The organism is Bacillus sp. WC2507, from assembly GCF_052656125.1.
Map to the genome: position 1 here is coordinate 678,699 of NZ_JBQXPN010000001.1, position 57,671 is coordinate 736,369.

At 35.6% G+C, this 57,671-nt stretch carries 58 protein-coding genes, 1 riboswitch and 2 other annotated features (2 of these 61 cut by a window edge); of the genes, 34 read left to right on the forward strand and 24 right to left on the reverse strand.

What is annotated here, in order from left to right; genetic code table 11:
* The 4 genes from ACUN28_RS03550 to ACUN28_RS03565 form a co-directional block, all read left to right on the forward strand.
* Positions 1-974, forward strand: the 3' portion of a protein-coding gene (locus ACUN28_RS03550; RefSeq protein ID WP_016085621.1) for an ABC-F family ATP-binding cassette domain-containing protein. Its footprint begins 574 nt before the window's first position; 974 of the gene's 1,548 nt are visible here — the last part of the coding sequence; its start codon lies beyond the left edge, outside the window; its stop codon occupies positions 972-974.
* A 5-nt stretch (positions 975-979) separates the two neighbouring features.
* On the forward strand, positions 980-2,173 hold the full coding sequence (locus ACUN28_RS03555; protein ID WP_016136932.1) for an MFS transporter: 1,194 nt from the start codon (positions 980-982) through the stop codon (positions 2,171-2,173).
* A gap of 175 nt (positions 2,174-2,348) precedes the next feature.
* Entirely contained in the window at positions 2,349-2,561 is a 213-nt protein-coding gene (locus tag ACUN28_RS03560) for a DUF3955 domain-containing protein (RefSeq protein WP_016136931.1), read from the forward strand.
* Positions 2,562-2,624: 63 nt separating this feature from the next.
* Positions 2,625-2,867, forward strand: coding sequence for a DUF3947 family protein (locus ACUN28_RS03565; protein WP_000980972.1), 243 nt, complete (start codon positions 2,625-2,627; stop codon positions 2,865-2,867).
* 32 nt (positions 2,868-2,899) lie between these two features.
* On the opposite strand, the gene crcB (ACUN28_RS03570) is transcribed toward ACUN28_RS03565, so the two are convergent.
* Both crcB (ACUN28_RS03570) and crcB (ACUN28_RS03575) read right to left on the reverse strand, forming a co-directional pair.
* A complete protein-coding gene (gene crcB, locus ACUN28_RS03570) occupies positions 2,900-3,256 on the reverse strand; it encodes a fluoride efflux transporter CrcB (RefSeq protein ID WP_016135988.1) in 357 nt (118 codons plus the stop codon).
* The gene (crcB, locus tag ACUN28_RS03575) at positions 3,253-3,657 is read right to left on the reverse strand and encodes a fluoride efflux transporter CrcB (protein ID WP_016135987.1); all 405 of its coding nucleotides are present in this window, start codon (positions 3,655-3,657) and stop codon (positions 3,253-3,255) included. Before crcB (ACUN28_RS03575) ends, crcB (ACUN28_RS03570) begins: the two co-directional genes overlap by 4 nt.
* Positions 3,658-3,711: 54 nt before the next feature.
* Positions 3,712-3,771: riboswitch (Fluoride riboswitch) on the reverse strand.
* 217 nt (positions 3,772-3,988) lie between these two features.
* Here crcB (ACUN28_RS03575) and ACUN28_RS03580 point away from each other — a divergent pair.
* The 5 genes from ACUN28_RS03580 to tyrS all read left to right on the forward strand — a co-directional run bounded on the left by ACUN28_RS03580 (position 3,989) and on the right by tyrS (position 10,126).
* Positions 3,989-5,047: an endonuclease/exonuclease/phosphatase family protein gene (locus ACUN28_RS03580; protein WP_016085626.1), complete on the forward strand. Its 1,059-nt coding sequence runs from the start codon at positions 3,989-3,991 to the stop codon at positions 5,045-5,047.
* Between the two features lie 27 nt (positions 5,048-5,074).
* On the forward strand, positions 5,075-6,577 hold the full coding sequence (locus ACUN28_RS03585) for a DUF4077 domain-containing protein (protein WP_016136930.1): 1,503 nt from the start codon (positions 5,075-5,077) through the stop codon (positions 6,575-6,577).
* A gap of 211 nt (positions 6,578-6,788) precedes the next feature.
* Positions 6,789-7,184, forward strand: a complete 396-nt coding sequence (locus ACUN28_RS03590; RefSeq protein WP_000573647.1) for an SET domain-containing protein — start codon at positions 6,789-6,791, stop codon at positions 7,182-7,184.
* 389 nt (positions 7,185-7,573) lie between these two features.
* Complete coding sequence (murB, locus tag ACUN28_RS03595; RefSeq protein ID WP_016085628.1) at positions 7,574-8,491, forward strand: UDP-N-acetylmuramate dehydrogenase; 918 nt, start codon at positions 7,574-7,576, stop codon at positions 8,489-8,491.
* Positions 8,492-8,596: 105 nt separating this feature from the next.
* Positions 8,597-8,812, forward strand: a binding site (T-box leader).
* A 51-nt stretch (positions 8,813-8,863) separates the two neighbouring features.
* Positions 8,864-10,126: a tyrosine--tRNA ligase gene (gene tyrS, locus ACUN28_RS03600; RefSeq protein ID WP_016085629.1), complete on the forward strand. Its 1,263-nt coding sequence runs from the start codon at positions 8,864-8,866 to the stop codon at positions 10,124-10,126.
* A 278-nt stretch (positions 10,127-10,404) separates the two neighbouring features.
* On the opposite strand, the gene ACUN28_RS03605 is transcribed toward tyrS, so the two are convergent.
* The 3 genes from ACUN28_RS03605 to ACUN28_RS03615 all read right to left on the reverse strand — a co-directional run bounded on the left by ACUN28_RS03605 (position 10,405) and on the right by ACUN28_RS03615 (position 12,845).
* On the reverse strand, positions 10,405-11,583 hold the full coding sequence (locus ACUN28_RS03605) for an NAD(P)/FAD-dependent oxidoreductase (RefSeq protein WP_000043197.1): 1,179 nt from the start codon (positions 11,581-11,583) through the stop codon (positions 10,405-10,407).
* A gap of 44 nt (positions 11,584-11,627) precedes the next feature.
* Positions 11,628-12,068: a DUF1641 domain-containing protein gene (locus ACUN28_RS03610; RefSeq protein ID WP_001115309.1), complete on the reverse strand. Its 441-nt coding sequence runs from the start codon at positions 12,066-12,068 to the stop codon at positions 11,628-11,630.
* Between the two features lie 429 nt (positions 12,069-12,497).
* Positions 12,498-12,845: a winged helix-turn-helix transcriptional regulator gene (locus tag ACUN28_RS03615; RefSeq protein ID WP_000760478.1), complete on the reverse strand. Its 348-nt coding sequence runs from the start codon at positions 12,843-12,845 to the stop codon at positions 12,498-12,500.
* A gap of 392 nt (positions 12,846-13,237) precedes the next feature.
* On the opposite strand from ACUN28_RS03615, the gene ACUN28_RS03620 reads away from it, so the two are divergent.
* The 5 genes from ACUN28_RS03620 to ACUN28_RS03640 all read left to right on the forward strand — a co-directional run bounded on the left by ACUN28_RS03620 (position 13,238) and on the right by ACUN28_RS03640 (position 20,615).
* Complete coding sequence (locus ACUN28_RS03620; RefSeq protein WP_016136929.1) at positions 13,238-14,401, forward strand: MFS transporter; 1,164 nt, start codon at positions 13,238-13,240, stop codon at positions 14,399-14,401.
* A 15-nt stretch (positions 14,402-14,416) separates the two neighbouring features.
* Positions 14,417-15,256, forward strand: coding sequence for an aldo/keto reductase (locus ACUN28_RS03625; RefSeq protein WP_016136928.1), 840 nt, complete (start codon positions 14,417-14,419; stop codon positions 15,254-15,256).
* A 112-nt stretch (positions 15,257-15,368) separates the two neighbouring features.
* The gene (locus tag ACUN28_RS03630; protein ID WP_016085632.1) at positions 15,369-16,295 is read left to right on the forward strand and encodes a thioester domain-containing protein; all 927 of its coding nucleotides are present in this window, start codon (positions 15,369-15,371) and stop codon (positions 16,293-16,295) included.
* Positions 16,296-16,516: 221 nt separating this feature from the next.
* Positions 16,517-16,939, forward strand: coding sequence for a GNAT family N-acetyltransferase (locus ACUN28_RS03635; protein WP_307845681.1), 423 nt, complete (start codon positions 16,517-16,519; stop codon positions 16,937-16,939).
* 508 nt (positions 16,940-17,447) lie between these two features.
* A complete protein-coding gene (locus ACUN28_RS03640) occupies positions 17,448-20,615 on the forward strand; it encodes a putative mucin/carbohydrate-binding domain-containing protein (protein ID WP_033660221.1) in 3,168 nt (1,055 codons plus the stop codon).
* Between the two features lie 49 nt (positions 20,616-20,664).
* Here ACUN28_RS03640 and ACUN28_RS03645 read toward each other — a convergent pair whose 3' ends face one another.
* On the reverse strand, positions 20,665-21,303 hold the full coding sequence (locus ACUN28_RS03645; RefSeq protein ID WP_016085635.1) for an NAD(P)-dependent oxidoreductase: 639 nt from the start codon (positions 21,301-21,303) through the stop codon (positions 20,665-20,667).
* Between the two features lie 302 nt (positions 21,304-21,605).
* Here ACUN28_RS03645 and ACUN28_RS03650 point away from each other — a divergent pair, with 302 nt between their 5' ends.
* The 5 genes from ACUN28_RS03650 (at position 21,606) to ACUN28_RS03670 (ending at position 28,146) form a co-directional block, all read left to right on the forward strand.
* A complete protein-coding gene (locus ACUN28_RS03650; protein ID WP_016085636.1) occupies positions 21,606-23,036 on the forward strand; it encodes an alanine/glycine:cation symporter family protein in 1,431 nt (476 codons plus the stop codon).
* A 334-nt stretch (positions 23,037-23,370) separates the two neighbouring features.
* Positions 23,371-24,810, forward strand: coding sequence for an alanine/glycine:cation symporter family protein (locus ACUN28_RS03655; RefSeq protein WP_016085637.1), 1,440 nt, complete (start codon positions 23,371-23,373; stop codon positions 24,808-24,810).
* Between the two features lie 296 nt (positions 24,811-25,106).
* Positions 25,107-26,288 (forward strand): NupC/NupG family nucleoside CNT transporter, encoded by a 1,182-nt coding sequence (locus ACUN28_RS03660; protein WP_016085638.1) that lies wholly within the window; start codon positions 25,107-25,109, stop codon positions 26,286-26,288.
* A 353-nt stretch (positions 26,289-26,641) separates the two neighbouring features.
* A complete protein-coding gene (locus ACUN28_RS03665; RefSeq protein WP_016085639.1) occupies positions 26,642-27,823 on the forward strand; it encodes a NupC/NupG family nucleoside CNT transporter in 1,182 nt (393 codons plus the stop codon).
* A gap of 92 nt (positions 27,824-27,915) precedes the next feature.
* Positions 27,916-28,146 (forward strand): hypothetical protein, encoded by a 231-nt coding sequence (locus ACUN28_RS03670; protein WP_016085640.1) that lies wholly within the window; start codon positions 27,916-27,918, stop codon positions 28,144-28,146.
* A 19-nt stretch (positions 28,147-28,165) separates the two neighbouring features.
* Here ACUN28_RS03670 and ACUN28_RS03675 read toward each other — a convergent pair whose 3' ends face one another.
* The 3 genes from ACUN28_RS03675 to ACUN28_RS03685 all read right to left on the reverse strand — a co-directional run bounded on the left by ACUN28_RS03675 (position 28,166) and on the right by ACUN28_RS03685 (position 30,369).
* A complete protein-coding gene (locus ACUN28_RS03675; protein ID WP_016085641.1) occupies positions 28,166-29,338 on the reverse strand; it encodes a DUF418 domain-containing protein in 1,173 nt (390 codons plus the stop codon).
* A 147-nt stretch (positions 29,339-29,485) separates the two neighbouring features.
* Positions 29,486-29,992 carry a ferritin gene (locus ACUN28_RS03680; protein WP_016085642.1) on the reverse strand — a complete coding sequence of 169 codons (507 nt, stop codon included), beginning with the start codon at positions 29,990-29,992 and terminating at the stop codon, positions 29,486-29,488.
* A gap of 53 nt (positions 29,993-30,045) precedes the next feature.
* Positions 30,046-30,369, reverse strand: coding sequence for a MazG nucleotide pyrophosphohydrolase domain-containing protein (locus ACUN28_RS03685; protein ID WP_000355762.1), 324 nt, complete (start codon positions 30,367-30,369; stop codon positions 30,046-30,048).
* 73 nt (positions 30,370-30,442) lie between these two features.
* Between ACUN28_RS03685 and ACUN28_RS03690 the strand changes: the two genes are divergently transcribed.
* Complete coding sequence (locus ACUN28_RS03690; protein WP_033660220.1) at positions 30,443-31,021, forward strand: LOG family protein; 579 nt, start codon at positions 30,443-30,445, stop codon at positions 31,019-31,021.
* A gap of 118 nt (positions 31,022-31,139) precedes the next feature.
* Positions 31,140-31,421, forward strand: coding sequence for a hypothetical protein (locus ACUN28_RS03695; RefSeq protein ID WP_016085644.1), 282 nt, complete (start codon positions 31,140-31,142; stop codon positions 31,419-31,421).
* A 17-nt stretch (positions 31,422-31,438) separates the two neighbouring features.
* On the opposite strand, the gene ACUN28_RS03700 is transcribed toward ACUN28_RS03695, so the two are convergent.
* The 4 genes from ACUN28_RS03700 to ACUN28_RS03715 form a co-directional block, all read right to left on the reverse strand.
* Entirely contained in the window at positions 31,439-31,636 is a 198-nt protein-coding gene (locus ACUN28_RS03700; RefSeq protein ID WP_016085645.1) for a hypothetical protein, read from the reverse strand.
* Positions 31,637-32,099: 463 nt separating this feature from the next.
* Entirely contained in the window at positions 32,100-32,261 is a 162-nt protein-coding gene (locus tag ACUN28_RS03705) for a hypothetical protein (protein ID WP_033660219.1), read from the reverse strand.
* Positions 32,231-32,671, reverse strand: coding sequence for a Dps family protein (locus tag ACUN28_RS03710; protein ID WP_001041891.1), 441 nt, complete (start codon positions 32,669-32,671; stop codon positions 32,231-32,233). Before ACUN28_RS03710 ends, ACUN28_RS03705 begins: the two co-directional genes overlap by 31 nt.
* 292 nt (positions 32,672-32,963) lie before the next feature.
* Positions 32,964-34,397: an alanine/glycine:cation symporter family protein gene (locus ACUN28_RS03715; protein WP_016085646.1), complete on the reverse strand. Its 1,434-nt coding sequence runs from the start codon at positions 34,395-34,397 to the stop codon at positions 32,964-32,966.
* Between the two features lie 410 nt (positions 34,398-34,807).
* Between ACUN28_RS03715 and ACUN28_RS03720 the strand changes: the two genes are divergently transcribed.
* The 7 genes from ACUN28_RS03720 (at position 34,808) to nprB (ending at position 40,828) form a co-directional block, all read left to right on the forward strand.
* Positions 34,808-35,305: a cation:proton antiporter regulatory subunit gene (locus tag ACUN28_RS03720; RefSeq protein WP_001026069.1), complete on the forward strand. Its 498-nt coding sequence runs from the start codon at positions 34,808-34,810 to the stop codon at positions 35,303-35,305.
* Positions 35,306-36,505 (forward strand): cation:proton antiporter, encoded by a 1,200-nt coding sequence (locus ACUN28_RS03725; RefSeq protein ID WP_016085647.1) that lies wholly within the window; start codon positions 35,306-35,308, stop codon positions 36,503-36,505.
* An 81-nt stretch (positions 36,506-36,586) separates the two neighbouring features.
* Entirely contained in the window at positions 36,587-37,180 is a 594-nt protein-coding gene (locus ACUN28_RS03730) for a DedA family protein (protein ID WP_016085648.1), read from the forward strand.
* A 136-nt stretch (positions 37,181-37,316) separates the two neighbouring features.
* Positions 37,317-37,751 (forward strand): DUF3920 family protein, encoded by a 435-nt coding sequence (locus tag ACUN28_RS03735; protein ID WP_016085649.1) that lies wholly within the window; start codon positions 37,317-37,319, stop codon positions 37,749-37,751.
* 112 nt (positions 37,752-37,863) lie between these two features.
* Positions 37,864-38,274 (forward strand): MarR family winged helix-turn-helix transcriptional regulator, encoded by a 411-nt coding sequence (locus ACUN28_RS03740; RefSeq protein ID WP_016085650.1) that lies wholly within the window; start codon positions 37,864-37,866, stop codon positions 38,272-38,274.
* Positions 38,275-38,325: 51 nt separating this feature from the next.
* Positions 38,326-39,021 carry a pirin family protein gene (locus ACUN28_RS03745; RefSeq protein ID WP_016085651.1) on the forward strand — a complete coding sequence of 232 codons (696 nt, stop codon included), beginning with the start codon at positions 38,326-38,328 and terminating at the stop codon, positions 39,019-39,021.
* A gap of 157 nt (positions 39,022-39,178) precedes the next feature.
* A complete protein-coding gene (gene nprB / locus ACUN28_RS03750) occupies positions 39,179-40,828 on the forward strand; it encodes a neutral protease NprB (protein WP_016085652.1) in 1,650 nt (549 codons plus the stop codon).
* A 191-nt stretch (positions 40,829-41,019) separates the two neighbouring features.
* On the opposite strand, the gene ACUN28_RS03755 is transcribed toward nprB, so the two are convergent.
* The 4 genes from ACUN28_RS03755 to ACUN28_RS03770 form a co-directional block, all read right to left on the reverse strand.
* Entirely contained in the window at positions 41,020-41,337 is a 318-nt protein-coding gene (locus ACUN28_RS03755; RefSeq protein ID WP_000076427.1) for a metal-sulfur cluster assembly factor, read from the reverse strand.
* A gap of 117 nt (positions 41,338-41,454) precedes the next feature.
* Positions 41,455-43,146, reverse strand: a complete 1,692-nt coding sequence (locus ACUN28_RS03760; protein WP_016085653.1) for a methyl-accepting chemotaxis protein — start codon at positions 43,144-43,146, stop codon at positions 41,455-41,457.
* Positions 43,147-43,335: 189 nt separating this feature from the next.
* Positions 43,336-45,030, reverse strand: coding sequence for a methyl-accepting chemotaxis protein (locus ACUN28_RS03765; protein ID WP_016085654.1), 1,695 nt, complete (start codon positions 45,028-45,030; stop codon positions 43,336-43,338).
* Between the two features lie 412 nt (positions 45,031-45,442).
* A complete protein-coding gene (locus ACUN28_RS03770; RefSeq protein WP_033660218.1) occupies positions 45,443-46,261 on the reverse strand; it encodes a class I SAM-dependent methyltransferase in 819 nt (272 codons plus the stop codon).
* Between the two features lie 114 nt (positions 46,262-46,375).
* Positions 46,376-46,646, forward strand: a binding site (T-box leader).
* Positions 46,647-46,697: 51 nt separating this feature from the next.
* Here ACUN28_RS03770 and metG point away from each other — a divergent pair.
* The gene (metG, locus tag ACUN28_RS03775; protein WP_016085656.1) at positions 46,698-48,332 is read left to right on the forward strand and encodes a methionine--tRNA ligase; all 1,635 of its coding nucleotides are present in this window, start codon (positions 46,698-46,700) and stop codon (positions 48,330-48,332) included.
* 41 nt (positions 48,333-48,373) lie between these two features.
* Here the strand turns inward: metG and ACUN28_RS03780 are convergent, their stop codons facing one another.
* From ACUN28_RS03780 to ACUN28_RS03800, 5 genes are all read right to left on the reverse strand, one after another.
* Positions 48,374-49,276: an EamA family transporter gene (locus ACUN28_RS03780; protein WP_016085657.1), complete on the reverse strand. Its 903-nt coding sequence runs from the start codon at positions 49,274-49,276 to the stop codon at positions 48,374-48,376.
* 139 nt (positions 49,277-49,415) lie between these two features.
* On the reverse strand, positions 49,416-50,858 hold the full coding sequence (locus tag ACUN28_RS03785) for a sensor histidine kinase (protein ID WP_016085658.1): 1,443 nt from the start codon (positions 50,856-50,858) through the stop codon (positions 49,416-49,418).
* Positions 50,836-51,501 carry a response regulator transcription factor gene (locus ACUN28_RS03790; protein ID WP_016085659.1) on the reverse strand — a complete coding sequence of 222 codons (666 nt, stop codon included), beginning with the start codon at positions 51,499-51,501 and terminating at the stop codon, positions 50,836-50,838. The genes ACUN28_RS03785 and ACUN28_RS03790 overlap by 23 nt, the downstream gene beginning before the upstream one ends.
* A gap of 364 nt (positions 51,502-51,865) precedes the next feature.
* A complete protein-coding gene (locus ACUN28_RS03795; RefSeq protein ID WP_016085660.1) occupies positions 51,866-52,327 on the reverse strand; it encodes a L,D-transpeptidase in 462 nt (153 codons plus the stop codon).
* Positions 52,328-52,356: 29 nt separating this feature from the next.
* Positions 52,357-52,800, reverse strand: coding sequence for a DUF3978 domain-containing protein (locus ACUN28_RS03800; protein WP_033659968.1), 444 nt, complete (start codon positions 52,798-52,800; stop codon positions 52,357-52,359).
* Positions 52,801-53,213: 413 nt separating this feature from the next.
* Between ACUN28_RS03800 and ACUN28_RS03805 the strand changes: the two genes are divergently transcribed.
* The 5 genes from ACUN28_RS03805 (at position 53,214) to ACUN28_RS03825 (ending at position 56,293) form a co-directional block, all read left to right on the forward strand.
* The gene (locus ACUN28_RS03805) at positions 53,214-53,828 is read left to right on the forward strand and encodes a DedA family protein (protein ID WP_016085662.1); all 615 of its coding nucleotides are present in this window, start codon (positions 53,214-53,216) and stop codon (positions 53,826-53,828) included.
* A 214-nt stretch (positions 53,829-54,042) separates the two neighbouring features.
* Positions 54,043-54,264: a helix-turn-helix transcriptional regulator gene (locus ACUN28_RS03810; protein WP_016085663.1), complete on the forward strand. Its 222-nt coding sequence runs from the start codon at positions 54,043-54,045 to the stop codon at positions 54,262-54,264.
* Positions 54,254-54,961 (forward strand): DUF3169 family protein, encoded by a 708-nt coding sequence (locus ACUN28_RS03815; RefSeq protein WP_016085664.1) that lies wholly within the window; start codon positions 54,254-54,256, stop codon positions 54,959-54,961. The genes ACUN28_RS03810 and ACUN28_RS03815 overlap by 11 nt, the downstream gene beginning before the upstream one ends.
* Positions 54,962-55,003: 42 nt before the next feature.
* On the forward strand, positions 55,004-56,056 hold the full coding sequence (locus ACUN28_RS03820) for a site-2 protease family protein (RefSeq protein WP_033660225.1): 1,053 nt from the start codon (positions 55,004-55,006) through the stop codon (positions 56,054-56,056).
* 96 nt (positions 56,057-56,152) lie between these two features.
* Entirely contained in the window at positions 56,153-56,293 is a 141-nt protein-coding gene (locus tag ACUN28_RS03825; protein ID WP_016085666.1) for a DUF3985 family protein, read from the forward strand.
* A gap of 248 nt (positions 56,294-56,541) precedes the next feature.
* Here ACUN28_RS03825 and ACUN28_RS03830 read toward each other — a convergent pair whose 3' ends face one another.
* Both ACUN28_RS03830 and ACUN28_RS03835 read right to left on the reverse strand, forming a co-directional pair.
* On the reverse strand, positions 56,542-56,928 hold the full coding sequence (locus ACUN28_RS03830; protein WP_001077770.1) for a DUF3938 domain-containing protein: 387 nt from the start codon (positions 56,926-56,928) through the stop codon (positions 56,542-56,544).
* 331 nt (positions 56,929-57,259) lie between these two features.
* Positions 57,260-57,671, reverse strand: partial view of a YitT family protein gene (locus ACUN28_RS03835; protein WP_016085667.1) — the 3' portion only. 482 nt of this gene lie beyond the right edge of the window; the window shows 412 of its 894 coding nt (coding positions 483-894); its start codon lies off the right edge, out of view; the stop codon is at positions 57,260-57,262.

Genomic DNA, 57,671 nt, shown 5'->3' on the forward strand with positions numbered 1-57,671 from the left:
AAGAGCATGTTGAATGGCTTGCTAATTATTTAATGAATTTTGAAGGGGCGTTTATTGTAGTATCACATGATTTTGATTTTCTAGAAAAAGTAACTTCTTGCATATGTGATGTAGAGTTTGGAACGGTGAAGAAGTATTACGGCAAATACTCAGATTTTGTAAGACAAAAGGAGCATTTACGAAAAGATTATATTCGCCAATATGATGCACAGCAAAAGAAAATTGAAAAAACGGAAGAGTATATTCGTAGAAACATTGCTGGAGTGAATTCCAAAATAGCACAAGGACGTAGAAAGCAGTTGCAGCGTATGGAAAGAATTGCGCCGCCAAGTTTTACTCATAAACCGTCTATTCATTTTCAGGAACTTCCTATTTCTGTTCAGACAGTTCTTGAAGTAAATAACCTTGAAGTTGGTTACGATTTTGCTCTCTTACCAAAATTGAATTTTTCAGTAATGGGTGGGCAAAAATTTGTTATTACAGGGTTCAATGGAGTAGGGAAATCTACTTTATTAAAAACAATCATGGGTATTATTTCTAGTATTTCTGGAGAATTTCATTTTTCAGAGCAAATAAAGATGGGATATTATGAGCAAGATTTAAATTGGAGTAATGATTCTTTAACGCCGCTTCAAATTATTTCGGAACGATTTCCAAAACTGAATACGAAGGAAATACGTCATCATTTAGCTGCATGTGGTGTGAGGGATACTCATGTTTCACAAGAAATTCGTACGTTGAGTGGTGGTGAACAATCAAAGGTTAAATTATGCGGATTATTATTATTACCTTGTAATTTCTTAATCTTAGATGAACCGACAAATCACCTAGATGCAGAAGCGAAGGAAGCTTTGCAAAAGGCGTTAATACAGTTTAAGGGGAGCGTTATACTCGTATCTCACGAAGCAAGTTTTTATCTTGATTGGGCAGATAGTATTTTTAATATAGAGACAGGATTAGTTAAGGGGGTGTGAAACATATGAGTAGAAATGATTGGAAAAAGAAAATTATTATATTTTTGACCGCTCAAACGATTTCGTTGTTCGGTTCCTCTCTCGTGCAATACGCGATTATATGGTATATCACCTTAACAACATCGTCAGGGTTAATGTTGACCATTTCAACCGTTTGTGGTTTCCTACCACAAATTGCGATATCTTTGTTTGCAGGTGTTTGGATTGATCGTTATGACCGTAAAAAGATGATTATGTTATCGGACGGGGTTATAGCAATTGCTACGTTAGTTTTAGCAGGTTTATTTTTAACAGGATATAAAAGTATTTGGTTACCTTTTATCGTACTACTTATTCGTTCAGCTGGGACAGGGGTACAAACGCCAGCTGTGAATGCGTTAATCCCACAAATCGTTCCGAAAGATCATCTTATGAAAGTAAATGGGATAAATAGCAGTATTACATCTTTAATTATGTTTCTTTCTCCAGCAGCAAGTGCTGCAATTCTTTCTATTGCTAGCATTGAAACGACATTTTTTATTGATGTTATTACGGCTATGATTGGAATTAGTATTATGTTTATTATTCAAGTGGAGAGACATGTGAATGCAGAGAGTAAGCAAAAATCTAATCTACAAGGCATAAAAGAAGGTTTTGCTTATTTAAAAGAAAATGTATGCATTAAAAGGCTACTCGTTTTATTAATCATTGTCATGATTTTAATAAGTCCAGCTGCCTTTTTAACCCCTTTAATGGTAACTCGTTCCTTCGGTGCAGAAATGTGGAGACTTACTGCTAGTGAGATGACTTTTAGTGCGGGGGCAGCAGCTGGTGGCGTATTAATTGCGGCATGGGGTGGTTTCCGTAATCGTATGCATACAACAGCGCTAGCTTGTGCGTTGTATGGACTGCTTATGATTGGACTAGGAATTGCACCCATATTTATTATGTATTTAGTATTTAATTTTTTAATTGGTATAACAATGCCGTGCTTCAATACACCAGTTACTGTGTTATTGCAGGAAAAAGTAGAACCTTCTATGCATGGGCGTATGTTTAGTGTTGTACAAATCGCTAATTCATGCGCGCTTCCTTTAGGAATGATCATATTTGGCCCATTGGCTGATATGTTTAGTGTAGAAATTTTGTTAATTTATGCTGGGATATTCGTGCTATTATGTGCGATTTATGTTGTAGTAAGTAAGAGATTTGAAGTGTAAATATTTATGTTTGAAAAGGTTTGTGAGGCAATTTAAGATGCCTTAACAAACCTTTTTTTGTTTTGGTCAATAATTATTTATCGTTTTGCAATAAATAATTATTGACCATTAATGTTATTTTGAGTAATATGATGTTAACTAATCAAAAGATTATACGAATAGAGGAGAATATAAGATGAAGAAAAAATACTTACTAGCTTCTAGTCCAATATTTTTAGGAGTGTTATGCATCATCATGTTTAATATAATTGGTTCTGAAGTGAAACCAGATGGAACTTTAGTGGAGCCATTTTTCTTAATTCCGTTAGCATATTTATTTACTTTTACTGGAATTATTTTGGTTGTGTGTGTGGCTCTTTTCTCGGCGCTTCGAAAAAAGACAGTATGATAAAACACTCACTATGAAATAGAAACATACTATATGCAAGAAAAATAATAAGTGAGCTGAATCATGATGAATCATTATTTTTATAGTGGTAGACAAGTGGGAGCAGCTATTACGCTGGCAGGAGCGCAAGGGACTATGCATGCTGTGTATCAGGCCATTCAAATGCAGCAGCAACAAGCACAAGTAGCGCAAATGATGCAAAGTCAGTATATGCCGTATGCGCAGCCGCCTATGCAAATTGTACATTACGATGTGCATCCAGCAGGTTTATTTTCCATTCCATATGGCGGGACATACTTCTTATGAAAGAAAGCGACTGATCAGAGTCGCTTTCTTTTTTATATTCCGCCTAGCTTCATTCCAAGGAATGCGAAGAGGAGACCAATTATGTAAGTAGCACTTAAATATAGAAATAGTATGCCAAAGTTTTTACGATTGAAGAGCTGAATGGACTCTAGCTTAAATGTTGAAAATGTAGTGAACGCTCCCATAAATCCAGTACCTAATAATAATTGCCAATTTGTAGTGACTCCGTTACCAATTATATATCCGAGTAAAAATGCTCCTGTTATATTAATGAGAAACGTAGCAATTGGAAATGAAGTTTTATTCCTTTTTTTAAACCAATTGCTAATTGCAAATCGTGTAATAGCACCGAAAAATCCTCCTGTTGCTACTAATAAAGCTTCTATCATAAGTGATCACCTTCCGTAAGATGTTTCTTAATTAAGAAATCACCTAGTGTAAAGCCAAGTCCAGACATAATGAGGCCACCAAGTATGCTGCATGATACATATAAGAAGGCTATGCTCCACTCAGAATGATTGATCAATTGAATAGTCTCTACACTAAATGTTGAAAACGTCGTAAAGGAACCAATGAATCCAGTCCCAATGCCTGTGATAATCTCTGACGGCAAGATGTTTCGCCGAGCTATATAGGTAGTTAGCCACGCTAATAAGAAGCAGCCGGCTAAGTTAATAAGTAATGTAGCTAATGGAAATGAATGATGCCAAAATGTATGAATAGTAAGTCCTAAATAATAACGAGAGAGGGCTCCTAATATACCGGCAATGCCAACGATAATATAAATCAATTTTCTCACCTCTTTAAATAGCTTGCTCAAAAAAATAGACTCCTACCAGTAGTTATACTGGTAGGAGTCATTAGCTAAGCAGCGTTTATGGCGAACTCCATCGCCTATAATTATTACATATAGTGTACTAAACATTGCGTTGGATTTCCAGTGAAGGAGTTGGGGCATTTTGTACTTTTGATGATTTAAGAGCAAGAATTATTACTTATAAACTAAATATAGTGATATAGGGTTTTCAATGTGATAAAATATTTCGTATGTCTGTCATTCAGTTTTAGTTAACTGAAAATAAAGATAATTAAGTTGGGTGTTTTAGAAAAGGGGCGTTTATTTGAAGAAATTATTAAAAATAGTACTTATATGTATTTTAGTAGGGGTGGGAGTTGTCGGTGGTTTTTTAGGGTATATGACACTTACTAAAGAACAGCCTGCTGATGTTGTAAGTTTGAAGGTGGAAAATAATAAAGAGCGCGTATTAGCGACAGGAAATGAATTTAAAGTTACAACATTTAATATTGGATATGGTGGATTAGATAAGGACCAAGACTTCTTTATGGACGGAGGAAAGGGTTCTGGTTCTAGTAGTAAAGAACAGACTGAAGTGAACTTAAAGAATATGCTTTCGTTTTTACAAAATGAGAATAGTGATTTTGCGTTATTACAAGAAGTTGATATAAAATCACTGCGATCTTTTGATGTGAATGGGCATGAATTTTTGAAAAAAGGATTACCTGATTATGCTTTGTCGTTCGGAAAGAACTATGACACAAAATGGGTCCCTGTACCAATTACAAGTCCAATGGGATATGCGGAGGCCGGGTTAAGTACGTTTTCTAAATATACGGTTCAAACAGCGAAGAGATTCCAGCTTCCTGGAATGGAACCTTGGCCAAAGCGTTTATTCGATTTAGATCGAGCGATTGTTGAACATACAATCCCTGTTAATAATGGAAAGTATGTTAGACTTGTAAACTTACATTTGTCTGCGTATGACGAAGGCGGGAAAATTAGAAAACAGCAAGTAGAGTATTTAAAAGAATATATGAACAAGCATTATAAAAATGGTGATTACGTAATAATGGGCGGAGATTGGAATCAATTGCTTTCTGACGTTCAATTAAGTGATCCGAAGTTTGTGAAAGAGCGTCCTGAGTGGTTAGTAGAGTTACCGAAGGACTTTACTGATGGAGGCTTTAAGTGGGCTGTAGATCCGTCTGTTATGACGGTGAGAGATGATGTGAAGAAGTATGTAGAAGGTGAAAACTTTGTCACGATTATTGATGGCTTTATCGTTTCACCAAATGTGGAAATTGTAAATGTACAAGGGAAAGATTTAAAGTTTGAAAATAGCGATCATAACCCAGTAAGTGCGGTATTTAAGCTGAAGTAATTAAGTGCAGAAGGTGGGGCTTCATATATGGAGTGGTTAAAGAGAACTTGTTTTTCTAACCTTGAGAAAGAATCACAGAAAAATCATTTATTACTGTTTATCACGATTTGTAGTTTCTTCCTTGGAATAATCGCGATTGGGTATTACGGATATATTTTTACGGAGAGAGCAATAGCGTTTTGGGTTTGTGGTATTTCTGTTGTTGTATTTGGAACGTTTTTTACTTTTATAAAAAGTATGGAATCAATGTATAAATACATCATGACATTTATGTTGCTTATGATGTCTTTCATTATGGTACAAGCTTTTAATGAAAGCCCAGCGGTATTTCAAATGGTCTACTTTACACTAGCAGTTTCACTTATTTATTTAAGTGAACGTCTCGTTATCATTCTCGGCGGAGTCGCGGTTGTTATCACATTTATTCTTTGTAGTTATTGGCCAGAGCAATTTTTTGCTTATACAGCGGCATCTGAAGCTGCAAACTTCGCGAGTTTGTTAGCGATCGTAACGATCGCAATGTGGGGCGTAACGAAGATTGGCTCTAATCTGTTAGCTCGTTTAAGTGATGAGAAGCAAGAAGTAATGAGGAAAGCTCAGGAGCTAGAAGAAACGCAAAGACTTATTGAGGAAACTGTGGTGAAACTAGATAGTAATTTCAATCATTTAAGACAAAATATGAATACATCGATGGAGTCGATGAGTGAAATTAATTTCGCTTTTGAAGAGGTGGCAGTTGGCACGCAATCACAATCAGAGATGATGCATCGTTCGGTAGAAGTATTGAATGATATGGAGGGGAATATTGAACAAATCATTTCTCAAGTAAGAAATGCATCGATTCGTGTGGATGAAAGTTTAGAGATTTCAAAGGGTAGTGTACATACTTTACGAGATTTTGAAGCGAATATGAGAAGTTTAAATGATGTTGTTTCACAATCAGGAATTATATTTAGAGATTTAATGATGCAATCGAAGCAAATTAATGAAATTGTAGATGTAATAACGAATATTTCCAGTCAGACGAGTTTGCTAGCTTTAAATGCAAATATTGAAGCGGCAAGAGCAGGCGAGCATGGAAAAGGATTTGCTATTGTAGCGAATGAAGTATTAAAGCTTGCCGAAGAATCGAATCATTCTGCGGGGAGAATTCAAGGGATTTTGAAGGAGTTTAGTAATCAAGCGAGTAAGGTAGAAGTGCAAGTAGAAAAATCAGAAAGAGTACAAGAAGAATGTAACGAAATGCTAGCAAGCGTTTTAACAAACGTAACGGATTTAGGGAAGTTTATTGATACAATTAATGATGTAATGAGAGAGATTGTTGATCATCAAGAAAATTTTCAAGTTAAAACGACGAATATCGTAAAGGATGTTACACATGCTTCTAACGTAATCCAGCAAACTTCTGCGGCTACGGAAGAAGTGTTAGCGAGTGTGGAAGAAGAAAAACATCGAAATGATACATCAGTGAAGACGTTACATACTGTTAGCGAGCAAGTGAAGTTGCTAGAAGATATTTTAGAAAAGTAATATCGGTTGAAAAGGGCACATCATGTGTGCTCTTTTTCATTTAAACGAATACTTGATAGGAATTTAATTGCTTTTCTGCGCGTTTTCTGCCAAGCTTAAGGAGATAAAGTGAGACTTTAATTAGTGGGGCTATACGCTACTAATTATTAGTTGAACCCCGCAAATAGCGGAATTAAAATACTTCAAAGAAAGAATTATATAGGTGACGCATATGATCGAAGTTAAGACTTCTGAACTTAGTGATGGAGAATTTAATAGAGGTGTATTTGCAACTCGTGATATTAAAAAAGGTGAGTTGATACACGCAGCACCAGTTATCTCTTATCCGAATGAACAGCATGAACACATTGAGAAAACGTTACTTGCTGATTACGCATTTGAGTATGGGATCAATCATACGGCAATCCTTTTAGGATACGGTATGTTATTTAATCATTCATATAAACCAAATGCAACGTATGATATTGTCTTCGAGAACCATACGTTTAACTTCTTCGCTTATAAGGATATAAAAGCGGGAGAAGAAATCTTAATCAATTATAATGGTGAAGTTGATAATGACGAGCTGTTATGGTTTGATAAAGAAAAAGAAGAGAACGAAAAGTAATTTACAATAAGTAATAAAAGGGATGCTTTTACATAGGTAAAAGCATCTTTTTTATTGATGAAAATAAAGTAAAGATTACAAAAAAATACCACTTTATTTTCGTGTGGTATAGTAAGATACTGAAGGATAGTGTTTTGAAAAAGTAATATATTTTACAAATTGTTGTCTTTCTGATGACATGTCAGGTTTAGTAGCCCATTTGGGTTGCTTTATTATGCAATATATATTTTAATATGAGTGGCACCTCTTATAAATTAAGAGGTTTATAGGTGTCTCGAATTGATTTTGGGTACACTGTATCCACCACTTTAGGTTCATTTCATGTACGTGGGGATATTATGGGCCCGTATAACGGGATAAAAAGAATATAGAAATAGAGGAATCGTAAAATGAATATGCAAGAGGTTTATAAATATTTAAGTACGGTATTGCCTGAAGGTCATGTTAAACAAGATGAAATGTTAAAGAATCATACGCATATTAAAGTTGGCGGAAAAGCAGATGTATTTGTTGCGCCTACGAATTATGATGAAATTCAAGAAGTTATCAAATATGCTAACGAATATAATATTCCAGTTACGTTTTTAGGAAATGGATCGAATGTCATCATTAAAGACGGTGGAATTCGCGGAATTACAGTAAGTTTAATTCACATTACAGGTGTGACTGTAACAGGAACGACGATTGTAGCACAGTGTGGTGCAGCAATTATTGACGTATCACGTATTGCATTAGATCATAATTTAACGGGTCTTGAGTTTGCTTGTGGTATTCCAGGTTCAGTTGGCGGAGCATTATATATGAATGCTGGTGCTTACGGGGGGGAAGTATCGTTTGTATTAACAGAAGCTGTTGTAATGACAGGTGATGGAGAGCTACGTACTTTGACGAAAGAAGCATTTGAATTTGGATATCGAAAGAGTGTATTTGCAAACAACCATTACATTATTCTTGAAGCGAGATTTGAACTTGAAGAAGGTGTACGTGAAGAAATTAAAGAAAAAATGGATGATTTAACGTTTAAACGTGAGTCAAAACAACCTCTAGAATATCCTTCATGTGGTAGTGTATTTAAGCGCCCACCGAATAACTTTGCTGGTAAATTGATTCAAGAATCAGGACTACAAGGTAAGCGAATTGGTGGAGTGGAAGTTTCTCTAAAACACGCTGGATTTATGGTGAATGTTGATAACGGAACAGCACAAGATTACATTGATTTAATTCACTTTGTACAAAAGACCGTTGAAGAGAAATTTGGCGTGAAGTTAGAGCGAGAAGTAAGGATTATTGGGGAAGATCTACAGTAATCTTTGAATTAAAAGTGTATAAAAGTATGAATTATTTTGAAATAATATTTGGGTATTGTTGACAATTTGTTTTCAATTCAATATAATGGCTAATAATTTAACAAATAACATACGTTGAAAGAGCCCAGTAGCAGTTTGTCACTGTTAACGAGAGAGCTAGGGGTTGCTGGAACCTAGCACAAACAAACTTGCGAATTACACTCTGGAGTATCTTAGGTAATGCTAAGCGGATTGGCAATCGATATTATTGCTAAGAGTGGTATGAGTAGCTATGCTATTTATACAAACTGGGTGGTAACACGGTGAATCATCGTCCCTATGTCATAGACATAGGGACTTTTTGTTTTCAAAAAATAGAGGGGATGACAAAAGATGAATATTATTGATGAATTAGAATGGCGCGGCGCCATTAATCAACAGACGGACGAAGAAGGTTTACGTAAGCTAGTAGATGAGAAAAAGATTTCACTATACTGCGGAGTGGATCCGACTGGTGATAGTATGCATATCGGACATTTGATTCCGTTTATGATGATGAAGAGATTCCAGTTAGCTGGCCATCATCCTGTTATTTTAATTGGCGGGGCAACAGGAACAATTGGTGATCCGAGTGGACGACAATCAGAGCGTCAACTTCAAACGTTAGAAGTGGTTCAGCATAATGTAGATGCGTTAACAGCGCAAATGAAAAAGCTATTTGATTTTGGCGGAAATAGCGAAGTGAAGATGGTAAATAACTACGACTGGACACATGAAATAAACATTATTGAGTTTTTACGTGATTACGGGAAAAACTTTAGCATTAATAGCATGTTAGCGAAGGACATTGTAGCAAGTCGTTTAGATACAGGGATTTCTTTCACGGAATTTACGTACCAAATTTTGCAAGCGATGGATTTCCATCATTTATACACGAAAGAAGATGTGCAACTGCAAATTGGTGGTAGTGACCAATGGGGAAATATTACGAGTGGATTAGATTTAATTCGTAAGTTAGAAGGGCACGAAGCGAAAGTGTTCGGATTAACGATTCCGTTATTATTAAAATCAGATGGTACGAAGTTCGGTAAATCAGCAGGTGGTGCGGTTTGGCTTGATTCTGAAAAAACAACACCGTTTGAATTTTACCAGTTCTGGGTGAATACAGATGACCGTGATGTCGTTAAATACTTGAAATACTTTACGTTCTTAACGAAGGAGCGCATTGATGAATTGGCAGCGAAGGTAGAAACAGAGCCTCATAAGCGTGAAGCACAAAAAGTATTAGCAGAAGAAATGACGAAATTCGTTCATGGAGAAGAAGCATTATTGCAAGCGGTGAAAATTACAGCAGCGTTGTTTAGCGGAGATATTAAATCGTTAACAGCCGATGAAATTGAACAAGGCTTTAAAGAGATGCCAACATTCGAGTCTTCAAAAGAAACGAAAAACATCGTAGAATGGCTAGTTGATTTAGGAATTGAACCATCTAGACGACAAGCACGCGAAGACATTAATAATGGTGCGATTTCTATGAATGGTGAAAAAGTAACAGATGTGGGTACGGATGTAACTGTAGAAAATTCATTTGATGGACGATTTATTATTATCCGTAAAGGGAAGAAGAACTACAGCCTTGTGAAGTTAGGAGAATAGTTTGTGTGAAAGGATGGGAGTAGGAACAATACTTCCATCCTTTCGTATACATAATTTAGATGTAAAATAATCAGTAAATTTAGATAATTAAAAGGGTTATATTATTCTTCTGCCGAATAAATAAGTTAGAGAAAATTACGGATAAAGTGAAACTTTAATCAGTGGGAGGGGTTGATCCCCACTGATTATTAGTTGAACCAATCGGACTTTTACTGCCCGATAATGCGGGATAAAAATAGCCCGAACCATGCTGGGCATGATTCGGGCTTATATTCAGATTAGTAAGCTAAGCTGAATAGACCTTTAATGTGTGATAAGTAACGAACGTTACTTGCTTCTTTCATTAATGATGCTGGTAAACCTTTAAGTGGAGTATTGCTTGCTCCGATTGTAGCAACCGCATCTTTACGTCCTAGACTAGCAAGTGTTCCAGAGTTTACAGGTGCGAACTCTTCGAATGCTTTGCCTTCTAGTGCTGCGTATAAGTTGTATCCAATTAACTCACCCATTTGCCAAGCGATTTGTGCAGTTGGTGGGTATGGACGACCATCTGGAGAGAAGACAACAGCGCTGTCTCCAGCAACGAATACGTCTTTGTGAGAAGTAGATTGTAGGTATGCATCAACTGTTGCACGACCACGGTTTACTTCAAGACCTGATTCACCGATTAATGGGTTACCTTGTACGCCACCTGTCCAAACGAATGTGTTAGCAACAAGTTTTTGACCGTCTTTTAAGTCAATTTCATTGCCAGCAACGTTTGTTACAGGAAGACCTGTTAAGAATGTAACACCGCGTGCTTCTAGGCTAGTAGTTGCACGTTCGATTAAGTGGTCTGGTAATACTGGAAGGATTTTTGGACCTGCTTCAACAAGAAGAAGTTTAACTTCTTTTGGATTTACGCCGTGGCTTTTTGCAAGTTTAGGCATAATGTCAGCAAGCTCACCAACTAGCTCAACGCCAGTTAATCCGCCACCACCGATTACGATTGTAGCATCAGCTTCGTTTTTCGTTTTCGCGTATTCACGAATACGGTCTTCAACGTGTTTGTAGATTTTGTTTGCATCAGCAGCAGATTTTAATACCATGCTGTTTTCTTCTAGTCCTGGAATACCGAAGTAAGCAGTTTTACTTCCTAAAGCAACTACAAGTGCATCGTAAGATAAAGTAGTGCCACCAGCTAGTTTGATTTCTTTGCTATCAACTGAGAATGACTCAACTGTTGCAATTTTAAGATCGATGTCTTTACCTTTGAAAAGCTTTGTAAGTGGCATTGCAATTGCTTGCTCAGCAACGTTACCAGCTGCAAGGCGGTGTAGTTCAGTGATAATTTGGTGTGTTGGGTATTGATTAATCACTGTAACTTGTGCTTCTGATTTGCTGTAATATTTACGTACGTTTAAAGCGGCAAGAAGACCGCCATAACCAGCGCCTAAGATGACAATTTGTTTTGACATAGTATGATATCCCCCGTCTTTACTAATTGTTGTTATAAGTTAACTTATTTATTGTTACGTTCTGCACTAATTTGAAGATATGCGTTCACAAAGCGGAACATTTTTTGTGCTTGTGGGTCTTTTAATAATTTTAATAGACCGAACAGGCCGATAACTTCGTTGCTTTCGTCAGCACGATCTTTCGCTTCGATTGCAGTAGCAGCCATGCTTTTCACTGTATCTTTTACAGGTTCTACAAGCTCTGTGATTGCACCAACAGTGTCGCTTTTTAATACTTCATCAGTAGCAACAGTTTGAGCGAAGTCATAAGACTTAGTTAAAATGTTAACAAGCTCAGTTAATTTTGGAAGCTGTTCTACTAGTGTAGTTAATGATTCTTGTACCTCAGGTTTTAACAACTGATCAAGTACATCAAGTTGTCCTTGGCTAGCAGAAATTTGTACAGTTTCTTGTTCTGGCTTTGTTTGAGTCATAGTTTCTGGCATCTCCAATTCTCCTTTACGATAGCAATACTCTTATTTTTGATAGGTAAGATAGTAAACGCTTGCGAAACTTTATACAAAGTTTCACAAAGCACAATAAAATGCCTTTAAATTTATGCCAGCAAGTAAGCTGAAATCATAAATCCAAAACCATAATGTCTTACCTATTATTTATGAACTGTCCGATACATGGCTTGTCCGCATAATGGAAAGCTCCGTTACCGGAAAGTGTATATAATATATATCCTATATTATATACTATATACACCTATGTTAACATAAAAATGATTCCTAATTATTCGATATTAAGCGTATAACGTAGTACTGACAAGGCGTGAAAGCGCATAAATTATTTTGATAAGGTTAGAAATGTACGTATATATAAAGAAAAAAAGGAAAAAATGGACAAATTTATGTTCATTTTTTCCTTTTTTATTGTTCACCCTCTGTAATTAGCATCGATGTATTACCGCTTTTTTCAAGATGGCATTCGCCCCAAGTACAAAGAGAATCAAGAATGGATTCTAAAGACCAACCGTAGTCTGTAAGAGAATATTCTACTTTCGGTGGTACTTGATTGTATACCTTTCTTTGAATAACTCCATCTTCTTCTAGTTCGCGTAATTGCTGTGTTAACATTTTTTGTGTAATACCAGGCATGAGACGTTTTAATTCACTCGTTCTCTTTGTCCCTTTCGTTAAGTGGCAAAGAATAACGACTTTCCATTTTCCGCCGATAACCTCTAAAGTTGCTTCAACGGGAATATTATATTTCTTCATATAAAAATCTCCTTTGATGAATGTAGATGTCAGTTTTCCAACAAAAGAAGCTAAATAATTTAAATGTTACTAAAAAGTACCTATAGCACTTTAAAGTACGTACTTTTTATCATGTTGAATATGTTCCATAATAGCATACGTAAGAGGGAAATGAGTAGTACGGTACTAAAAAGTGCCTATGTTACTTTTTGGTACCTATCGTACTTTAAAGTGCGTTCTTCAAAAAAAGAGTGAAGCCATTCATAATAGCATATATCAGCAGTAACATTATCTTTGTAGAAGAAAAAAGGCCTTTTTTCATACTATTATGATTGGATTTCTCGCATTAAGGAGGAGTTCAATTGAATTCATATACAATATCTTCTTCGGCAGTACAGAAGAATCGGAGAAGTATGTTTGCTTTATTGGCACTAGCAATTAGTGCGTTTGGAATTGGTACCACCGAATTTATTAGTGTCGGTTTATTACCATCTATTTCAGAGGATTTACATGTTTCCGTTACAACAGCGGGCTTAACCGTTTCTTTATATGCGTTAGGAGTAGCGTTTGGTGCCCCAGTATTAACGTCATTAACAGCTAGTATGTCGCGAAAGACGTTATTAATGTGGATTATGATTATTTTCATTGTTGGTAATGGAATTGCGGCAGTGGCAACAAGTTTTACAGTGTTACTTATCGCGAGGGTTGTATCTGCTTTTGCACACGGCGTTTTTATGTCGATAGGATCCACAATTGCGGCTGCGCTTGTACCAGAGAATAAACGTGCGAGTGCAATTGCATTTATGTTTACTGGATTAACTGTTGCGACCATTACAGGCGTACCAATTGGAACATTTATAGGTCAACAATTTGGCTGGAGAGCATCGTTTATGATAATTGTGGTAATTGGAATCGTTGCCTTAATTGCCAATAGTATGCTGATTCCGTCTAACTTGAAAAAAGGTACGTCCGTATCATTTCGTGATCAATTCAAACTGATTACGAACGGAAGGTTATTACTTGTTTTCATCATTACTGCATTAGGATACGGTGGGACATTTGTAACGTTTACGTATTTATCTCCGTTACTACAAGAAGTAACAGGGTTTAAAGCAAGTACTGTTACAATCATTTTGTTAGTGTACGGAATTGCAATTGCGATTGGGAATATGGTCGGCGGAAAATTATCAAATCATAATCCGATTCGAGCGTTATTTTACATGTTCTTTATTCAGGCAATTGTATTATTTGTTTTAACATTTACAGCACCATTTAAAGTCGCTGGGTTAATCACAATTATTTTCATGGGACTATTCGCATTTATGAATGTTCCAGGGCTGCAAGTATATGTCGTTATTTTGGCTGAGCGCTTTGTGCCTAGCGCTGTCGATGTTGCATCAGCAATGAATATTGCAGCATTCAACGCAGGAATCGCTCTTGGTGCTTATTTAGGCGGTGTTGTAACGAACTCGTTAGGGTTAATTCATACGGCGTGGGTAGGCGGCGTTATGGTAGTAGGTGCTGTTATTTTAACAGCATGGAGTATGGCATTAGAAAAAAGAGATCAAGCAAAATAAAGGAGAGAAAATATAATGAAAAATTTACAAAGTACAATAACATTGCATAACGGTGTAGAAATGCCTTGGTTCGGTTTAGGTGTATTTAAAGTAGAAGATGGACCAGAACTGGTAGAGGTTGTAAAGTCGGCGATCAAAGCAGGATATCGCAGTATTGATACAGCCGCGATTTATGGAAACGAAAAAGCGGTTGGAGAAGGAATCCGCGCTGGTATAAAAGAAGCGGGCATTTCTCGAGAAGATTTATTCATCACTTCAAAAGTGTGGAATGCAGATCAAGGATATGAAACGACACTTGCTGCATATGAAGAGAGCTTAAAAAAATTAGAGCTAGATTATTTAGATTTATATCTTGTTCATTGGCCTGTAGAAGGGAAATACAAAGATACGTGGAGAGCGTTAGAAACACTTTATAAAGAAGAACGAGTACGTGCAATTGGCGTAAGTAACTTCCAAATTCATCACTTACAAGATGTAATGAAAGATGCGGAAATTAAGCCAATGATTAACCAGGTAGAATACCACCCTCGTTTAACGCAAAAAGAATTACAAGCTTTCTGTAAAGAACAAGGTATTCAAATGGAAGCATGGTCACCACTTATGCAAGGTCAATTATTAGATAACGAAACATTACAAGAAATTGCTGAGAAACATGGTAAAACAACAGCACAAGTTATTTTACGTTGGGATCTTCAAAATGGAGTAATCACAATTCCAAAATCAACGAAAGAACACCGCATTATTGCAAACGCTGATGTATTTAATTTTGAATTAACGAAAGAAGATATGGAAAAGATCGATGCGTTAAATCAAAATCACCGCGTTGGTCCAGATCCTGATAACTTTGATTTCTAAGATTCAAGTAAGAAAGAAAAAAGGGTGCTTTTATGCACTCTTTTTTTGTGTATAAAAATATTTTCTAAATAAATACTACTTAGTATTAAGTTTGTTATAAGGGGCTGTAAACATGAATATAAAGCAATCGTTCAAACTTTTAGCTATGCTTTTAAGTGTTTTATTTGTGTTATTCCCACTTCAAAAAGCATTTGCAGAAGTTATGGATCATACAAAGTATCAAATGGATTGGAGTTATAGTAAGTCAAAGAAGAAGCCAATTCGAACAGAACTTATTAAAACGGCAGATGGCAAAATTGCTTTTTGCTTAAATGTAGATTTGAAATCTCCGAGCGGTCAAGATTTACCGGAAATGGGGAAAGTGGATATTAACGTGTACCGCGTACTATTGAATGGATATCCACAAAAGAGTCCACAAGAATTAGGTGTTTCTGATTGGAGAGAAGCGCATTACGCAACGCAGCTTGCAGTATGGAATGCGTTAAAACAAATCGATATTAATGATTTAGATTTCCGTAATAAAAATGTAGAAAAGGTAACGAAAGATATCGTTGCAAAAGCAAACGCTAGTGAAGAGTTACAAGAAATTACGATGAGTGTAACGCCTACAGAAGAACAAGAAGCGGTATTAAAAGATGAGTTTTTTGAAACAGGTTTATACACAGTACAAACTAACGCGAAAAGTGGAACGTATAAAGTACAGGCAACAGGTGCACCGCAGGGCGCGAAGTTCGTAAATGAAAAAGGTGAGGCGAAAACAGAATTTAATGTGGGAGAGAAATTCCGCATTTTAATTCCGAAACAAACACCGGCTGGTGGATTTAGTTTCAAAGTAATAGGGAATTTAACGAAGTTACAAGGGATTGCACATAAGGGCACACCGACAATTCAAAATGCAGTAGTATTACTTGAGCGTAGTGAAGAAAAAACAAGTCCAGAGTTAGCGGTAAGTTGGAAAAAAGCAAATGGTCATGATAATAAACCAAATAAACCCTATACACCAAATGAACCACATAAACCGAATCAATATAACAGATGATGAAAAAAGCGTTGGCATTTGCCAATGCTTTTTTATTGGTTTAAATTTTGCCACGAAAAATTTCTATAGCACCTTTTCTTTAGAAGTACGAAAAGGGTTAGAATTCGTTTGTTTTGGCTTCATTACACCACCGTAAGGTATAATGAAAATGAGAAATTAGAAAGAGAGAAGGAATTATGACTCTTCATATTTGTAAAGTAACGGATGAAAATTGAAATGAAATTGCCAATTTAAAAGTAACGGGAGAACAGCTTGCATGTATTGAAAGTACGGTTTCAGAGTGTTTAGTCGATGCTGATACAAAATATAAAGGTGAGGCTGCTTCAGTAGGTTTTTATGACGGTGATATGCCAATCGGATACGCGATGTATGGTTGGTTTGAAGAAAAAGAGAAGGCTGTATATTTAAATCAATTTATGATTGATAGTAATTGCCAAGGTAAAGGGTATGCGAAAACATTATTGCGTTTGCTAATAGATTATTTACAAAAAGAATATGATAGAAAAGTTATATATTTAAGCATACATCCAGAGAATAAACTTGCCCAAAAATTAAATGAATCCATTGGGTTTCATTTAACTGGTGAAATTGAAGGTGAATGGATAAATGGAAAAGGATTTATAATGAAACGTATACTGAACTAAAATAAAAACCTGTTAAAAAAGAGTAGTATCTTTTTTGACAGGTTTTTATTTTAAAATAATATTAAATTCCATTAATCGTAACGTTAAGATTAATGGATTAAATTCACTGAATTGTAACATTATTCTGATTGGGAGTGCTATCAAACAAAGTGTAAAGCGTGTACAATTCAGTTGGAAAAACTGCCTATAGATGGTCATATATGAAGAAAATGTAAGATTCTATTACTATTTTTAGATGTATAGATGACAATACTAAATTATATTTTTTATTATTCTCTTTTTATGTACGAAGAGAACTCATCACAAATAGAGAGAAGTGAGGAGGGCATATTACATAAAAATTTTACAATGTAAGAAAGCGAATATATTTAGAGAAATGCGGTAGTAATTGATATAGGTGTGCGAGGTGTTAGTCTATTCGTTAAATGTTTTTATGAAAATAATAGGATTTTTCATTAAATGAATGTATAGGATGGTTTGTTTAAAAACAGGACAGGGGACACAGATTATGTCGAAGAAAAAGACGAGTAGGGTATTAGTAGCTGGTGTTTGTTTAGCTACGTTATTAACGCCATATGGACTTGAATTACCTAAGGTGTATGCAGAGATGACGATTGAAGATAAGGAGAAACAGCAAGAAGAGCGAGTGTATCAATTACTGCCAAAAGGTGATGTAGAAGGGATGCGTGAGTTGCATCAGCGTCGAATGAGTTTTTCTCCTTATGAACCAACGGGCATTTATGTAAAGCCAGGTGAAGAAGTAGTTATTCAAGTAGAAGGGAATCAACAGATTAGAGCCTATATTGGCACATATTCTTATGAAAAAGAAGAACCTAAACAATTCAATTTAAATCCTGGTGAGAATAAAATTTCTTCTTCAAATGGGGGACTATTATACTTTTATAATTATCACAACACAGGAGAAGTAGTCGCTAAAGTGAAAAAAGGTGGTACACCAAATCCTTTATTTATTTTAGGAAAGCATACGACAAAAGATTGGAAGCGTATGTTGGCAGAGAATCCTAATCCATATGCAATAGAAATGAAGGGAGAAAATAGTTTATTAACTATGCACCCTGAAACTGTGAAGGAACATTTGAAGCAAGAAGATCCAGCTGCGTTATTAAAGAAACACGATGAAATAATTAATATAGAACATAAGATATCAGGTTTATCAAAAGATGGTGCGGGTGTTGCGAATCAAGGTAAACATTCCATTCATTTTGTTGAAGACTGGTATACGGACAATTATATGTATGCGACTTATTATCGAACAGCTTATAGTAAAGGGAATTTAGAGTCAGTACTAAATCTAGAAGAGTTAACTAATGATGGATGGGGGCCTTGGCATGAAGTGGGACATCAACATCAACAGGACACTTGGTTATGGGATGGACTTGGAGAAGTAACCGTTAATATTTATTCTTTGGCAGTTCAAACTACATTCGGGCATAAAACAAGGTTAGAGCAAGAGGGGCGCTATGAAGCTGCATTTGCTTATTTAGGTAAACCGGATGCACAAGAAAAGATGGATGTATTTGAGAAATTAGTTATGTTTTGGCAGTTGAATTTAGCTTATGGGGATCAATTCTATCCGAATTTACATCAAATGTATCGTTTGTTACATGATACAGAACTGCCTAAATCTGATGAAGAGAAAAAGCAGATGTTTATTTATATGACGTCAAAAGTCGCAGGACAAAATTTAATTCCTTTCTTTGATAAATGGGGATTAATTGCAAATGATGCTACGAGAGAAAAGATTGAAAAATTAAATTTACCAAAATTAGAAAAAGAAATATGGTTATCGACAGATAGTAATCCAATTCGAGAAAAACAGACTGAGCCATATGAAGTTCCATATGGTGAGCCGAATGATACAAAAATACAAAATGTAGCAGTTGGTACTACATATGATGAGAAAAAAGCAAACGAACTTGTACAAAATTTAGGAGAAAGTGTAAAAGTAACAGGTGTAATTATACAAGATAAACCTGGGATTGGAGAAAAAACTGTAAAAGTAGAAATTATAGATAAAAAAGGGAATAAAAATTTAATTCCAGTTGTAGTGAATGTTGGTTATGGTGATGGTGTAATTTTCCAAGGTGATGGCGATACGATACGTTCTATCGTAACGGCGAATCATAATACGAAAAAGCTACAGGCAACATCAACGGACTCTAAAGTTCATTATCGTTTTGAAAAGGAAAAATATATGGGTCTTGCGATTTATGATAAAAATGGAAACGAGAAAAAACGTGTAATAGCAGAAGGGCAAGAGACTTCAAAGAATTTTGCAAATCAATTAAATGGTTTAGATTTTGTATATGGTGATGTTGTGGAAGTATATCATGCAGAATCAGATCGATTAAAGTGGTATCAAAAGAATGAGTTTGTAGGTAAGGGAAAAGGGGAAACAGAACAAAAGTTGTATTTTAAAATAACGGAGCAAGGTTTCGAGAGAATAGAAGCTCAGCAAGAAGTAACGGCAGTACCGCAAAAAGTAGTAATCGGAACAGATGCTGAAAAATTAGAAGCGAAAAACTTTGTTCAAGTGAAAGATGGAGAAGTAATTGGATTTGTAGAAAGACCAGATACAACAAAAATCGGTGAACAAACAGTGAAAGTAGAAACGAAAGACTACTTTGGAAATAAGGAAGTGACAGAAGTACCATTGGAAGTAATCTATGGCGATAGTTTAGTCTTCCAAGGTAATGGTAATACAACGCGTTCTGTCGTAACTGCGGATCATAATACGAAAAAGCTACAGGCAACATCAACGGATTCTAAAGTTCATTATCGCTTTGAAAAGGAAAAATATATGGGAATCACGCTATATGATCAAAATGGAAATGAAAAGAAAGTTATTTCTGTAGAAGGACAAGAGACTGCTAAAAATTTTGCAGAACAGTTAAATGGTGTAAACTTCGCATATGGTGATGTTATTAAGGTATATCATGCAGAATCAGATCGATTAAAGTGGTATCAAAAGAATGAGTTTGTAAGTAGCGGTAAAGGGAAACAAGAGTTGTACTTTGAAATAACGGAAAAAGGTTTTGAAAAAATGGAAAGCTTACAAGAAGTAACGGCAGTACCACAAAAAGTAGTAATCGGAATAGACGCTGAAAAATTAGAAGCGAAAGACTTTGTTCAGGTGAAAGATGGAGAAGTAATCGGATTTGTAGAAAAACCGAATACAACAAAAATTGGTGAACAAAAAGTAAAAGTAGAAACGAAAGATCGTTTTGGAAATAAGAAAGTGACGGAAGTACCAGTAGAAGTAACATATGGAGATAGCATTGTATACCAAGGGCTTAGTAATGTTGTTCGTTCTATTGTAACGTTAAATCATGAGGATAAGAAACTACATGTAACGTCTACAGATGAACAAATTCATAGCTACTTTAAAAATGAATTATATATGGGAATTACGTTATACGATCAAAATGGAACTGAGAAAAAGCATGTAACAGCAGAAGGGCAAGAGACTTCAAAGAATTTTGCTGAGCAAGTAAATGGCACTCCATTTGAGTATGGAGATGTTATTGAAGTGTATCATGCAGAACCGAGTCGTTTACAATGGTATAAAAAGAGTAAATTAGAAGAGCAATTAGCTTTAACAAAAGTTTCATTTAAATTTACTCAAAGTGGATTAGAACAAGTAAAGGGAATATAATAAAAGAAAAACGCGCATAGATATTGTATCTATGCGCGTTTTTCTTTTATTATTCAGCTTCAGAAACAACTGTGAAGCGTTCGTTTACGTGTTTTGGATTTTCGATTTCATCAAGTGCTGCTACTGCGAAGTCTTCATAACTTACGTAGCTATCACCTTTTGAGTTCACAAGAAGATTGTCTTTACCAGCTGTATAAGAACCAGTACGTTTTCCTAGTGCGAATAGTGCAGAAGGGCTGATAAATGTCCAAGTAATATCGTTTGTTTGTTGCAGAATTTCTAAGTTTTTCCCTTGGTTTTGAGCAGTTGCAAGGTATTCGTTAGGGAAACCAGGTGTATCAAATACACGTGTTGTTTTCTCTTCGTCTACAAATAAGCTTCCAGCGCCGCCAACTACAAGTAATTTTGTGTTAGGTGCACCTTTCATAGCTTCAATTAGTACATTTCCTGCATCTACATGAAGATGTTCTTCTCCTGCTGGAGCGCCGAATGCATTTACAACTACATCGAATGCTTGTAGGTCGTTAGATGTAAGAGAGAATACATCTTTCTCTAAAACTTTTACGTTTTCTTCTGTAATTTTTGCAGCATTTCTTACGATTGCAGTTACTTCATGTCCACGATCTAATGCTTCTTTTAAAATACGACTTCCTGCTTTACCAGTTGCTCCGATGATTCCGATTTTCATAATAAATCCCTCCAAAGTGTTTTGTTAAAGTGTATATCTGAAAGTAAATGAATGTATTGTAATTGGGTTTGTTACAACCTGTTGTAATCATTATAGTTACAGGTTGTTGTTTTTGTCAATGGGGTAGTTTTATGAAATTATTTTTGTTTAGTATGTGCAGCTGCTGAAAGTAAAATCATAAAAGAATATTGTATTGGCGATGGGAACCTAATATTTGGAAGTTATGAGATGTCGAAAAATGTTGATTTTTGAATATTTTTTGAATATAATTCGATTTATGGAGAAAAGGAGGGGTTAATTATATGAATATTTTGGAACAATTTGTTTCATCAACGAATACAATTCTTTGGTCATATATTCTTATTGCAATGTTAATTGGTTTAGGTCTTTATTTTTCTATTAAATTGAAATTCGTACAAATTACTCATTTAGGGGAAATGGTTCGACTAATGAGTGATGGATTAACTGGAAAGACGCGTAAAAAAGGTAGTGTATCTTCTTTCCAAGCGTTCTGTATGAGTTCAGCAGCTCGTATTGGAATCGGGAACTTAGCCGGTGTAGCGTTAGCTATTTCTATGGGAGGACCTGGAGCTGTATTTTGGATGTGGGTGATTGCGATTATCGGGGCGTCTTCAAGTTTCGTAGAAAGTACGCTTGCGCAAATTTATAAGATAAAAGATGGCAGTGGCTTCCGTGGTGGTCCTGCTTATTATATGGAAAAAGGTTTAAATAAACGTTGGATGGGAATTTGGTTCTCTATCCTTATTACAATTAGTTACGGTTTAATTTTCAACTCCGTACAAGCGAATACAGTAACGTTAGCATTTAAAAATGCATTTGGTATTGAGCGTTACATTGTTGGGATTGCATTAGCTGCATTAGTTGCGGTTATTATTTTTGGTGGTGTAAAAAGTATCGCACGTATGTCGGAAATGATTGTTCCGCCAATGGCGCTTATTTATATTGCAGTAGCTATTTTTGTTGTCATTAAAAACTTCTATTTAATACCAGATGTGTTTACGGAGATCTTTAAAGGTGCATTCGGTTTAGATTCAGCTGTAGGTGGCGGTATCGGTGCTGCAATGAAATATGGTATTCAGCGCGGATTATTTGCGAACGAAGCAGGTATGGGTAGTGCGCCAAATGCGGCAGCGACAGCTGATGTAACGCATCCGGCGAAGCAAGGTTTCATTCAAACAATCGGTGTTTTAGTAGATACATTCTTAGTGTGTACATCAACAGCGTTTATCGTACTATGTTCTGGTGCATATAAAGCAACAAATTTAGAAGGTATTGAATTAACACAAAATGCATTAAGTTCACAAATCGGCCCATGGGCAAGTAGCTTCTTAGCGATTATTATTTTCTTATTTGCGTTTAGTTCACTTCTAGGAAACTACTATTATGGTGAAACAAATATTGAATTCATTAAACAAAGTAAAACGTGGTTAACAATTTACCGTATTGCGGTAGTTGCAATGGTATTATTCGGTTCTGTTGCGACACTTCAAGTTGTATGGAATATGGCGGATTTATTTATGGGACTAATGGTAATCACAAACTTAATTGCGATTACACTTCTTGGCCGATTTGCATATGCTGCTTTGGCAGACTATGTAAGGCAAAAGAAACAAGGAAAAGATCCAGTTTTCAGTGCAGATTCTATTCCGGGTTTAACGAATACAGAGTGTTGGGATAAGCCAGCGGTAACGGATAAAGAAAAAGCAGTATAATGAAAAGGCGAGCATCGAGATAAATTCGATGCTCGTCTTTTTTGTTGTAGTAAATGATGAAGAGGGTGGGAGGTAATTATTAATATAATTTTTTGTTCATTCATTCCTCTCGTTATTTGTAGGAACGTACTGTCTTAAAAGTATGAATGATCGAATGGGATGAGTGATTGAGTATTAGATACATGCACGTACTGGTTATATTTTTACGTGAAAAAAACATGTATGTTAATAAGTGTAACGTGACCATGTCATAAAACCTAACATAAAGTTCTTGATTACTAAAAGTTTTTAGAATATAATTTTCTTATTGTTAGGAAGAGGGGGCAATGCAAATATGGATTTTTTAGCTAAGGTAATTGGGGATGTAAATAATGTCCTTTGGTCATATGTCATTATTGCGATGTTAATTGGGTTAGGGCTCTATTTTTCATTTCGTGTGAAATTTGTCCAAGTTCGTTACTTCGGTGAAATGATTCGTTTGCTTGGGGATGGAGCAAGCTCGAAAACGAGGAAAGCGCAAAAAGAGAGGAGCGGCGTATCATCATTCCAAGCGTTTTGTATGAGTACAGCTTCTCGTGTAGGTACGGGTAACTTAGCTGGTGTAGCTATCGCGATTTCAGCGGGTGGACCAGGAGCAGTATTTTGGATGTGGTTAATTGCGGTAATTGGGGGTGCTTCTGCATTTGTAGAGAGCACATTAGCGCAAATTTATAAAGTAAAAGATGGGAATGCATTCCGCGGTGGCCCAGCGTATTATATGGAAAAGGGTTTAAAGAAACGCTGGCTAGGGGTTGTTTTCTCTGTTCTAATAACGGTTAGTTTCGGATTAATTTTCAACGCCGTGCAGTCAAACACGGTAGCGGCGGCTTTTGATGGAGCGTTTAACACAGATGGTAAGTTTGTAGGTCTGTTTATGGCTGGTTTACTTGCAGTTATTATCTTCGGCGGAGTAAAACGTATTGCACGTGCGGTTGAAATGATCGTACCAGTAATGGCAATTATTTATGTAGCAGTGGCATTATTCGTTGTTGTAACAAACATTACGGCAATTCCATATGTATTTAAAGAAATTTTCTTACATGCTTTTGGAATTAAAGAAGTAGTGGGCGGAGGATTAGGAGCTGCGATTTTACTAGGGGTAAAACGTGGATTATTCTCAAATGAAGCAGGTATGGGTAGTGCGCCGAACGCAGCTGCGACTGCAAACGTAACGCATCCAGTTAAACAAGGTTTCATTCAAACTTTAGGGGTATTTACAGATACATTATTAATTTGTAGTTGTACAGCATTCATCATTTTATTATCTGATGTACCTGGTGCAGCTGATCTAAATGGTATTCAATTAACACAGCAAGCATTAAGTCAACATATCGGACCGTGGGCTTCTATATTTGTAGCGGTGGCAATCTTCTTGTTTGCATTCAGTTCATTAGTAGGTAACTACTACTATGGTGAAACAAATATTGAGTTCTTAAATGGAAGTAAAGTGCTATTAAATGCATACCGCATTGCTGTACTTGGTATGGTTATGTTAGGGTCTGTAGCAACAATTCAAATCGTTTGGGATTTAGCAGATTTATTTATGGGGATTATGGCTGTTATTAACTTAGTGGCGATCGTATTCCTTTCTAAATACGCTTTTGCAGCGTTAGCAGATTATATTAAGCAGAAGAAACAAGGAAAAGATCCGGTCTTCTACGCAAATTCTATTCCAGGTCTGGAAAATACAGAGTGCTGGGAAGAGCAAGTAGCAGATAAAGAAAAAGCGGTATAATGAGGTGAGCATCAAGTGAAACTTGATGCTCATTTTTTTGTTTTATCCAGTTATTTGTAGGCAGTAAAAGACGAACATTCATAGATGTTTTATAATAAAATGTAATTTTTTTAAGAAAAGTGCGGATATGAGTTGTGATTTATGTTAGAATGGAAAATGCCTTTGAAACAAGAGGTTTTATGATCTTTCCTATCCGATTGAAGCTTTTAGAGGAGAAATGGAAAGTTCGGATTATTTCTTATTTTGAGTGGTCAGACGTTCAACGTTAATGAAGAGTTAAATGGAGGATTTTATTAATGAAGTTTGTTATGTTTCTTGTAGGATTACTCGTTGTATTTGTACTCGGTTTTCTTATAAGTGCCGATCGAAAGAAGATTAAGTACAAACCAATCGCAATTATGCTTGTTATTCAGCTAGTATTATCTTATTTCTTATTAAATACGCAAGTTGGTTATATTTTAGTAAAAGGAATTTCAGATGGATTTGGCGCGCTTCTTGGATATGCGGAAGCTGGAATCGTTTTCGTATTTGGCGGTCTTGTTAATAAAGGAGAGGTTTCATTCTTCTTAACAGCGTTATTACCAATCGTATTCTTTGCCGTTTTAATTGGAATTCTGCAACACTTTAAAATTTTACCGATATTTATTCGTGCTATTGGTACGTTGTTAAGTAAAGTAAATGGTCTAGGAAAATTAGAATCATATAACGCAGTAGCGGCTGCCATTGTTGGACAAGCAGAAGTATTTATTACAGTAAAAGACCAATTAAGTAAAATCCCAAAACATCGTTTATATACATTATGTGCATCTTCCATGTCGACAGTATCGATGTCAATCGTAGGTTCTTATATGAAAATGATCGAACCGAAATATGTAGTAACAGCACTTGTATTAAATTTATTTAGTGGTTTCATTATTATTCATATTATTAACCCGTACGATATTACAGAAGAAGAAGATACACTGAAATTAGAAAATAAGAAAAAGCAATCATTCTTTGAAATGCTAAGCGAATATATTATGCTTGGTTTCACGATTGCAATCACAGTAGCAGCAATGTTACTTGGTTTCGTAGCATTAATTACAGCAATCAATAGCTTGTTTGATTCCATGTTCGGTATTACATTCCAAGCTATTTTAGGATATATTTTCTCACCATTAGCATTCGTAATGGGTATCCCGCAAGCAGAGATGGTAACAGCGGGACAAATTATGGCAACAAAATTAGTATCAAACGAGTTTGTTGCGATGCTTGATCTTGGAAAAGTAGCTGGCGATTTATCAGCTCGTACAGTTGGTATTCTGTCTGTATTCCTTGTATCATTTGCGAACTTCTCATCTATCGGAATTATCGCAGGTGCAACGAAAGGTATCGATGAAAACCAATCAAATGTTGTATCATCATTCGGTCTACGCCTTGTGTATGGTGCGACATTAGTAAGTATTCTATCGGCGATTATCGTTGGTGTTATGTTATAAAAAAAGGTGGCCCTAGCTCATAGTTAGGGCTATTTTTTTATGGTAAATTTGCATGAAAAAACCAATTTGTTAGGAATATATTAACATATAAAAATCTTTTAAAATTTATATTGCATTTCATCTAGATAACGCTTACAATTTGATTTGTAGGTGGTATCAATTTCAGACTTTCAAGTATGGTAGGAGAGAAGAAGCTACCTTTTATAAATTGCAATTTATGTAAACGCTTACTGATTTTAGATAACAGTTGAATAGTATTTAGGGGTTTTAAATTTTTTTAACATCAATGGTCAGACGTCATTCGTTATACGTTATACGACCAATAACTCGTGGGAGAAGTGGAGGATTCACATATGAAAATAGTAATGTTTCTAGTCGGTTTACTTGTAGTATTTGTACTAGGTTTCCTTATCAGTTCAGATCGTAAGAAAATTAAATATAAACCAATTGCACTTATGCTTGTCATTCAATTGGTACTTGCGTATTTCTTACTAAATACAAAAGTCGGATTTGTGTTAGTAAAAGGGATTGCAGATGGGTTTGGCGCTATTTTAAAATTTGCGGAAGCTGGGGTTAATTTCGTATTTGGTGGTTTAGCAAATGATGGACAAGCACCATTCTTCTTAACAGTATTATTACCGATTATTTTCTTAGCAGTACTAATCGGGATCTTACAACATATTAAAGTTTTACCGATTATCATTCGTGCAGTTGGTTTCCTATTAAGTAAAATTAATGGTTTAGGAAAACTAGAATCGTACAATGCGGTAGCAGCTGCAATTGTTGGTCAAGGGGAAGTATTTATTACAGTAAAAGATCAACTAAGCAAATTACCGAAAAATCGTTTATACACACTTTGTGCATCTTCCATGTCAACAGTATCGATGTCAATCGTCGGTTCTTATATGAAAATGATTGATCCAAAATATGTAGTAACAGCACTTGTACTAAACTTATTCAGTGGATTCATTATCGTTCATATCATTAATCCATATGAAGTAAAAGAAGAAGACGATATTTTAGAATTACAAGAAGATAAGAAACAAACATTCTTTGAAATGTTAGGCGAATATATTATGCTTGGTTTCTCTATCGCTGTAACAGTAGCGGCGATGTTAATCGGTTTCGTAGCATTAATTACAGCAATTAACGGTGTATTCGATTCAATTTTCGGAATCACATTCCAAAGCATTTTAGGATATGTCTTCTCACCATTAGCATTCGTAATGGGTATTCCAACATCAGAGATGCTAACAGCAGGACAAATTATGGCAACGAAATTAGTAACGAACGAGTTTGTTGCGATGCTTGATTTAGGCAAAGTAGCTGGTGAGTTATCAACTCGTACAGTAGGTATCTTATCTATCTTCCTTGTATCATTTGCGAACTTCTCATCTATCGGAATTATCGCAGGTGCAACGAAGAGTATCGATGGCAAACAAGCAAACGTTGTATCATCATTCGGACTAAAACTTGTATACGGTGCAACGCTAGTAAGTATATTATCAGCGATTATCGTTGGGGTTATGCTTTAATAAAACGGTATAGAAGTCGTTTATCTCTCGCCTAGAGGGATGAACGACTTTTTTATTTTGGTATGATAAGTAATACAGAGAGGGGGATTAAGTTGAAAGAACGGGATAGTTTAAGGGAGTTTGATGAGAGTATAGAGAACATTGACCAATTAACTGGTGAAGATGCTAGAGCATTTTTGAAATTGATACACGGATACTTGAGCATAGTAGAAGAAGGAGATGGGACTTTTACTCATAGTGACTTTGTTGAAAAGGTTTCAGGGCTTTATAAGAGGGATTTGGCGAAGGTTATTAAGCTTAGGGAAGAAATAAAAAAGCAATGAGCCCGAGCTCATTGCTTTTTTAACTTGCTCTATCCAAGTCTCTTTTAAATTGTGGTTTTTCCAAATAAGTTCCCAGCCTCCACACATATTCAACAGGGCCCATTCGGTATTTCTGTAGCCAGTAAGTGCTAATAAATAGTTGAATCGTATAAATTCCAATTGTTAACAGAATACCGAAGAAATAACCGATTTTACCGTATAAGCCAAATCCATATGCGTAAAAAATAGTTGTTGCGATAATAGATTGAGCTAAGTAATTACTAACTGACATTTTTCCCATGTTTGCCATGTATGTTAGTAAGCGCGATGCTTTTTTGTAATGGAATAATAAAATAATTGTGCTTCCGTAAAAGAAGGTCATGGTTACTGGTGTAAGGCCATCTTGTAACATAATTAAAAGCGGGTGCTTTAAGAACATAGCTAAGGTTTTAATTGTAAAAGAGAAGAGACCGGTGACAAACCATATTTTTTTGACAGCAGGTATATGATTATCAACCTCAAATAGCCAGCCTTTTTTCCCTACATACATTCCGAGCAAGAAAAGTGGAGACATAAAAATTATTGCAAAAATGGATACGAAAACTAATCCGAATACACCGTCAATCCCCATATAATCAAAAGGACTCTCAGTTAATCTAAAGTTGACATGATCTATATAGTTTCCAGTTTTATGAATCTTATGTTCTTTTTCAGTATAAGGTGCGAAATCATCATAAGGATTGGATGTTGATTCTGATTGGTAAGATGCGAACATAATGAGTGCTAGTAAAATAAGTGCCCAAATGAGCAAAGTTTTCGGTTTTCGATTGATGAATATCATTAAAAAAATCCCGATAACCCCGTATGCAAATAAAATATCTCCCTCCCAAACAAAAGTGCCGTGAATGTAGCCGAGTAGTAAAAGAATGAGAATACGTCTTATGTATGTGGGGAAGAATTTTTTTCCTTTTTCAATGATACTTTTTTGTAACAAAATAATGCTAAGACCAAATAAAAAAGAGAATAGGGACATAAAATTATGGGTACCGAAAAATTGAATAAACCAATTAGCGCCTTCATCAAGCTTTCCAAAAATATAATTGGGTTTTTCACTGGTGAAAAACCCAAATTGAATTAATGTCATATTAACAAGTAAAATGCCAAATAAAGCGAAACCACGAATGGCGTCAACAAATTCTACACGTTGGTTCATTTTTTCTCTCCTCGCATATTGTTTTATATTGAAAATAATACCATTTTTTTACTGGTGCTATGTCAAATACGAGGAATTTTAAGGTGATTTTAAGCTAGAGAGAAAATAAAAAATCACCTTAATACATTCATTAAGGTGATTGAAATATTACTCAGCTGGAGCTGTAAATGTACGTTTCTCCAATTCAGCATCTAGCATAAATAGTGCATTTGAATCGCTTGTAATACGTTTTAATTTTTGGATGATGCTATCGAATGAAGCTTCTTCTTCTACTTGCTCATCAACGAACCATTTTAAGAAGGTGATTGTTGCGTGTTCACGCTCATCCCAAGCAATATCAGATAAGTGATAAATACGTTTTGTTACTTCACGCTCGTGTTCAAGTGCGACTTCAAAAGCATTTAATACAGATTCGTATTCGTTATTCGGATTATCAAATCCAGTAATAATAGCGCGCTCACCGCGGTCATTAATGTAGTTGTAAAGCTTCATTGCGTGGAAACGCTCTTCTTCAGCTTGTACAAGGAAAAAGTTAGCAAATCCATCATAGCTTTCGGCTGTACAGTAAGCAGCCATTGCCATATAAGCGTGGGCAGAGTAAAACTCAAAGTTCATTTGATCGTTTAGTGCGTCGTGCAATTTTTTAGATAACATAAAATCCCCCTTAGTATTGTGACAAGAATATTATATCATAATTGATAATATTCTCATTTAGATGTTTCAAACCTTTTCGAAAGCTTTGTGACGTGTGCTTCCATAATGTCTTGTAAATCTAAATCATATTTTTGTGAAAGAATAATAAGGTTAGACAGTACATCACCAAGTTCTTCTTTTAGTTCTTGTTTTAGCTCTTCTTCTGTTTTCGCGTCTTCATCAGGACGATCACGGCCAATTTCAATGGCGCGAACAACGCGTGAAACTTCCCCAACTTCCTCTGTTAAGAAATTTAAGCGAATAAAGGAATTATACTGTGACCAGCTTCGTTTTTCGTAAAATTCCTCCACCCATCTTTGAAATGCGACGATATCCATTTCTTCCTCATCCCTTCAATATGTTGTACAATACTCATTGTATCATGACAATATATAGTTTTGGGGTGTAGAAATGAGAAAGATTTGTGTGTTTGCAGGTTCCAATTTAGGGGAGAGACCAGAATTTAAAGAGCAGGCGATAGAGCTAGGGAAAATGTTTGTTAAGAACGATTATGAGCTTGTATATGGCGGTTCTTGCGTTGGATTAATGGGAGAAGTGGCGAATGAAGTTCTTCGTTTGGGCGGGCGTGTAACAGGTGTTATGCCACGTGGTCTATTCCGAGGAGAAATCGTACATACAGGATTAACAGAATTAATTGAAGTAGAAACGATGCATGAGCGTAAAGCAAAAATGGCAGAGCTTGCGGATGCTTTTATTGCACTGCCAGGCGGATACGGAACGTTTGAAGAACTATTTGAAGTTGTATGTTGGTCACAAATTGGTATACATAATAAGCCGGTTGGTTTATTAAACATTAAAAATTTTTATGGACCAATTCTGCAAATGGTTGAACGCGCAGCAGAAGAAGGGTTTATGAATCCATCAAATAAAGAGTTGATTGTTTCAGCTGAGACGGCAGATAAGTTAATTCATGAAATACAAAATTACGAACGTCCTGTTTTAGGGACGAAGTGGAAGCAACTATCATAATACAATTGTATAGAGATTTTTGGAAACACATGTCATTTTATCTTGAAAAGGCATGTGTTTTTAATTTGGTTAAATATGTTAATGTTGAGATATGATGTTTTGGGAAAAGGAGAAATAGATGGAGGAGTTTGTGTATTTACGTCCTGTTTTTAAAAGTATATTAGCAGCATCTACTCTTGTTATGCTAATTGTTTCAACGCAGAAGAAAGAGCTAATTAATGAGTTTTCGCTTTGGTTTATTTCGATATTGTGTATTGGTGTTTCTGCGATAACATTGTTTATGTCTGGGTTTATCGTTGATGAGTATAATTTAGGTGGAGATGTGCAGAGTTTTAACATGTTTATTGCGATTGGCTGTATTAGCGGTTTGAATTTCATTATTTATTATAGACGGCAATAAAAAGAAGGCATTCCGTATTACTTTGGAATGCCTTTATCATTTTGATTACTTTGTTTTTTATACAGGTACCAGCCACCCCAGCCGCCACCAATTGCTACAACAACGAGGAAAGCATAGTCTTTCACCTCGACACGTATATTGAAAATAGTAGCTATAAGTAAGACAATCCCAACTGTTATTAACGCAAAAAATGCTCTAATTAAGTAGTCTTTCAACTGAACCACTCCCGCCATTTAATTAGTAAATGATGAATTTGGAAAAGCTTTTTGGATCTAATTACTAAAAGGTGTTTCCTATATTTTAACATAAAAGAGATTGTAATATATTGATGAAAGTAGAGGAGGTGAGTGCTATTATTGTCGTTATTTGTTGGTAAATCGATATTCTTTGTCGAATCGTTGATATATTGTGAGTTGTGATCGATATAATGAAAAAATCGTTGATATATTGCAAGTTATGATCGATATATTTGAAAAATCGTTGATATAATTTCATGTACCATCATACGGGAACACCCAATAGAAAAAAGCGACTCTGAACGAGCCGCTTCCGCTTTTAAGTAATATCCAGCTCCAGCGGCTAGAATGTTCGGTGGCTTCGCTTTTTCCTGCGAGGCAAAGAGCGCCTCTACGTCAAAAGCTCCATCCCCCTCACATTCTAAACGAGCCGCTTCCGCTTTTAATGATATCCAGCTCCAGCGGCTAGAACAGTCGGTTGTTTCACTCCTTCATTCGAGGCAAAAAGCGCCTCGTAATCAGGAGTTCCAACACCCTCCTGTTCTGAACGAGCCGCTTTCGCTTTTAAATCTATTATTGATTCAAGAACGCGCGTAGCATCCAAGCGTGTTTTTCTAGTTCTGTGTAGATGCCTAGTAGTAGGTCAGATGTCATTTCGTCGTCAGAGTCTTGAGCGATTTCCATGCCTTTTTTCAGTTCGACTAGCATCATTTGGTAGTCTTTCATGATTGCTTCGACCATCCCTTCTGCAGTTTCTCCGTAAGCTGCTTCTTGAATAGAAGATATTTCTAGGTATTCTTTCATTGTTGCTACTGGTTTACCGCCAATTGCTAAAATACGTTCTGCAATTTCGTCGATGTGAGTAGCTGATTCTGTGTAAAGTTCTTCGAATTTCTCGTGTAATGTGAAGAATTGAGGTCCTTTTACGTACCAATGGAAGTTGTGTAGTTTTGTGAATAAAACGCTCCAGTCTGCTACTTGTTTGTTTAATACTTCGATTACTTGTTTGTTCATTATGATCAATCTCCTTTTGAGTTGTTATGTTATATCAATTACTAATTTATAATCATTATAATCTAGTAATTCGTATAAATCAACCCTTTTGCTGGAATTAATTTGAACAAATTATGAACTGTTGTATATAAAAATCCCTATTACTGTGGAGTAATAGGGATTTTTATTGATATATAGCTCCAGCGGCTAGAATCACCGGTCATTTCGCTCTCTCGCTCGAAGCAACAAGCGCTTCAAAATCGAGAGCTCCAATGTCCTGCGATTCTAAACGAGCCGCTTTCGCTTTTAATTGTTATACCGCTTTTTTATTCTCTTCTACATCCTGTCCATCCCAGCACTCTGTATTCTGTAAGCCAGGGATAGAACTTGCAACGAAAACAGGATCTTTTCCTTGTTTCTTTTGCTTAATATAGTCTACTAATGCTGCGTAGGCGAATTTGCTTAGGAATGAGATGGCAATTAAGTTTGTGAATACCATTAGTCCCATGAATAAATCAGCTAAACTCCAAACTGTTTTAAGGGCAGCGATTGATCCGAAGAATACCATTCCGACAACTGCAATGCGATAAATCATTAACCATGTTTTGCTTTCTTTAATGAATGCGATATTCGTTTCACCATAATAGTAGTTTCCTAGTAAAGAGCTAAAAGCGAATAGGAAAATAATAATCGCTAAGAAAGTGCTTGCCCACGGTCCAATTTGTGAACTTAATGCTTGTTGTGTTAGTTCAATACCTTCTAAATTCGATCCTTTGTAAAGTCCAGAGCATAATACGATAAACGCTGTTGATGTACATACTAAGAATGTATCTACGAAAACACCTAATGCTTGAACAAGTCCTTGTTTTACAGGGTGAGATACATCTGATGTTGCTGCTGCGTTAGGAGAGCTACCCATACCTGCTTCTGTCGCGAATAAACCGCGCTGAATTCCGAACTTGATTGCCGCTCCAATACCACCAGCGACGGCTTGCTCTAAACCGAATGCGCTGTTAAATATTTCCGTGAAAATGCTTGGTAACATAGTGAAGTTGTTAATAACAACAAAAATTGCCACACCAATATAAATAATTGCCATTGGAGGAACAATCATTTCTGTAATACGTGAAATGCTCTTGATACCACCGAAAATAATAACTGCAACTAATAAAGCTAATAGAGCTCCTACGATCGTTCGCTCTAGTCCAAAAGCATTTTCAAATGCTATTGTTACTGTGTTTGCTTGTACAGAATTGAAAATTAATCCGTACGCAACTGTAATAAGAAGTGAAAACCAAACACCCATCCAGCGTTTATTTAATCCTTTTTCCATGTAATATGCTGGACCACCACGGAATCTGCTTCCATCTTTTACTTTATAAATTTGTGCGAGCGTACATTCTACGAAACTAGTAGCTGCTCCGAGAATAGCGATAAACCACATCCAAAATATTGCGCCAGGTCCACCCATTGAAATGGCTAGTGCTACACCAGCTAAGTTCCCGATACCGATACGTGCTGCTGCACTTAGGCAAAATGCTTGGAATGGAGAGATGCTATCTTTCTTTTTTTCTTTTCGATTAAACCCTTTACTAATTAAACCGACCATCTCACCGAAATGAGTAATTTGGACAAACTTCAATTTAAAAGAGAAATAAAGACCGAAGCCGATTAGCATTGCAATAAGAATATATGACCATAAAATATTATTCGTTACCTCAAGGAATCTGCTAAAGATATCAACCATATAATACACTTCCTTTTTTCTGTAATAAGAAAATTATATGCAAAAAATATACGAGAATCAATTTTTCTAAAAAATTATGTTACTTAAATGCATTTTGTGTTATGATTATGTTACATCGTAATATTTTTAGAATTATTTACATTTTAAAAAACTAAATGTAAAACGAGAAAGAGGGGATAATTTGAAAGAAGAATCTTTATTGAAAGTAAGCCTTAAGAGTTTGAAAATGAGAAGTAATATATTTTTTATCATTACATCTTTAAGTATCTTTTTGGGAGCCACTTATTATTACAATAAAAGATTTCCAAATCACAGGTATCCTGAATGGTTAGAATTTCTAAAGTTAATTGGATGAACAAAAGACAGAAAAACAGAAAATTCAAATATAAAATGTTGTGGAGGAGCTAAATATGAATATTAGAGAAAGTGAACTTCCGGGTATTGGTTACAAATTTCAAATCGTTACGAAAGGTAACGAAAAGATGGTAATTGTCATTCATGATGACGGGCGTAGAGAAATGTATCATTTTGATTCAGACCATGAAGAAAGTATCTCAAGTATTTCATTACGCGACTCAGAGGCAAGACAAATTGCAGCAATATTAGGTGGAATGGTGTATAAGCCTAGAGCATTAGAAAATGTTGAAATGGTCTTTGAAGGTTTAGCGATTGAGTGGTTTAAAGTAGAGAATGCAGCTCCAGCAATCGGAAAAACAATCGGTGATCTTGAAATAAGAAAAACATATAGCGTAACAATCATTGCAGTTATGAAAAAGAATATGAAAAAGCTATTTAATCCAGGACCAGAAACGGTAATTGAAGAAGGCGATATGCTTGTAGTTTCTGGTGAGAGAGAAGAAATTAAAAAAATTATTAATGAGTTACTTTCGAATAGGGGGACTGACTAGATGGATACGTTAATTTTTGAAGTTGGTACAGCGTTAGTATTAGTTGCAATTGCGGCAGTAATTGCTGGAAAGTTTAAATTCTCAGTAATTCCGTTTCTAATTGTTCTTGGGATGTTAGTGGGGCCACATGCGCCGACAATAGGTGTTATCAATCTCAAGTTTATTGAAAGTGCAAGTGTAATTTCCTTCCTTGGACGGATTGGGGTTCTGTTCCTTCTGTTCTATCTAGGACTAGAATTTTCGATGAAAAAACTAATTAAATCGGGACGTTCTATTGCGATTGGCGGAACAATCTATATTTTAATTAACTTTTCACTTGGATTATTATACGGATTTATAATGGGATTCCCTTTACTAGAAATCTTAATTATTGCGGGTATTATTACGATTTCTTCTAGTGCTATCGTTGCTAAAGTGTTAGTAGATTTAAGAAGAACTGGTAATAATGAGACCGAATTAATTTTAGGAATCATTATGTTTGAAGATATATTCCTTGCTGTATATTTATCGGTTGTTTCTGGTTTAGTTTTAGGGGATCATGCTTCCTTCTTAGGTGCCCTTACTTCAATTGGAATTGCTTTAGGGTACATGCTTCTATTCTTTATTGTGGCTAGAAAGGCTACGCCGTTATTAAATAGACTGCTCAATATTAGTTCAGATGAAATTTTCATTATTGTAGTATTCGCTTCGTTATTCTTTATTGCAGGTTTCTCAGAAACAATTCACGTTGCCGAAGCAATTGGAGCACTTCTTTTAGGATTAGTTTTCTCTGAGACAGAGCATAGTGACAGAATTGAACATCTCGTTGTTCCATTTAGAGACTTTTTCGGAGCTATTTTCTTCTTCAGTTTCGGATTAAGTATTGATCCGTTTTCATTAGGCGGGGCGATATGGTTAACGTTAGGTGCTGTCCTTCTCACAATCATCGGAAACTTTGTTGCAGGGATGATTGCAGGGCGACAAGCTGGATTATCTCATAAAGCGTCAACAAATATTGGATTAACAATCGTTTCAAGAGGAGAATTTTCCATCATTATGGCCAATATCGGTATCGCCGGTGGTTTAATGTCAGTACTGAAACCATTCTCAGCACTATACGTGCTTATACTATCCATCTTAGGTCCACTTCTGACGAAAGAGTCAAAGAATGTATATAAATTATTAAATAAAATCTTTAAGTGGGATACGAAGACTAGCTAAATTTTTTGAAAATAAAAGTACAAGATATTTCCTGCTTGTACTTTTATTTTTTGCAATGAAAACAGTAAAGAGAGGTACATGATGTTAGGAGAGTTGATTCATTCCGTTTTAGTTTTTCTAGAAGGACTTGGTTATTGGGGAATTATGCTTGGATTAATGCTAGAGGTTATTCCGAGTGAAATCGTATTATCTTATGCAGGCTATTTAGTATCAACCGGAAGTATTACATTTTGGGGCGCTGTCGCGTTCGGTACAATTGGTGGTGTAATCGCACAGCTATTCATTTATTGGATCGGTCGATACGGAGGAAGACCTGTTCTTGAGCGATATGGAAAATATATTTTGATTCAGAAGAAACATATTGATTATGCTGAAGCGTGGTTTAATCGTTACGGAACTGGTGTTATTTTTACAGCGCGTTTTATTCCTGTTGTGCGTCATGCTATTTCGATACCAGCGGGTATTGCAAAAATGTCACATGCTAAGTTTATTACGCTAACTACATTAGCTGTTATTCCATGGTCAATTGTATTTGTATATTTAGGTTTTAAATTAGGAACAGAGTGGGAAAGTATTAATAAAGTAGCGGGGCCATATGTGAAATACTTTGCACTTGCTGCAATTGTTTGTGCAATTGGTTACTTTGTATTAAAAAAAGTGATGAAAAAAAGGTGATTATGTAAAAGGAATCTATGCTGATATAGATTCTTTTTTATTGTCATTTTTCGAAAGGGGAAAGAGTAGGTTTAATATTTTACATATTGTGGCATACATATAGGAAAAGGGAGTTTGGAAAGGGGAATAAAGAGAAATGGAACTCCAGTTTCAAAATGTATATCAACAGGTGGAGAATTGGTATGTGTTGGATTCGGAGCTTCCTTGGGATGTCAAAAGACTTAGGGATGATTTGTTTTCACTTATTGAAGTATGTAAAACGCCAGTTATTTTTTGTGATACGTGCGATGCAAATCATGTACTTCTATCATTAGGAGAAGAAGAGGAAGAGTTTCTATTCCCAATAGGTGGTTTTTATCATAAAGACAAACAATTAATTTTTGTTTGTATGTGGGAAGAGTACGAGCAAGTGCTCAAAACTCTACTGCATGAATTTCGCCATGCGATGCAGCATAAGAGAGAAGTATTGTATGTTGGAAGTGAATTGTACGAAGATAGATGGATTGAGAAAGATGCGAGGAAGTTCGCGGAGAGGAAATTAGATGAATATAAAAATAGAAAGTTGATGTAAAGCATAGTGGAGAAATGGCGCTGTGCTTTCTTTGTTACTTACTAAAAATAAGCGATTGACTTTTATAAAGTTTAGTTCTAAACTAATGGTATGAAACGAGCGAGGTGATGAAATGAAAACAGAAGATAGACTCGGATTACTATTATGGTTTCGTTTATCACGTTTTTATAACAAGAGTATTCGTGAGACGAATCAGCATTTGAAAAAGTGGAATGTATCTGCCGCTCAGTTTGATGTACTAGCTCAAGTTGGAGGACATAATCGTTTAACGCAGCAAGAGCTTGGAAATAAGCTATTTGTTACGAAAGGAAATGTCACGCAGCTTTTAAATAAAATGGAGCAGCTGGAGTGGATTGGTCGTGAACAAGAAGGTACTACGAAATATATTTCGTTAACAGAAAAGGGAAGAGCTTTATATGAGGAGATCGTCCCGCCCCAGGAAACGTTCCAAGCGGAGCAGTTTCATAAATTAAATATAGAAGAACAACAGCAATTATTACAATTACTAAAAAAATTACAGTAAGAAAAAATTTTAAAATAAATCTTGAATTCGAGATAATATGAGGTGAAGGATATGTTTAGAAAAGTTGATCATAAAAATATGGGCAGAGCAAATCACGGTTGGTTAAATACACATTTTCATTTTTCCTTTGCTAATTACTATAATCCAAATAACATGAGCTTTGGAGCATTACGTGTTATTAATGATGACCTAGTAGCGGCACAAACTGGTTTTGATATGCATCCGCACCGCGATATGGAAATCATTTCGTACGTTGTAGAGGGTGCTTTAACACATGAAGATAGCATGGGGAATCGCGGAACAATTGAGCGTGGTCATGTTCAATATATGAGTGCTGGTACAGGTGTATTTCATAGTGAGCATAATTTAGGAAATGAGACATTGCGTTTATTACAAATTTGGATTTTACCGGATCGTGCGGATCATAAGCCAAACTATGGTGAGTTTAAATTTGATTGGAGAAAGCGTGAAAATGAGTGGTTCCATATGGTATCTCCATTAGAAGGAGAGGCACCAATTCAAATTCACCAAGATGCGAATTTATATTCTTTATCGTTAGAAGCTGGAAAAGAAATTCATTTTCCAGTGAAAGAAGGTCGTCAATTATACCTTGTTCAAATTGAAGGAAGTAGTGTAATAAATGGTGAGACACTTGTTATGCGCGATGCGGCAGAAGCGATTGAAGAAGATATTCATATTGAAGCGAAAGAGCAATCACACTATTTAGCAATTGAGTTAAAAAAATAACAAAATGTTTATAAAAAGAGGACACCTGATAGGGTGTCCTCTTTTTGAATGGAATTATCTGAAAAATGTTTCTCAATTTTTCGAAAGAGGTATTTGGTTAAAGATTCAGAATTTTATAAAAGTGTCAAAAATCTTTATGGGAATGGGGAATGTTATAGTGAAAAAGCAAGTCATTTCATCAGCATTAGCGTTAACTGTTATCGCCGGGGGATTTGGAACGTTTGGAGCAACGACAACGAAAGCGGAAGAACAAAAAATTCAATATCATCAAGAATTTAAAACACCTGCATACATAGGTGAAGAATGGAAAGCACCGGAAGGACTAGATAAAAAAGAGACGGTCTTTCAATACTTAGAGAGTAAGAAAGATATGTTTAAATTAGCAGGAAACATTGATAAGCACTTCAATGTCGTTGGGGAAGAAAAAGATGCTGAATCTGGTACGACACATGTGAAGTTAGTTGAGAAACATAATAACATTCCTGTGTACGGTTCAGACCAAACTGTTACACTAGATAAAGAGAATAATGTAAAAGCATTCTTCGGACAAGTTATTCCGAATTTAGAGAATAAAAATATTCCTGCATTTGCAAGCATTAGTGCAGAACAAGCAGAAACGATTGCAAAGGCAGATATTCAGAAAGAAATTGGAGAAGTAAAGAATTATGACGGTGTGAAAAAAGATTTATTTGTGTATGAAAAAGATGGAAACTACTATCTTGCATACTTAGTTAAGGCATCGATTTCAAAACCAGCTCCAGGCTATTGGCATTACTTTGTTGATGCAACAAATGGAAATGTGATTGAGAAATATAATGCTGTAGATAACATTACAGGATTTGGTTACGGAGTATTAGGAAATAGACAATCATTTGAAATTGCTCAAAATGAGAAGACAGGAGCATTCCATTTATTTGATGGTAAGCGTGGACAAGGTGTTCATACATTTGATGCAGAGAATATGGATGAAAACTGGTTTAATATGTTCTCACAATGGTTTGGATATACAGGTGTCGAAGTAGAAAGTAAAAATAAGTTTTTTGATGACAAAGCAGCGGTTGATGCGCATGTAAATGCAGGAAAAGTATACGATTACTACAAAAAGACATTTAACCGTAACTCTTTCGATGATAAAGGTGCGAAGCTTATTTCTTCTGTTCACGTAGGGGAGAGCTGGAATAACGCAGCTTGGAACGGTATTCAGATGATGTACGGTGATGGAGATGGCAAGACATTTATTCCATTATCTGCTGGCCTAGATGTTATCGGTCACGAATTAACGCATGCTGTAACTGAGCATACAGCAAATCTTGTTTATAAAAATGAGTCAGGCGCGTTAAATGAATCGTTATCTGATATTATGGGTGTCATGGTTGAGAAGAAGAGTTGGGATTTAGGTGCTGACATTTATACACCTGGAAAACCTGGTGATGCACTTCGTTCTCTGAAAGATCCAGCATCTATTCCAAACCCATTAAAACCAGGTGAAGGTTACCCAGATCATTACAATAAACGCTACACTGGAGCAGCTGATAATGGTGGCGTTCATATTAACAGTAGTATTAATAATAAAGCTGCATATTTAGTATCTGATGGCGGAGAGCATTACGGCGTGAAAGTAGCTGGAGTAGGCCGTGAAGCGACAGAAAAAATTTATTACCGTGCTCTTACGAAATATTTAACTGCAAACTCTGACTTTAAGATGATGCGTCAAGCAGCTCTTCAGTCAGCTGAAGATTTATATGGTAAAAACTCTAAAGCTGTACAAGCTGTAACGAAAGCTTATGATGCAGTAGGCATAAAATAATAAAAGAAAAAGACCTGACTAGGATGTCAGGTCTTTCTTTATCCCGCTTTAATGGGCAGTAAGACCCCCACCTCAAAATTCAGCGAAAGCAAAGAAGTTAGGTGGTGGATCAACTGCCCATAAAAGTCCGATTGGTTCAACTAATAATCAGTGGGGGATGAAGACCCCCACTGATTAAAGTTTCACTTTATTTAGTCACGAATACCTAATGCGATTTTCGCCATACGTGACATGCGTTCTTTAGACCAGGGTGGATTCCAAACGACATTTACTTCTATTTCATTGACTTCAGGTACGTTCGTTGATAATACTTTTTTAACGTCTGATACAATTTGCCCAGCCATTGGACAGCCGATAGAAGTCATCGTCATCGTAATGACAGCATTGTTATTTTCATCTGCTGTAACATCGTAAACTAATCCGAGATTAACAATATCAACACCTAGCTCAGGATCGATAACAGCTTCTAAATTGGCATATAATTTATTTTCAAATGCTTCTTGTGACATAAGTAGCACCTCCTACACATTAATGATATCGATTCTCATTATAACGGAAATGTGTATAATGTGCAGGAAATGAGCTCAAAAAAATATCCCTTTTGGGAAAGGGATATTTTTTGAAAGCTATTCAGTTTTGAAATGAGATACGAGTTGATCTAATTCTGCAACTGTTTGTTTCATTTGTCTTGCAGTTACGGTCATTTCATTCATAGTAGTGACTTTCTTCTCAGCAGATTGTGCTGTAGCTGCTGTTTCGCTAGATACTTCAGTTGAAATAGAAGCGATGTTATTAAGCGAAGCGTTCATTTCTTCAGCGCTTGCAGCCATTTCTTCAGCAGTTGCTGAGATGTCTTGCATTTGAGTAGATACTTTATTTACTTGTTCGACAATCGTTGTGAAGGAATTGCCAGCTTCACGAATGACAGTAATGCCTTCAAATGCTTCAGAACGGCCTTGGGACATCATGGAATTCGCAGTTTCAGTATCTTGTTGAATTTGATGTAGTAATTGGTTAATATCTGTTGCCGCTGTTTTAGATTGTTCAGCAAGTTTTCGAACTTCGTCAGCTACGACAGCAAAACCTTTTCCTTGCTCGCCAGCACGGGCTGCTTCGATAGATGCATTTAAAGCAAGTAAGTTGGTTTGTTCTGCGATATTAGAAATAGATTGTACAGCTGTATCAATATATTTTGTATGTGTGATTAGACGTTCGACCACTTCTGACGTAGCATTTACAGCGTCGTGTATCGTTGTCATTTGTAAAACAGATTTTTGAATAACAGTACTTCCATCGTTAGCTTGTTCAGATGTAGCTACAGCAAGTTCAGTTACAGATGAAGCAGATTCAGCAATACGCTGAACACTTACTGTCATATCGTCCATTGCAGTTGAGCTTTCTTCCATACTAGAGGCTTGCGATTGAATACTTGCATTTAAGTTGGACATCGAGCTTTGAACTTTTATTGTTGCCTCGCGTGATATATTCGTCTTTTCTAGCATATTTTCAGAAGCATCTTGTACTTCCACAGATGTTTTTTGAACACGATTGATGATATGTTGTAGGTTTTCTAACATTTTATTAAATGATGTTGCAATCGTACCAATTTCATCATTACTATTTACTTGTAGGCGGGCTGTTAAGTCACCTTCTTGAGATGATAATTCTTTTAGTTTACTATCAATTTGTTGAATTGGTTTTACAAGTTTACCAGAGAACCACCATGCAAGAATGATAGCTACGATAATACAAATAACAAGTGATAAGAAGATAACATATTCAATTTGTAGTGAAGATTGATCAATTTTTTCGATAGATTGATCACGTAACTTAGCTTGTTCATTACTGTAATTTGTGAAGTCACCAATTACTTTATAAACAGTACCATTTTCTGCATAAGCTACTTGTAAAGCCTCTTCCCACTTTTGTTCTTTGGCAAGAGTGAAAACTTTTTCTTCAATAAATTTTCTCCAAGTTGATCCTGATTCCATTGTATTTTTCACAGATTGAGAAATATTTGGATTAGAAAGAAGTTTATCTTTTGAATCCTCCAGACGTTTACTCATCTCATTAAACTTGTCTAATTCGACTTGATCATGCTGTAATAAATAACCTCTTAAAGCAGAAAGTTGTACTTGATAAGCGTCTCCACGTTCTTTCAATTCTGTTGCAAGGGGGGAAATTTCTTTTTGTAAAGCTTCAGCTTTACGAGATTGGTCAATAGCAAAAAATAAAATAAAAGCTAAGGCGATTCCAAATAAAGCGCAAATCGTTCCCATCATGAACATAAGTTTTTTTCGAATGCTAATAAAATTCATATGATAAAAAGCCTCCTTTGTGAAATCTTAGTATTAGAATTAATAAATTTAAAAAATTGAAAGAAAGCTTTACTCCATCTGGAACAAAGCTTTCTTCTTTCCTTTAGGAATTATAGCAGACGGAATGAGAGATAGAAAGAGATATTTTAAAGTGAAAAAAGAGAGACTGTAAATCTCTCTTTTTTCACTTTAAGCGTGTGTTTTGAAATGAGAAACGAGAACTTCAAGTTCTTGTACAGTCGTTTTCATTTCAGACGCTTTTTTAGCAACGACACCCATTTTGTTTACTTGGTCACCAGATGAAGTTGCTGTTTGTGATGTTTCGGCGGCAACCTCATTTGAAATAGAAGCGATGTTATTTAAAGCTGCATTCATTTCTTCGGAACTTGCGGCCATTTCTTCAGCAGTTGCAGACATTTCTTGCATTTGTGTAGAGACTTTGTTAATGTGGTTAACAATTTCTGAGAATGAAGATCCAGCGGTACGAATGACTGTAATTCCTTCAGAAGCCTCTGACTGACCTTGCGCCATCATTTCATTTGCTATTTTTGTATCTGCTTGAATTTGATGAAGTAAATGGTTAATGTCAGTTGCTGCTAGCTGAGATTGTTCAGCAAGTTTTCGTACTTCATCGGCAACAACAGCGAAGCCTTTTCCATGTTCCCCAGCACGGGCTGCTTCAATGGAAGCATTTAAAGCAAGTAAATTCGTTTGTTCCGCGATATTAGAAATGGATTGAAGTGCAGTATCAATATGATTTGTATGTGTAATGAGTCGCTCTACTACTTGTGATGTAGCGTTAACAGCTTCGTTAATGGTATGCATTTGCGTAATAGATTTCTCAATGACTTTATTCCCATCATCTGCTTTTTCTGAAGTTGTAACAGCTAGGCTAGCAACAGAAGAGGCAGATTCTGCAATACGCTGAACACTCGTTGTCATATCATCCATTGCAGTTGAACTTTCTTCGATGCTGGAAACTTGTGAACGAATATTATGCTCGAGAACATTCATAGTTTCTTGGGTTTTTGCACTATTTTCCATAGAAGCAGTTGTTTCGATAAACACATTTTCAGACGCTTCTTTTACATCTGTTGATGTTTGTTGAACTTGTTTTATGATACGTTGTAAGTTAGTGAGCATTTGATTAAAGGAATTGGCGATATCACCAATCTCATCTTTACTCGTTACGTGCAATCTAGCAGTTAAATCGCCATCTTGAGAAGCTAATTCTTTTAATTTCTCATCAATTTGTCGTATCGGTTTAACGAGTTTACCAGAGAACCACCATGCTAATAAAATAGACGTTACTGTACATGTAATGAGTGAGAAGAAAATAATATATTGAATAAGAGATGAGGAAGACTCTACGTCAGCAATTAATGCATCACGTTTATCATTTTCTTCATTTGTATATTTAGTAAAACGACCTAAAAGATCATTTACATAATCGGTTTGAGCTAAAGCGATTTTGGATGCTTCGTCCCATTTTCCTTCACGAGCGAGAGGGAGGACTTCATTATCTATGACGCTTCGCCACTTCCCTCCCATTAAAATGGCTTCTTTCATTCCTTCTGGGAGTTTTTTATCACTTGTTACTTTCTCTCTAGTATCAGCTAGTTTTTTTCCTTCTCGGTTGAACTTATCCAATCCTTTTTGATCATGTGACAGTAAATATTCTTGTAAACCAGCAACTTGTGCTTGGAACCAATCGCCACGTTCTTTTAAAATGGTGGCTCTTTTTGATACATCATTTTTTAATGTTTCGACTTCATTTGCTTGGTTCATGGCGAATGAAAGAATAACAATAAGAGCAATGCTAAATAAGGAACAAATACTTAAGAGTGTGAACAGTAGTTTTTTTCGAATACTAACATACTTCATAGTTACCCCTACCTTTAAAAACTGTTTATTATGATTTATTAATATTAAGAACGAAATTAATAAAAAACATTATTATGAAGTTATTAATCTGTTCAATGAAAAGTATAGCAGATAATGGAAGATGGCAGATTGATATGAGTAAATGTTCTTAAAATGTATACATTTGTATATCAAAAAATTCATAAATAAAAATGAGAAAGGCTATTGTAATTTGAAATAACATCATGTATACTTCTAATTAGTTGATAACGATTATCAGTATCAACTGTAACATTACTCTTCGTTATGTTGGTCATACCCCTTTTTGACGACGTAAGTCAGAGACGAAATGTTGAAATATCTTGTGTCCTATTCTACAGAATTATGGTAATCTCCAACCTCAACTTATATGCGTAAGCATGCAAAAAGGATCCTATCCGTGAAGGGATCCTTTTTTGCATTTCGTCGCAATTAATGTATATAGACCGGGTATTCTTTCTTCAATTCCTTCTGGGGCAGTAGAAGGGAAGACCCACTTTTGATGAGGTCCCTGTTCTTCAATTAGTTTTTCGATTTTAAAATGTTCTTCGGCGAGTGCTGTAATAATTTCTCCTAATGTCCAGCGACGGATGGTTGTTTTCGGTAACGATTCTTTCTGTGCTTCTGTAAGAAGGATGCTATAAGCAACGTCATCTTCAATCAATTCTTCATCGAAATAATTTCCATTGGCCCGAAATGATGGGTGGTCTACTCCTAATAATTTCGTGTAAACAGGATGATAGTCACGAAGAATAAGCATTCCATCTCGCTTAAGTAAGGTAGCAATTTTTTGAAAGAGCGGTTTTAAATCTAGAAAGTAATGGAGTACACCAAGTTCTAGCAATACGATATCGAATGATTCGGATAGCTGGACATGTAATACATCAGAAACGACATACTGGATAGAGACACCTGCTGCTTCCGCAAGTTCATTTGCATATTTTGCATTACTTGCTGAAATATCAACAACTGTTACATCAGCTCCTAAAAGAGCGAGAGCAACGGCTTTATTTCCTTTTGACCCGAGTAAATTAATAATGCGTTTTCCTGTTGGAGATTGTATGTAAGGTAAATAGTGATTTACCTCGCGCATAGGATCTTTTATGAGTTTTTTCGCGTAATCGGCTGGTGCCCCGTGGCGATTCGTCCAAGCTTCATAAGCAGCTGCATTCCAGCTTTTTTTATTACGTGTGCTTAGTTGTTTTTGATTCAATCGTATCACTCCTTTTGTGAACGTATAGTTATTCGGCAAGAGGATGGGATTTCCTTTTCTTTCTGAATAAAAGTTTGATTTTTCTGTTATTAAGTCGTACAATACTTGTTATACGTAAAAGCGTTGAAAAGGAAAAGTAGGATGAACACATTCTTTCCAGAGAGCTTCGGTAGCTGAGAAGAAGCAAGAATATTCATTTGAACAATGGCCTTTGAGCTTCGTCCTGAACTTATCAAATGATAATAGTAGGCGGCGACGAGAGTTGGTACTCGTTATCAAAACCACAGTATAAGAGCATATAGCTTCGTACTTGTTAAGGCTAATTATGTGAGTAATTGGCGAAATAAGGTGGTACCGCGACTGTTTATACAGCCCCGCCCTTATCTTTTTTAAGATAAGGGCGGGGCTTTTTTATATTTAAAAGGAGGAATGTAAGATGAGTATTTTTATTGGAGGCGCTTGGCCGTATGCAAATGGTTCGTTACATCTTGGACATATTGCGAGTTTGTTACCTGGAGATATTTTAGCACGTTATTACCGGGCAAAAGGTGAGAATGTGTTGTATGTTTCGGGAAGTGATTGTAATGGAACACCGATTGCAATTAGGGCAAAACAAGAAGGTGTGACGGCGAAGAAAATTGCTGATAAGTATCATGAAGAGTTTGAGCGATGTTTTCGTAGCCTTGGTTTTACTTATGATTGCTATACACGTACAGATAGTGAGCACCATCATGAAATGGTTCAAAAAGTTTTTTTACGTTTATTAGAAGAAGGCCATATTTATAAAAAAACAGTGGAACAAGCATATTGTGAAACATGTACGCAGTTTTTACCAGATCGTTATGTAGAAGGAATTTGCCCGCACTGTCATGAAGCAGCAAGAGGAGATCAATGTGATGCTTGTTCAGCAATCTTAGATCCACTCGATTTGTTAGAAAAGAAATGTAAGTTATGTGGTAGTACGCCATCTGTACAGGAAACAGAGCATTTTTATTTCGCATTGCATACATTTCAGGAGCAAATTAAAAGGGCGGTAGAAATCGCCAAACAAACAGGGACATGGCGCGACAATGCGATTCAACTAACAGAGAGATATGTAAAGGAAGGGTTACTAGATAGGGCCGTATCACGTGATTTATCAATTGGGGTAACAATTCCAGTAGAAGGGTATGAAGATAAGAAAATTTACGTATGGATTGAAGCAGTGACAGGCTATTATTCAGCGAGTAAACATTGGGCTGAAGAAACAGGGAAAGATGATCAAGAGTTCTGGGATAGAGAAGCGAAAACATATTATGTGCACGGAAAGGATAATATTCCGTTTCATTCCATCATTTGGCCAGCGGTATTGCTTGGAATAGGAGAAGGAGCAATTCCTCGTCATATCGTTTCGAATGAATATTTAACAGTGGAAAAAAGAAAATTATCGACAAGTAAAAACTGGGCAGTATGGGTACCTGATATGTTGGAAAGATATAATCCAGATTCTATTCGTTACTTTTTAACAGTCAATGCACCAGAAAATCGTGACACTGACTTTTCATGGCGTGAATTCATTTACAGTCATAATAGTGAATTGTTAGGTGCATACGGGAACTTTGTGAACCGGACATTAAAGTTTATTGAAAAATATTATGGTGGTATCCTGCCGAAGGGAAGTATTGATGTAGAGCTGAAAGATAAAGTAGAAGGATTATATAAAAATGTAGGAGAGGCGATTGAGCAAACTACATTTAAGGTGGCGCTAGAAACAATATTTGATGCAGTACGTTTTGCAAATAAATATTTTGATGAGAGACAACCTTGGAAACAACGAGAAGATGATCCAGTTTCATGCGAAGAAACGATTTATAACTGTGTGTATCTTATCGCTAATTTTGCAAATCTCCTTGAACCGTTTTTACCATTTTCAAGTGAAAGCGTTAGAAACACATTATCGATTGTGAACCGAAATTGGGAACCTCAAAATACGTTGCCGAATAGAATTGATAGTGTACAGCCACTATTTGAACGAATTGATGTAAAACAAATTGAGCATGAGGTAGAGAAGCTGTATGGAGCGGTAAAGTGAGATAGGGAAAAAGACCTTTCAAATAAATGAAAGGTCTTTTGTTATGCACTATGCACATGATTAGGTTTTTTTCCTCTCCTAGCCGTAAGCATCTGAGGAATAAAAATCCCAAGCAATATAAAGAGTATCCCAATCCACTGCATGAATGTTACGACTTCATGTACAAGTGTAATAGAAGCGATAATGGCCGTTGGTAATTCAGCTGCTCCTAGTATTGTACTAAGTCCTGTTCCTACTTTCGGTACGCCAATTGAAAAACAAATGACAGGTACGACAACACCGAACAATCCGAGGAAGAAAGCGTATTTCCAAAGACCGGCTTGCAGGGCACCATCCGTTAAAAAGGTTGGCGGGAAGAATAGGCATACGATAAGAGTAGCGCTTGTCGTCATAAGAAAGCTTTTCGTATAAGGTGGAACTTCTGTAGCAACGCGCCCACTTGCAAAAACATAGAATGAAAAAGAGACAGCGGCTAATAGACCAAAGATAATACCCTTCGTAGAAAAGCTTTGTCCGAGACCTTCAAAGACACCGCCTGCAAACAATGTACCAGTAAATAAAATAATGATAGATATAACCTTCTCACGGCTTGGGAATGTTCGATTTGCAATTGCTTCAATGACTACACCAATCCATGTGAACTGGAAAAGTAGGACAACAGCGATAGATGCCGGTAGTTCTTCTACAGAAATAGCGTAGAAAATACCAGTCATACTCATCGTTGTGCCGACTGTTAATAATGAAAAGAATTGCTTTTTTGTTACTTTATGACGTGAAACGAAAAGAACGAGCAGAAGAAGCCCAATCCATCCGAAGACATATTGTCCTCCTAATAGTTCATGTGCTGAAAATCCATCAATGAATCCGAGTTTGAAAATAGTTGAAAGTACGCCGTAGCTACAAGCTCCGAATAAAACGAGTAATGAATACTTAAATTTTTCCATGAAAATTCTCCTTTTAAATAATAAAAAACGCCCGCTATCCAAATAAGGATAACGGGCGAACGAAACAGAGTAAGATACTCTACAAAATTCCGCCACTCATACGAAGTATGAATTTGGGGTATGAAATTGTAGTAGGTTTTTACATTGCTTTTGGGAATACAATAGAACATTTTACACCTTGAGGTGTGTTTTGTATCCCATAAGGAAACTGATGTTTATCTAGTATTTGTTTTACAATGTATAACCCAAGACCACTACCTTGTACTAAGCCATGTTTGTCAGGGTTCGCGCGATAGAATGGCTCAAATAAATGGGCAAGTTTATCTTCATCTATTTGTGAACCTGTATTTAATACTTCTAATGCGTAACCGTTAGGCTTTTCATAAAGCTTTATATATACATGCTGATGGTCAATTGTATAATGAATTGCATTTGAAATAATGTTAAAAATAGCAGTTTGAATAAATTTAGGATCTGCTAAAACCTTTACATCTTGTTTAATGTTAGATTGAACATTTAATTGCTTTACAGATACGAAATAATCTACTTTCTTCATAACATCCTCAATAATATTGGTTAATGAGATAACTTTTAAATCAGGTTTAAATTGAGGGTTTTGTATTTTGGATAATTCCGACATTTTTTCCGTTAATATGTTAATGTCTTGCATCATTTCATAAGAACGTTTTAAATATTTATCTCTATCTTTATAAGCTCCAATTCCGTGAATCATGCCATCTAGTTGTCCCATAACAGCTGCGATTGGTGTTTTTAATTCATGGGAAACCATAGACATAAATTCTTTACGAGATTGTTCTAATTGTTGCTCCTTTTTGAGTTCATTTCTTAAATCTTGATTGCTTGCATGTAGATTCTTCACTATACTTGGGACCTGTGAAGCAGCTACTTGCAAATTAAAATCTGTTTGATCCGTATTTTTGTTAAGTAGCTTTTTATCTGAGAAATCAAGATTTATAATATCTTTTAAAGCATCACTCATATATTGAAAAGGTTTGGCAATTAGTTTTGCATAAATTAAAGATCCGAGCAGAGATAGTGCAAGCATTGTTGCGCCAATATGTGGAGCTAACTGCTGTAGTGCATCTGTTAATTTTGGATCATCCTGTGCATTATTTGTTTTACTGGCTGCATTTTGTTTATGTAAGGCATCATTAGTAGCGACTTGCTTTTCCGTTTCTGTAAGTGGAGCAGAAGCGCTATTTTTCCCCGAAATATTTTGAGCATGTTCTTTTGCTTTTGCAGTTTGGCTAGGCTGCAAAAGGTGAGTGATAGCTGTAGAGAGAGATTTATAATCTATAATAGAAGATTGGAAATTAAAAATGTCTCCCTGTGATACAGCTTTATTTTGATTCGTTTTACTTTGGTCGTTTCGTTTATCTGAATCCGCTTGTTCTGTAGTATGCGTTCCATTTTCTTTCGCAAAACGTTCTTTATCGTAGTTTGAAGCTAAGAAGTAAATGATTTGATAAAGACAAAGTGATAAAAGAATACAAAATAATAAGGTTTTGATGAAAATATTTTTGGTGATGTTGTCTTTGCTACGATTCGATTTTGTAGCCAATGCCTTTCACCGTTTTAATATAAGTAATTCCTAATTTTTTTCGTAAGTTTTTAATATGTGTATCTATAACTCTTACATCACCATAATGTTCATAGCCCCATACCTTATTCAGCAAATCACTTCTTGATAATACTTTTCCTCGATTTTGCAGTAAAGTATAAATAATTTCAAATTCCTTTGTTGTCAATTCAATTTGATTACCATGAACATAAGCGGCATATGCTGTAGAATTTAACATCAATTCATGGAATTGTAGTATAGTTGCAGTCTCTGCTTCCTTCGTTGCTGCCCTTCTTAATACAGCTTCTACACGTTTAATAAATACGGTGTAATGGAACGGTTTCGTAATATAGTCATCAATACCTAATTCAAATCCTTTAATTTCACTTTCTTCATTATGTAAGCCTGTTAACATAATGATTGGTACGTCAGATTGTCCTCGCATAATTTTACAAATACTATAGCCATCTATATCTGGTAACATCACATCAAGGAGGACAAGATCGTATGAATTTTTTTGGAAAAGAAGTATACCTTCTGTTCCAGCGCCAACAACATCAACGGTAAAATTTTGTGCCATTAGAAATTCACGAATAAGTTCTTGTATATCTGGGTTGTCTTCAATCACCAGTATATGCGTCATAGTAACACCTCCTAAATAACGCTTTTTACTGCAATATTCGAATTCATCATTTTTCGGATGACTCAGATTGTTTATACATATAATAAGCCCCCGCCATAAAATAATCATGAAAGTAGCAAGGGGAGTTGTTTAGCGAAACTGAATATTTAAGAATTACAGTAATTCTATTATAGTATGTATTGTAAAATTTATAAAATATTATAACTGTATAATTTTAATATCCATGTTTATCAATGTTTTAATTTCATTTAACACAATCTATTCCCATTATATATGTAAATACAGTTGTTTTGCTACTGTAAATGAATAAATAAAATAAGCCAAGACATAAAATTCTTGGCTACACGTAAATCGTGTTCTTAGGTTATTTTACAGTGACAGTAGCTTGCTGGGGAATACGCTCAAATAACCAGTGTATATCATTGTTATACATACGAATACAACCTAGTGTTGTCCATTTGCCAATTGCCTGATTATTGTTAGTCCCGTGAATCGCATAAGTTGTTCCGTAAGTTCCTGCCATGTTTAATCCGAGCCAACGATCACCAAGTGGATTACGTGGGTCGCCGCCTTTAATTTTGCCTGTATAATAAGGGCGGTTTTTAATTTTATTAACGATTTGAAAAGTACCTTTAGGCGTAGGTGTAGTTGCTTTGCCAGTAGCGACAGTAAAACTCTTGATGAATGTTCCATTTTGATAATAATCCATTTTATTTAACTGCGTGTCTACGATAAGCTGGTCTTTCGTTGTAGCTGCCTCCGCATTTGCGAATGGAATAGTTAAAAATCCTAATGATAATAGGGCACTTAATAATAGTTTTTTCATTATATTCTCCTTTTACTATTGTAATAGTCTTACATACAATGAATTTGTAATCCTCTTAATGCTTTATTTACATTTTCATCTAATGTTTCAAAGAAGGTAGTAATCTTTGGATTGTGTTTGTTGTTTTTATCAATAAGTAATCTTTCATTTAGTAAAAGCTCACCATGTAGTCCAAAGCTTTGAACTTGAATCTTTAGTTCATCTTCATTTTCAGAAATGATTGGTAAGAAATAGTGAAAAGCTTTCGTTGGAATGATGTAACTTTTGCCAATCATGCTTTCTTGATTTGAATTAATCCATTTTTTCGTGACAATCTTAATGTTCTTTTTTGAAACGATAAAAGATAGTGTAGTAGATTTTGTTAAACTTACGTCAAATTCACTTGTTTCACATATGTGTAAATTAAAAACGGTTTCATTTTGATGAGATTCAACATTTGTATTAATAAAATCGTGCATTTTATAAGCTTCCATTTCTTATTCACCCTTTTTTCAATTTCGAAAAGCGACTTATATTTATTCAATTTAATGCTTAGTAATATATTAGTTAAATTTTTCAACAAATTCCGCTATAATCTTACAATACGTATATGAAGCTAATATGAAGTTAGTATGAGTTTGTAGTGGTTTTTTATTGAGAACGAAATAAGGTGATTTTTAAGTGTTAAAAACTGGATGGAAAATGTATATTAAGGCCAGGTTTCTCACGGTATATATTTGTTAAGTTGTTTTTAAATTAACGTACATAGAAGTAAATAAAGAACAGAAAACCTTAGTGTGAGCCTTACAAAAATGTAATAAAAATGTAAGCTATTGTGATAGTTATTTCGACAATTTTTTTATACAATAATAGTAAGAAGTTGTACGTGATTGAAAGGAGCGATGACATGGAATGGGTTCATGAATTATTTCAGCAGTACGGGTACTATGTTGTACTTGTTGGTTTGCTGTTAGAATATATTGCACTTCCGTTTCCGGGAGAGCCAACATTAGCATATGCGGGATTTTTAGCACAGAAGGGCGATTTAAGCTTACCGATTTTAATTATCCTATCTTTTATTGGGACAAGTGTAGGAATGACAATTCAATACTTTTTAGGAAATAAATTAGGTATGCCCTTTATTCAAAAGTATGGGAAATACGTATTTTTAACACAAAGAAAAATCGATTTAACAAGAATGTGGTTTGATAAGTATGGGTACTTCCTGATTTTTATCGGTTTCTTTATTCCTGGTGTACGTCATTTTACAGGATACTTTGCAGGAATTATTAACTTACCATTCCGTCGTTTTGCGATTACAATTTACTCAGGTGCTCTATTTTGGGTATCATTCTTCTTAATCGGTGGTTATTGGTTAGGTGGAAATTTACATGACATCTTTGGAGTGCTAGAAGGTCATATCGGTAAAATTATTTTTGGAGTGATTGTGATTGTGGCAGTTACGTTAGGCGTTCGTTTCCGCAAACAGTTAAAACAAGCATTTTTACAAAACGCAAGTTAATATGGAATCCATTCTATGTCAGAATTTAGAAGGCAGTGCAAAAGCACTGCCTTTTTATTTTATGTTCTAATCTATTTTAATACGTTTTTGTTCATCCTATTTAAAACTTCATAGGTTGTTCTGTCAATTATTAACGTCAAAATGACAATTATAATTGACAATGGTAAGGATATTATTTACAATTTTAATTAAATAAATGAAAAAGAGGGAAGACATGAAGCTTCAAAATCGAGTGAGAGAATTGCGAGCAAAGCATCGTTTATCACAAGGGGATTTAGGAAAAGCGATTGGATCATCACGGCAAACGATTAGTTTAATTGAGCGCGGCGATTATGCACCATCTATTGTATTGTCGTTAAAAATCGCACACATTTTCAATGTACCGGTGGAGGAAATATTTATGTTAGTGGAGGGGGAAGAGGACGATGAAGAGTAAACGAAAAAAACAATTTGATTTTGTGGGGAAAATATCATTAAGCATGATGGGTGGCTTTTTAACAACGTATGTAGCTTTAAATTTACTCTCGGATGAACCGAGAAAATTATCATCTAATACATTTATAGGTGTATGTACTATTTTTGGAATCTTAATGATGTATTACACTTGGAAGAATACACGTATGTTAGCGGAGGCACGCGATGAGGAAGAGAGCGTACAAGGCAGAAAATTAGGCATTATAAGTATATATTTACGTGTAGGTGATATAGTTACACAGGCATGGTTTGTATATGCAGTTATTACATGTAGACGTGCACTGTTACAAGATACAAATGTTTCATTTGCAGTGTGGAATTTAGTAGCTTCTATCGTCTGTTTAACTATCGTAGTGATTATCGGGCTCATAACAAAAAATCGTTATAATAAGCTATATCCTGAACAAGGTGTAACGTATATGGAATCTATGAAAATGTGGACGAAAAACGCAGATGAAGGATTAAAACATATTGTGTATGAGGCTGGATATAAAGCATATGAATTTACGAATACAATATTGGCATATGTATGGTGGGCAGCCGTTATATATACAGCAGCTAGCGATATCGATTTTGTATTAATTGGCTTAATCTCATTTATTTGGATATTGCATCTTGGGAAATTCATGTACGAAATGCAAAGAAAAATGATTTATTAAGGGGAGAAAAAGGTGGATATTTTAAGAAGGCCAGCTGGTTCTATGACGGCGGCGTTAGTTTTGTCCATTTTATACGGAGTAATCCGAACTGGGAAATTAGAAGTAATGTTGGATATATGGGCATTATTTGGAATTTTTTTATTAGTCATAGCTATTCATGAGCTAGGACATGTAGTATTTGGTTTAATAGGTGGTTTAAATTTTAAATTTATGACAGTAGGGCCGATTACTTTTCAAAAAGAGAAGGGGAAAGTACGCATTCGAGAAAATAAATTATGGGCGTACTTCGGAGGCGTGGCGATGTTAGTGCCTTCTTCTATAGAGACACCGAACCTTTCGAAAAAATGGGCGTGGCTCACTTTAGGTGGACCGATTACGAGTTTATTATTTGGTATTACTTTCGGTTACATATACATGGTGAGTTATTATCAATATCTTTTATATTTTTCTGTTTTACACTTTGTGATTTTTGCAGCTACAATCGTACCGATAAAAGGAACGTTATTGAGTGATGGTATGCAATTTCTCATTTTAATTAAAGATGATGAGAAAGCGAAGCAGCACTTAGATAACATTCAAGTATCGAGTGAGTTATTTAGTTATAAGAGGCCGAAAGATTGGGATAAGAGATTAATAGAACTTAGTGAGGAAAAATTAAAAGAGGATAAAAGTATAAGAGATATAATGAGCGGACTTATGCTCGTTTTTTATGCCAGAGCCGATCAAGAAGGAATGGGAAGAGCGATACCATATATAGAACCAATTGTTCAACTACCTGTAACGAAAGAAAATAAGTTTTTCGTTAGTAGTTTTCATAGTTGGTATCTTTTATATAAAATTCTTTATCAGATGGATAATCTTTCTCTGCAAGAAGCGAAGCAACGTGGGAAGGCCATTACGAAAATAGACTTACATGGGTATTATCGTACACAAGGAATTATTAAATATTTAGAGGGCGATATGGAAGCTTCCAACGTTTATATAAGGAAAGCGGATAAAGAATTGAAGAGCGCTGAGAATAGTGAAATGGGATATTTACAATTAGAAAGAGAATGGTTTGAGCAGCTGAAAGAGAGGGTATCTTACGATGGGTGAGATATCCTCTTTTTTCTATGTCATCTTATGCCGTTCCATAAAAAGTCTGAGGCGAGTAAAATAAGAGCAGAAGAGCAAAGCTTGGAGGAATTCTAGATGGAAATTTTAACGATTATTTTAATCGTCTTGCTCATTTATGCTGTTTTTAAAGTAGCGTATGTAGCATTAAAAATACTCGCGTTCTTATTAGTTATCTTTTTAATCGTAGAGTTCGGCAGTAAGTTGCTTGGGGGATAGGGTATGTTGTACGTTTTGAATGTCGAAGGATGTCGGTAAATCGATATCCTATATCGAATCGTTGATATAATGAAAAAATCGTTGATATAAGTGGAGAAATGATCGATATATTTGAAAAATCGTTGATATATTTCGGCGAATACTGAGTGGGGTATGTGGAAAAGAAGTTGCCGCGGGGTAACTTCTTTTTATTGTGGTGACGGGGTATGCAAAACAACATAAAAAAAGCTGGAAGAATATCTTCCAGCTTACGAGTTACTTTCAATTTGGCGACCGTTTTCTTCTTCATTGTCTTGTAATAAGTTGAATACGTCTGCTAGGCAGAATGCAATGAACCAAGTCCATAGACCGTGGAAGAAAGCTGAGCTTAATTGAAGTGGTAATGTATAGTTAGTCATTGAATAGGAAATACATCCGCCAACGATTCCGATCATTGTTAATAACATTGTTTTTTGCGCATTTTCTTCTGGATTGAAGAGGAAGAAAATGTACCCGCCTAAAATTGAAGCGCTTACAAGTGTTTCGATTCCATTAAAAATGATATTCTCTCCAAGCTGAGTGTTTGTCCAGAAGCAGATCGTTCCGCCGATAATAGCAAACAGGACAGCTATTGTGTATCTTATATATTGATTCATATGTTCATCTCCCTATGTAATAAGATGATTTGGAAGTCAAAAAGGTAGGTATAGTATATTGAAGTGAGTTTTAGTTGTACGTATCTTTTTATAAAAAGATCATTGAAGAGTGATCGGTTGTGTAAACCGTTACGTGTATGGTGTCTGAAATATACCTGACTGCTCGTTTCTTTTTGCTTGTAAAATAAGAGAAACTTCCAAGTCTATATACTCTTTTTTTGTGAGTCTGCTTTCATTATAACACATTTAGGGTCACAATAATAGAATTATCTGATTTTGTAATAAGTGTAAAAAATAAAAAGCGCAAGGAACTGCCATTCCTTGCGCCTTTTTATATGCGTTTGAAACGGCCGACAATTTCAACTGTTTCAGTAATGTTCATAAATGCTCTGTTATCCACTTGACGGATAATACGTTTCATTTCGCCTAACTCATAGCGAGTCACGACGGTGTAAATCATTTTTTTCTTATGGTTTGTATAGCCGCCGACAGCATCTACCATTGTCACTCCGCGTATGCCGTGATGTAGTAGGGCGCTTTTTATTTCCTCGCCTTTTTCTGTAACTGTCATTATCGTTAATTTAATATGTTTCGTATGCACGGCATCAATTACTTTACTGACTACAAACCGGCTAATTAACGTATAAAGCGTAATATCCCATCCGAAAATAAATCCTGCTGCAACAAGTAAGATTAAGTTGAATCCAAAGATGATTGCTCCAATCGAAATATCTCGATGTTTC

What these genes read in the sequence shown, in the direction of transcription:
- ACUN28_RS03815 (WP_016085664.1), top strand. Translation starts at nt 54,254, where the DNA reads ATGAAGAGTAAACGAAAAAAACAATTTGATTTTGTGGGGAAAATATCA.
- ACUN28_RS03760 (WP_016085653.1), bottom strand. Translation starts at nt 43,146, where the DNA reads ATGAATTTTATTAGCATTCGAAAAAAACTTATGTTCATGATGGGAACG.
- ACUN28_RS03695 (WP_016085644.1), top strand. Translation starts at nt 31,140, where the DNA reads ATGGAGGAGTTTGTGTATTTACGTCCTGTTTTTAAAAGTATATTAGCA.
- crcB (WP_016135988.1), bottom strand. Translation starts at nt 3,256, where the DNA reads ATGATAGAAGCTTTATTAGTAGCAACAGGAGGATTTTTCGGTGCTATT.
- ACUN28_RS03560 (WP_016136931.1), top strand. Translation starts at nt 2,349, where the DNA reads ATGAAGAAAAAATACTTACTAGCTTCTAGTCCAATATTTTTAGGAGTG.
- ACUN28_RS03665 (WP_016085639.1), top strand. Translation starts at nt 26,642, where the DNA reads ATGAAAATAGTAATGTTTCTAGTCGGTTTACTTGTAGTATTTGTACTA.
- ACUN28_RS03655 (WP_016085637.1), top strand. Translation starts at nt 23,371, where the DNA reads ATGGATTTTTTAGCTAAGGTAATTGGGGATGTAAATAATGTCCTTTGG.
- murB (WP_016085628.1), top strand. Translation starts at nt 7,574, where the DNA reads ATGAATATGCAAGAGGTTTATAAATATTTAAGTACGGTATTGCCTGAA.
- ACUN28_RS03740 (WP_016085650.1), top strand. Translation starts at nt 37,864, where the DNA reads ATGAAAACAGAAGATAGACTCGGATTACTATTATGGTTTCGTTTATCA.
- ACUN28_RS03800 (WP_033659968.1), bottom strand. Translation starts at nt 52,800, where the DNA reads ATGGAAGCTTATAAAATGCACGATTTTATTAATACAAATGTTGAATCT.
- metG (WP_016085656.1), top strand. Translation starts at nt 46,698, where the DNA reads ATGAGTATTTTTATTGGAGGCGCTTGGCCGTATGCAAATGGTTCGTTA.
- ACUN28_RS03685 (WP_000355762.1), bottom strand. Translation starts at nt 30,369, where the DNA reads ATGGATATCGTCGCATTTCAAAGATGGGTGGAGGAATTTTACGAAAAA.
- ACUN28_RS03640 (WP_033660221.1), top strand. Translation starts at nt 17,448, where the DNA reads ATGTCGAAGAAAAAGACGAGTAGGGTATTAGTAGCTGGTGTTTGTTTA.
- ACUN28_RS03615 (WP_000760478.1), bottom strand. Translation starts at nt 12,845, where the DNA reads ATGAAGAAATATAATATTCCCGTTGAAGCAACTTTAGAGGTTATCGGC.
- ACUN28_RS03645 (WP_016085635.1), bottom strand. Translation starts at nt 21,303, where the DNA reads ATGAAAATCGGAATCATCGGAGCAACTGGTAAAGCAGGAAGTCGTATT.
- ACUN28_RS03720 (WP_001026069.1), top strand. Translation starts at nt 34,808, where the DNA reads ATGAATATTAGAGAAAGTGAACTTCCGGGTATTGGTTACAAATTTCAA.
- ACUN28_RS03805 (WP_016085662.1), top strand. Translation starts at nt 53,214, where the DNA reads ATGGAATGGGTTCATGAATTATTTCAGCAGTACGGGTACTATGTTGTA.
- ACUN28_RS03735 (WP_016085649.1), top strand. Translation starts at nt 37,317, where the DNA reads ATGGAACTCCAGTTTCAAAATGTATATCAACAGGTGGAGAATTGGTAT.
- ACUN28_RS03605 (WP_000043197.1), bottom strand. Translation starts at nt 11,583, where the DNA reads ATGTCAAAACAAATTGTCATCTTAGGCGCTGGTTATGGCGGTCTTCTT.
- ACUN28_RS03825 (WP_016085666.1), top strand. Translation starts at nt 56,153, where the DNA reads ATGGAAATTTTAACGATTATTTTAATCGTCTTGCTCATTTATGCTGTT.
- ACUN28_RS03625 (WP_016136928.1), top strand. Translation starts at nt 14,417, where the DNA reads ATGAAAAATTTACAAAGTACAATAACATTGCATAACGGTGTAGAAATG.
- ACUN28_RS03725 (WP_016085647.1), top strand. Translation starts at nt 35,306, where the DNA reads ATGGATACGTTAATTTTTGAAGTTGGTACAGCGTTAGTATTAGTTGCA.
- ACUN28_RS03715 (WP_016085646.1), bottom strand. Translation starts at nt 34,397, where the DNA reads ATGGTTGATATCTTTAGCAGATTCCTTGAGGTAACGAATAATATTTTA.
- ACUN28_RS03810 (WP_016085663.1), top strand. Translation starts at nt 54,043, where the DNA reads ATGAAGCTTCAAAATCGAGTGAGAGAATTGCGAGCAAAGCATCGTTTA.
- ACUN28_RS03780 (WP_016085657.1), bottom strand. Translation starts at nt 49,276, where the DNA reads ATGGAAAAATTTAAGTATTCATTACTCGTTTTATTCGGAGCTTGTAGC.
- ACUN28_RS03830 (WP_001077770.1), bottom strand. Translation starts at nt 56,928, where the DNA reads ATGAATCAATATATAAGATACACAATAGCTGTCCTGTTTGCTATTATC.
- ACUN28_RS03620 (WP_016136929.1), top strand. Translation starts at nt 13,238, where the DNA reads ATGTTTGCTTTATTGGCACTAGCAATTAGTGCGTTTGGAATTGGTACC.
- ACUN28_RS03675 (WP_016085641.1), bottom strand. Translation starts at nt 29,338, where the DNA reads ATGAACCAACGTGTAGAATTTGTTGACGCCATTCGTGGTTTCGCTTTA.
- ACUN28_RS03755 (WP_000076427.1), bottom strand. Translation starts at nt 41,337, where the DNA reads ATGTCACAAGAAGCATTTGAAAATAAATTATATGCCAATTTAGAAGCT.
- ACUN28_RS03680 (WP_016085642.1), bottom strand. Translation starts at nt 29,992, where the DNA reads ATGTTATCTAAAAAATTGCACGACGCACTAAACGATCAAATGAACTTT.
- ACUN28_RS03590 (WP_000573647.1), top strand. Translation starts at nt 6,789, where the DNA reads ATGATCGAAGTTAAGACTTCTGAACTTAGTGATGGAGAATTTAATAGA.
- ACUN28_RS03820 (WP_033660225.1), top strand. Translation starts at nt 55,004, where the DNA reads ATGACGGCGGCGTTAGTTTTGTCCATTTTATACGGAGTAATCCGAACT.
- tyrS (WP_016085629.1), top strand. Translation starts at nt 8,864, where the DNA reads ATGAATATTATTGATGAATTAGAATGGCGCGGCGCCATTAATCAACAG.
- ACUN28_RS03610 (WP_001115309.1), bottom strand. Translation starts at nt 12,068, where the DNA reads ATGCCAGAAACTATGACTCAAACAAAGCCAGAACAAGAAACTGTACAA.
- ACUN28_RS03630 (WP_016085632.1), top strand. Translation starts at nt 15,369, where the DNA reads ATGAATATAAAGCAATCGTTCAAACTTTTAGCTATGCTTTTAAGTGTT.
- ACUN28_RS03660 (WP_016085638.1), top strand. Translation starts at nt 25,107, where the DNA reads ATGAAGTTTGTTATGTTTCTTGTAGGATTACTCGTTGTATTTGTACTC.
- ACUN28_RS03745 (WP_016085651.1), top strand. Translation starts at nt 38,326, where the DNA reads ATGTTTAGAAAAGTTGATCATAAAAATATGGGCAGAGCAAATCACGGT.
- ACUN28_RS03765 (WP_016085654.1), bottom strand. Translation starts at nt 45,030, where the DNA reads ATGAAGTATGTTAGTATTCGAAAAAAACTACTGTTCACACTCTTAAGT.
- ACUN28_RS03585 (WP_016136930.1), top strand. Translation starts at nt 5,075, where the DNA reads ATGGAGTGGTTAAAGAGAACTTGTTTTTCTAACCTTGAGAAAGAATCA.
- ACUN28_RS03730 (WP_016085648.1), top strand. Translation starts at nt 36,587, where the DNA reads ATGTTAGGAGAGTTGATTCATTCCGTTTTAGTTTTTCTAGAAGGACTT.
- ACUN28_RS03555 (WP_016136932.1), top strand. Translation starts at nt 980, where the DNA reads ATGAGTAGAAATGATTGGAAAAAGAAAATTATTATATTTTTGACCGCT.
- ACUN28_RS03710 (WP_001041891.1), bottom strand. Translation starts at nt 32,671, where the DNA reads ATGAACAAACAAGTAATCGAAGTATTAAACAAACAAGTAGCAGACTGG.
- ACUN28_RS03690 (WP_033660220.1), top strand. Translation starts at nt 30,443, where the DNA reads ATGAGAAAGATTTGTGTGTTTGCAGGTTCCAATTTAGGGGAGAGACCA.
- ACUN28_RS03790 (WP_016085659.1), bottom strand. Translation starts at nt 51,501, where the DNA reads ATGACGCATATACTGGTGATTGAAGACAACCCAGATATACAAGAACTT.
- ACUN28_RS03650 (WP_016085636.1), top strand. Translation starts at nt 21,606, where the DNA reads ATGAATATTTTGGAACAATTTGTTTCATCAACGAATACAATTCTTTGG.
- ACUN28_RS03565 (WP_000980972.1), top strand. Translation starts at nt 2,625, where the DNA reads ATGATGAATCATTATTTTTATAGTGGTAGACAAGTGGGAGCAGCTATT.
- ACUN28_RS03795 (WP_016085660.1), bottom strand. Translation starts at nt 52,327, where the DNA reads ATGAAAAAACTATTATTAAGTGCCCTATTATCATTAGGATTTTTAACT.